At 65.6% G+C, this 55160-nt stretch carries 57 protein-coding genes, 1 tRNA gene and 1 other RNA gene (2 of these 59 cut by a window edge); 35 read left to right on the forward strand and 24 right to left on the reverse strand.

Annotated features, from left to right (window positions below):
* From FHR22_RS05450 to rpiB, 5 genes are all read right to left on the reverse strand, one after another.
* Positions 1–255 carry the 5' portion of a TrmH family RNA methyltransferase gene (locus tag FHR22_RS05450; protein ID WP_166939721.1) on the reverse strand. Its footprint begins 927 nt before the window's first position, so 255 of the gene's 1182 nt are visible here — the first part of the coding sequence; the start codon lies at positions 253–255; the stop codon falls past the left edge of the window.
* Between the two features lie 175 nt (positions 256–430).
* Positions 431–895, reverse strand: coding sequence for a transcriptional regulator NrdR (gene nrdR, locus FHR22_RS05455; RefSeq protein WP_054727640.1), 465 nt, complete (start codon positions 893–895; stop codon positions 431–433).
* A gap of 3 nt (positions 896–898) precedes the next feature.
* A complete protein-coding gene (locus FHR22_RS05460; RefSeq protein ID WP_166939723.1) occupies positions 899–1117 on the reverse strand; it encodes a hypothetical protein in 219 nt (72 codons plus the stop codon).
* Between the two features lie 4 nt (positions 1118–1121).
* Complete coding sequence (gene glyA, locus FHR22_RS05465) at positions 1122–2429, reverse strand: serine hydroxymethyltransferase (RefSeq protein ID WP_166939725.1); 1308 nt, start codon at positions 2427–2429, stop codon at positions 1122–1124.
* Entirely contained in the window at positions 2426–2878 is a 453-nt protein-coding gene (gene rpiB / locus FHR22_RS05470; protein WP_166939727.1) for a ribose 5-phosphate isomerase B, read from the reverse strand. Before rpiB ends, glyA begins: the two co-directional genes overlap by 4 nt.
* A gap of 147 nt (positions 2879–3025) precedes the next feature.
* Here rpiB and FHR22_RS05475 point away from each other — a divergent pair, with 147 nt between their 5' ends.
* Both FHR22_RS05475 and FHR22_RS05480 read left to right on the forward strand, forming a co-directional pair.
* Entirely contained in the window at positions 3026–3220 is a 195-nt protein-coding gene (locus FHR22_RS05475; RefSeq protein ID WP_166939729.1) for a hypothetical protein, read from the forward strand.
* Complete coding sequence (locus FHR22_RS05480) at positions 3217–3918, forward strand: DUF3667 domain-containing protein (RefSeq protein ID WP_166939731.1); 702 nt, start codon at positions 3217–3219, stop codon at positions 3916–3918. Before FHR22_RS05475 ends, FHR22_RS05480 begins: the two co-directional genes overlap by 4 nt.
* A gap of 6 nt (positions 3919–3924) precedes the next feature.
* Here FHR22_RS05480 and FHR22_RS05485 read toward each other — a convergent pair whose 3' ends face one another.
* The gene (locus FHR22_RS05485) at positions 3925–4581 is read right to left on the reverse strand and encodes an alpha/beta hydrolase (protein WP_054588059.1); all 657 of its coding nucleotides are present in this window, start codon (positions 4579–4581) and stop codon (positions 3925–3927) included.
* A gap of 274 nt (positions 4582–4855) precedes the next feature.
* On the opposite strand from FHR22_RS05485, the gene FHR22_RS05490 reads away from it, so the two are divergent.
* From FHR22_RS05490 to FHR22_RS05545, 12 genes are all read left to right on the forward strand, one after another.
* A complete protein-coding gene (locus tag FHR22_RS05490) occupies positions 4856–5959 on the forward strand; it encodes a cysteine desulfurase family protein (RefSeq protein WP_166939733.1) in 1104 nt (367 codons plus the stop codon).
* Positions 5959–6294 carry a 2Fe-2S iron-sulfur cluster-binding protein gene (locus FHR22_RS05495; protein WP_208417495.1) on the forward strand — a complete coding sequence of 112 codons (336 nt, stop codon included), beginning with the start codon at positions 5959–5961 and terminating at the stop codon, positions 6292–6294. Before FHR22_RS05490 ends, FHR22_RS05495 begins: the two co-directional genes overlap by 1 nt.
* Complete coding sequence (gene bla, locus FHR22_RS05500; protein ID WP_166939737.1) at positions 6294–7175, forward strand: class A beta-lactamase; 882 nt, start codon at positions 6294–6296, stop codon at positions 7173–7175. Before FHR22_RS05495 ends, bla begins: the two co-directional genes overlap by 1 nt.
* Positions 7176–7248: 73 nt before the next feature.
* Positions 7249–7346: signal recognition particle sRNA small type (ffs, locus tag FHR22_RS05505), an RNA gene on the forward strand.
* 165 nt (positions 7347–7511) lie between these two features.
* On the forward strand, positions 7512–9278 hold the full coding sequence (locus FHR22_RS05510) for a DNA polymerase III subunit gamma/tau (protein WP_166939739.1): 1767 nt from the start codon (positions 7512–7514) through the stop codon (positions 9276–9278).
* Positions 9275–9610, forward strand: coding sequence for a YbaB/EbfC family nucleoid-associated protein (locus FHR22_RS05515; RefSeq protein WP_166939741.1), 336 nt, complete (start codon positions 9275–9277; stop codon positions 9608–9610). Before FHR22_RS05510 ends, FHR22_RS05515 begins: the two co-directional genes overlap by 4 nt.
* Before the next feature lie 257 nt (positions 9611–9867).
* Positions 9868–12264, forward strand: coding sequence for an endopeptidase La (gene lon / locus FHR22_RS05520; RefSeq protein ID WP_166939743.1), 2397 nt, complete (start codon positions 9868–9870; stop codon positions 12262–12264).
* Positions 12265–12435: 171 nt separating this feature from the next.
* Entirely contained in the window at positions 12436–12708 is a 273-nt protein-coding gene (locus FHR22_RS05525; protein WP_054588053.1) for an HU family DNA-binding protein, read from the forward strand.
* A 161-nt stretch (positions 12709–12869) separates the two neighbouring features.
* A tRNA-Val gene (locus FHR22_RS05530) sits at positions 12870–12944 on the forward strand.
* Between the two features lie 88 nt (positions 12945–13032).
* Positions 13033–13347: a PepSY domain-containing protein gene (locus tag FHR22_RS05535; RefSeq protein WP_166939745.1), complete on the forward strand. Its 315-nt coding sequence runs from the start codon at positions 13033–13035 to the stop codon at positions 13345–13347.
* A gap of 116 nt (positions 13348–13463) precedes the next feature.
* Complete coding sequence (locus tag FHR22_RS05540) at positions 13464–14129, forward strand: response regulator transcription factor (protein ID WP_166939747.1); 666 nt, start codon at positions 13464–13466, stop codon at positions 14127–14129.
* A gap of 124 nt (positions 14130–14253) precedes the next feature.
* A complete protein-coding gene (locus FHR22_RS05545) occupies positions 14254–15558 on the forward strand; it encodes a sensor histidine kinase (RefSeq protein WP_166940793.1) in 1305 nt (434 codons plus the stop codon).
* On the opposite strand, the gene FHR22_RS05550 is transcribed toward FHR22_RS05545, so the two are convergent.
* From FHR22_RS05550 to FHR22_RS05560, 3 genes are all read right to left on the reverse strand, one after another.
* Positions 15539–15874 carry a hypothetical protein gene (locus FHR22_RS05550; protein WP_166939749.1) on the reverse strand — a complete coding sequence of 112 codons (336 nt, stop codon included), beginning with the start codon at positions 15872–15874 and terminating at the stop codon, positions 15539–15541. The genes FHR22_RS05545 and FHR22_RS05550 overlap by 20 nt on opposite strands.
* A 264-nt stretch (positions 15875–16138) precedes the next feature.
* Positions 16139–16831: a glutathione S-transferase N-terminal domain-containing protein gene (locus FHR22_RS05555; RefSeq protein WP_166939751.1), complete on the reverse strand. Its 693-nt coding sequence runs from the start codon at positions 16829–16831 to the stop codon at positions 16139–16141.
* Positions 16828–17115, reverse strand: a complete 288-nt coding sequence (locus FHR22_RS05560) for a chorismate mutase (protein ID WP_166939753.1) — start codon at positions 17113–17115, stop codon at positions 16828–16830. Before FHR22_RS05560 ends, FHR22_RS05555 begins: the two co-directional genes overlap by 4 nt.
* Positions 17116–17219: 104 nt before the next feature.
* On the opposite strand from FHR22_RS05560, the gene FHR22_RS05565 reads away from it, so the two are divergent.
* The 3 genes from FHR22_RS05565 (at position 17220) to FHR22_RS05575 (ending at position 21246) form a co-directional block, all read left to right on the forward strand.
* Positions 17220–18233, forward strand: a complete 1014-nt coding sequence (locus FHR22_RS05565) for a polyprenyl synthetase family protein (RefSeq protein WP_166939755.1) — start codon at positions 17220–17222, stop codon at positions 18231–18233.
* Between the two features lie 189 nt (positions 18234–18422).
* Positions 18423–20900 (forward strand): ATP-dependent helicase HrpB, encoded by a 2478-nt coding sequence (gene hrpB / locus FHR22_RS05570; RefSeq protein ID WP_166939757.1) that lies wholly within the window; start codon positions 18423–18425, stop codon positions 20898–20900.
* A 67-nt stretch (positions 20901–20967) separates the two neighbouring features.
* Positions 20968–21246: an ETC complex I subunit gene (locus FHR22_RS05575; RefSeq protein ID WP_166939759.1), complete on the forward strand. Its 279-nt coding sequence runs from the start codon at positions 20968–20970 to the stop codon at positions 21244–21246.
* Positions 21247–21341: 95 nt separating this feature from the next.
* Here FHR22_RS05575 and FHR22_RS05580 read toward each other — a convergent pair whose 3' ends face one another.
* From FHR22_RS05580 to FHR22_RS05600, 5 genes are all read right to left on the reverse strand, one after another.
* The gene (locus FHR22_RS05580; RefSeq protein WP_166939761.1) at positions 21342–21557 is read right to left on the reverse strand and encodes a DUF4170 domain-containing protein; all 216 of its coding nucleotides are present in this window, start codon (positions 21555–21557) and stop codon (positions 21342–21344) included.
* Positions 21558–21887: 330 nt separating this feature from the next.
* A complete protein-coding gene (locus FHR22_RS05585; RefSeq protein WP_166939763.1) occupies positions 21888–22244 on the reverse strand; it encodes a hypothetical protein in 357 nt (118 codons plus the stop codon).
* Positions 22228–22623, reverse strand: a complete 396-nt coding sequence (locus FHR22_RS05590) for a hypothetical protein (protein ID WP_243853484.1) — start codon at positions 22621–22623, stop codon at positions 22228–22230. The genes FHR22_RS05585 and FHR22_RS05590 overlap by 17 nt, the downstream gene beginning before the upstream one ends.
* Positions 22620–23069, reverse strand: coding sequence for a phage holin family protein (locus FHR22_RS05595; protein WP_166939765.1), 450 nt, complete (start codon positions 23067–23069; stop codon positions 22620–22622). The genes FHR22_RS05590 and FHR22_RS05595 overlap by 4 nt, the downstream gene beginning before the upstream one ends.
* A 6-nt stretch (positions 23070–23075) precedes the next feature.
* Positions 23076–23621 carry a hypothetical protein gene (locus FHR22_RS05600; protein WP_166939767.1) on the reverse strand — a complete coding sequence of 182 codons (546 nt, stop codon included), beginning with the start codon at positions 23619–23621 and terminating at the stop codon, positions 23076–23078.
* A gap of 226 nt (positions 23622–23847) precedes the next feature.
* Here FHR22_RS05600 and eno point away from each other — a divergent pair, with 226 nt between their 5' ends.
* The 8 genes from eno to FHR22_RS05640 all read left to right on the forward strand — a co-directional run bounded on the left by eno (position 23848) and on the right by FHR22_RS05640 (position 30880).
* Entirely contained in the window at positions 23848–25122 is a 1275-nt protein-coding gene (eno, locus tag FHR22_RS05605; RefSeq protein WP_166939769.1) for a phosphopyruvate hydratase, read from the forward strand.
* A gap of 205 nt (positions 25123–25327) precedes the next feature.
* Positions 25328–25525 (forward strand): PH domain-containing protein, encoded by a 198-nt coding sequence (locus tag FHR22_RS05610; protein ID WP_166939771.1) that lies wholly within the window; start codon positions 25328–25330, stop codon positions 25523–25525.
* A gap of 70 nt (positions 25526–25595) precedes the next feature.
* Positions 25596–25922, forward strand: coding sequence for an FtsB family cell division protein (locus FHR22_RS05615; protein WP_166939773.1), 327 nt, complete (start codon positions 25596–25598; stop codon positions 25920–25922).
* A gap of 265 nt (positions 25923–26187) precedes the next feature.
* On the forward strand, positions 26188–27258 hold the full coding sequence (pdhA, locus tag FHR22_RS05620; protein WP_166939775.1) for a pyruvate dehydrogenase (acetyl-transferring) E1 component subunit alpha: 1071 nt from the start codon (positions 26188–26190) through the stop codon (positions 27256–27258).
* Between the two features lies 1 nt (position 27259).
* Entirely contained in the window at positions 27260–28672 is a 1413-nt protein-coding gene (locus FHR22_RS05625; RefSeq protein WP_166939777.1) for a pyruvate dehydrogenase complex E1 component subunit beta, read from the forward strand.
* Positions 28673–28828: 156 nt separating this feature from the next.
* A complete protein-coding gene (locus FHR22_RS05630; RefSeq protein WP_166939779.1) occupies positions 28829–29470 on the forward strand; it encodes a hypothetical protein in 642 nt (213 codons plus the stop codon).
* A gap of 86 nt (positions 29471–29556) precedes the next feature.
* The gene (gene epsC / locus FHR22_RS05635) at positions 29557–30267 is read left to right on the forward strand and encodes a serine O-acetyltransferase EpsC (protein ID WP_166939781.1); all 711 of its coding nucleotides are present in this window, start codon (positions 29557–29559) and stop codon (positions 30265–30267) included.
* A 265-nt stretch (positions 30268–30532) separates the two neighbouring features.
* Positions 30533–30880 carry a DUF2794 domain-containing protein gene (locus FHR22_RS05640; RefSeq protein ID WP_166939783.1) on the forward strand — a complete coding sequence of 116 codons (348 nt, stop codon included), beginning with the start codon at positions 30533–30535 and terminating at the stop codon, positions 30878–30880.
* On the opposite strand, the gene FHR22_RS05645 is transcribed toward FHR22_RS05640, so the two are convergent.
* Together FHR22_RS05645 and FHR22_RS05650 are read right to left on the reverse strand one after the other, a co-directional pair.
* Complete coding sequence (locus tag FHR22_RS05645) at positions 30858–31931, reverse strand: hypothetical protein (protein ID WP_166939785.1); 1074 nt, start codon at positions 31929–31931, stop codon at positions 30858–30860. The two genes, FHR22_RS05640 and FHR22_RS05645, sit on opposite strands and share 23 nt — an antisense overlap.
* A gap of 126 nt (positions 31932–32057) precedes the next feature.
* The gene (locus tag FHR22_RS05650; RefSeq protein WP_166939787.1) at positions 32058–32960 is read right to left on the reverse strand and encodes an SDR family oxidoreductase; all 903 of its coding nucleotides are present in this window, start codon (positions 32958–32960) and stop codon (positions 32058–32060) included.
* A gap of 223 nt (positions 32961–33183) precedes the next feature.
* Between FHR22_RS05650 and FHR22_RS05655 the strand changes: the two genes are divergently transcribed.
* Positions 33184–34551, forward strand: coding sequence for an OprO/OprP family phosphate-selective porin (locus tag FHR22_RS05655; RefSeq protein WP_166939789.1), 1368 nt, complete (start codon positions 33184–33186; stop codon positions 34549–34551).
* Between the two features lie 190 nt (positions 34552–34741).
* On the opposite strand, the gene rsmA is transcribed toward FHR22_RS05655, so the two are convergent.
* The 4 genes from rsmA to FHR22_RS05675 all read right to left on the reverse strand — a co-directional run bounded on the left by rsmA (position 34742) and on the right by FHR22_RS05675 (position 40364).
* Positions 34742–35575 (reverse strand): 16S rRNA (adenine(1518)-N(6)/adenine(1519)-N(6))-dimethyltransferase RsmA, encoded by an 834-nt coding sequence (gene rsmA, locus FHR22_RS05660; RefSeq protein ID WP_341786560.1) that lies wholly within the window; start codon positions 35573–35575, stop codon positions 34742–34744.
* Positions 35572–36591, reverse strand: coding sequence for a 4-hydroxythreonine-4-phosphate dehydrogenase PdxA (gene pdxA / locus FHR22_RS05665; protein WP_166939791.1), 1020 nt, complete (start codon positions 36589–36591; stop codon positions 35572–35574). The genes rsmA and pdxA overlap by 4 nt, the downstream gene beginning before the upstream one ends.
* Entirely contained in the window at positions 36591–37931 is a 1341-nt protein-coding gene (locus tag FHR22_RS05670) for a peptidylprolyl isomerase (RefSeq protein WP_166939793.1), read from the reverse strand. Before FHR22_RS05670 ends, pdxA begins: the two co-directional genes overlap by 1 nt.
* Before the next feature lie 165 nt (positions 37932–38096).
* Entirely contained in the window at positions 38097–40364 is a 2268-nt protein-coding gene (locus tag FHR22_RS05675; RefSeq protein ID WP_166939795.1) for an LPS-assembly protein LptD, read from the reverse strand.
* A gap of 164 nt (positions 40365–40528) precedes the next feature.
* On the opposite strand from FHR22_RS05675, the gene FHR22_RS05680 reads away from it, so the two are divergent.
* The 4 genes from FHR22_RS05680 (at position 40529) to ndk (ending at position 43701) form a co-directional block, all read left to right on the forward strand.
* The gene (locus tag FHR22_RS05680; RefSeq protein WP_166939797.1) at positions 40529–41998 is read left to right on the forward strand and encodes a leucyl aminopeptidase; all 1470 of its coding nucleotides are present in this window, start codon (positions 40529–40531) and stop codon (positions 41996–41998) included.
* A gap of 119 nt (positions 41999–42117) precedes the next feature.
* Positions 42118–42567 carry a DNA polymerase III subunit chi gene (locus FHR22_RS05685; protein WP_166939799.1) on the forward strand — a complete coding sequence of 150 codons (450 nt, stop codon included), beginning with the start codon at positions 42118–42120 and terminating at the stop codon, positions 42565–42567.
* A gap of 91 nt (positions 42568–42658) precedes the next feature.
* The gene (locus FHR22_RS05690; protein ID WP_166939801.1) at positions 42659–43189 is read left to right on the forward strand and encodes a hypothetical protein; all 531 of its coding nucleotides are present in this window, start codon (positions 42659–42661) and stop codon (positions 43187–43189) included.
* An 89-nt stretch (positions 43190–43278) separates the two neighbouring features.
* Positions 43279–43701 (forward strand): nucleoside-diphosphate kinase, encoded by a 423-nt coding sequence (ndk, locus tag FHR22_RS05695; RefSeq protein WP_166939803.1) that lies wholly within the window; start codon positions 43279–43281, stop codon positions 43699–43701.
* A 58-nt stretch (positions 43702–43759) separates the two neighbouring features.
* On the opposite strand, the gene cls is transcribed toward ndk, so the two are convergent.
* From cls to purM, 3 genes are all read right to left on the reverse strand, one after another.
* The gene (cls, locus tag FHR22_RS05700) at positions 43760–45205 is read right to left on the reverse strand and encodes a cardiolipin synthase (protein WP_166939805.1); all 1446 of its coding nucleotides are present in this window, start codon (positions 45203–45205) and stop codon (positions 43760–43762) included.
* A 207-nt stretch (positions 45206–45412) separates the two neighbouring features.
* On the reverse strand, positions 45413–46363 hold the full coding sequence (gene purN / locus FHR22_RS05705) for a phosphoribosylglycinamide formyltransferase (protein WP_166939807.1): 951 nt from the start codon (positions 46361–46363) through the stop codon (positions 45413–45415).
* Positions 46356–47474, reverse strand: coding sequence for a phosphoribosylformylglycinamidine cyclo-ligase (gene purM, locus FHR22_RS05710; RefSeq protein WP_166939809.1), 1119 nt, complete (start codon positions 47472–47474; stop codon positions 46356–46358). The genes purN and purM overlap by 8 nt, the downstream gene beginning before the upstream one ends.
* A 98-nt stretch (positions 47475–47572) precedes the next feature.
* On the opposite strand from purM, the gene FHR22_RS05715 reads away from it, so the two are divergent.
* The 4 genes from FHR22_RS05715 to FHR22_RS05730 are packed head-to-tail and all read left to right on the forward strand — an operon-like array spanning position 47573 to position 53154.
* On the forward strand, positions 47573–48844 hold the full coding sequence (locus tag FHR22_RS05715) for a heavy-metal-associated domain-containing protein (protein WP_166939811.1): 1272 nt from the start codon (positions 47573–47575) through the stop codon (positions 48842–48844).
* Entirely contained in the window at positions 48844–49500 is a 657-nt protein-coding gene (locus FHR22_RS05720) for an HdaA/DnaA family protein (RefSeq protein WP_166939813.1), read from the forward strand. Before FHR22_RS05715 ends, FHR22_RS05720 begins: the two co-directional genes overlap by 1 nt.
* Complete coding sequence (locus FHR22_RS05725) at positions 49491–51659, forward strand: RNA degradosome polyphosphate kinase (RefSeq protein ID WP_166939815.1); 2169 nt, start codon at positions 49491–49493, stop codon at positions 51657–51659. The genes FHR22_RS05720 and FHR22_RS05725 overlap by 10 nt, the downstream gene beginning before the upstream one ends.
* Positions 51649–53154 (forward strand): Ppx/GppA family phosphatase, encoded by a 1506-nt coding sequence (locus FHR22_RS05730; protein ID WP_341786561.1) that lies wholly within the window; start codon positions 51649–51651, stop codon positions 53152–53154. Before FHR22_RS05725 ends, FHR22_RS05730 begins: the two co-directional genes overlap by 11 nt.
* Before the next feature lie 148 nt (positions 53155–53302).
* On the opposite strand, the gene rnd is transcribed toward FHR22_RS05730, so the two are convergent.
* Positions 53303–54502 carry a ribonuclease D gene (gene rnd / locus FHR22_RS05735; protein ID WP_166939817.1) on the reverse strand — a complete coding sequence of 400 codons (1200 nt, stop codon included), beginning with the start codon at positions 54500–54502 and terminating at the stop codon, positions 53303–53305.
* Between the two features lie 260 nt (positions 54503–54762).
* On the opposite strand from rnd, the gene aspS reads away from it, so the two are divergent.
* Positions 54763–55160, forward strand: the beginning of a protein-coding gene (gene aspS, locus FHR22_RS05740) for an aspartate--tRNA ligase (protein ID WP_166939819.1). 1384 nt of this gene lie beyond the right edge of the window; the window shows 398 of its 1782 coding nt (coding positions 1–398); its start codon is at positions 54763–54765; the stop codon falls past the right edge of the window.

The following is a 55160-nucleotide window of genomic DNA, read 5'->3' on the forward strand; positions in this document are numbered from 1 at the left end:
GATCGCAGGCCAATCTTCCCGGATCAATGCTTCCTTCTTGACCCGGGACCAGCCCTTGATTTGCCGTTCGGTTTCCAGTGCTTCAACCCGGGTGGGAAACTCGCTGCTCCACACCAGCTCGACGGGACGCCTCGTCGCCGTATAGCCTGGAATTTCGCCGATCTGATGCTGGCCGACCCGATAGTCCAGTTTATCCGTATGCCCGACGTAATAGCTGCCGTCGCGACAGCGCAGCATGTAGGTCCAGAACGTCATGATGTGTGGGTGCCTGTCACTGATAATGCCGATCAGATCATTCGTTCGTCTTGAGGAGCCATTGAGCTTGTCGAAATGGCGTCTCGAAGGGCTGTGACGTTGCTATCCTTCGAGACGAGGCTTCGACAGGCTCAGCCTCTCCTCAGGACGAACGGTGGTAAAGTCAGAGCATGGCTCAACTCTTCTTCGCCGCTTCGGCGACGCTCGAGGCGAATTCCTCGAAATCCTTTGCTTCGGTGAAGTCGCGATAGACGCTGGCGAAGCGGATATAGGCGACATTGTCGAAGCCTTTCAGTGCTTCCATCACCATCGCGCCGATCTGTGCGGCCTGCACCTCGCTTTCGCCCGATGTTTCGAGCTGGCGCTGGATGCCCGACACGAGGCGCTCGATGCGGGCGCCGTCGATCGGGCGCTTGCGGCACGCGATCTGGACGCTGCGCATCAGTTTTTCGCGATCGAAGGGCTCGCGGCTGCCACCGGCCTTGAGCACCGCGACTTCACGCAGCTGGATACGCTCGAAAGTCGTGAAGCGCGCGCCGCAATCCTCGCACTGGCGGCGGCGGCGAATCGCGGCGCCGTCCTCGGTCGGACGGCTGTCCTTCACCTGGCTGTCTTCATGGCCGCAATAGGGACAGCGCATCGGTCAGCGCTTCACCCGGCTGTAAAGCGCAATGGCGGCGCCGGCGAACAGGCCGACCGGCCAGGTGACGACGGGCAGCACCAGCCCCGCGACCGCACCGATGGCGCCGCCGGTCAGGACGGGGCGCGTCGAGGGATGGTTGATCCCCTGCTTGCCCATCGCCTTGACCTCTTCGATCGTCAGTTCGACCAGCGTCGGTTCTTCGGGGTGCTGGCGCGCCATGGCCCTATCCCTGATAGATGGGGAAGCGTTCGCACAGCGCGCGAACGCGGCCGCGGACATTGGCTTCGACATCGGCATCGCCATGTTCGCCCTTGTCGCGCAGCGCTTCGAGTACGTCGGCGACCATATCGCCGATTTCTTCGAATTCGGCGACCCCGAAGCCGCGGGTCGTGCCGGCGGGCGAACCGACGCGGATGCCGCTGGTCTTGATCGGCGGCAGCGGATCGAAGGGGATGCCGTTCTTGTTGCAGGTGATGGCGCTGCGTTCGAGCGCCTCGTCGGCGTCGCGGCCGGTGACGCCGAGCGGGCGGAGGTCGATGAGCGCGAGATGCGTGTCGGTGCCGCCCGCGACGACGTCGGCGCCACGTGCCTTGAGGCGGCCGGCGAGCGCCTGCGCGTTGGCGACGGTCGCCTTGGCATAATCCTTGAACTCCGGGCGCAACGCTTCACCGAACGCCACGGCTTTCGCGGCGATGACGTGCATCAGCGGGCCGCCCTGCAGGCCCGGGAAGACCGCCGAGTTGATGCGCTTGGCGATCGCTTCGTCATTGGTCAGCACCATGCCGCCGCGCGGGCCGCGCAGCGTCTTGTGCGTCGTCGTGGTGACGACATGCGCATGTTCCATCGGCGAAGGGTGCGCGCCGCCGGCGACGAGGCCCGCGAAATGCGCCATGTCGACCATCAGCAGCGCGCCGACGTCATCGGCGATGGCGCGGAAGCGCGCGAAGTCGAGGATGCGCGGATAGGCCGAGCCGCCCGCGATGATCAGCGCGGGGCGATGTTCCTTCGCCAGGCGCTCGACCTGGTCGAAATCGACGAGATGATCCTCGGGGCGTACGCCATATTGTACCGCGTTGAACCATTTGCCCGACATCGCGGGCGCCGCGCCGTGGGTCAGGTGACCGCCGGCGTCGAGGCTCATGCCCAGGATCGTCGCGCCCGGCTTGGTCAGCGCGAGCATCACCGCGCCGTTCGCCTGCGCGCCCGAATGCGGCTGGACGTTGACATAGCCGCAGTCGAAAAGCTGCTTCGCGCGATCGATCGCCAGCTGTTCGACCTCATCCGACGGGGCGCAGCCCTGATAATAGCGGCGGCCCGGATAGCCTTCGGCATATTTGTTGGTGAAGACGCTGCCCTGCGCTTCGAGCACCGCCTTCGAGACGATGTTTTCGCTCGCGATCAGTTCGATCTGATACTGCTCGCGCTCCATCTCATGCTTCATCGCTGCGGCGACCGCAGGATCGACCGTATCGACGCCATCGGTGAAATAGCCAGCCGATTTGATGGGCTTGGCGAGCGTATCTGTGGTCATCGGCTGGTCTCCAGTAGCGGCGGATTGGAAAGCTTGTCGACGCGGCGCGCGTGGCGATCGCCGGCGAATTCGGTGGTGAGGAAGGCGTCGAGGCAGGCCTTTGCCATGTCGATGCCGGTCAGGCGCGCGCCCATCGCGATGACGTTCGCGTCATTATGCTCGCGCGACAGCTTCGCCGACAGCGGTTCGGACACCAGCGCGCAGCGCGCGGCGGGATTGCGGTTGACCGAGATCGAGATGCCGATGCCCGAACCGCAGAGCGCGACGCCGCGGTCCGCGCGGCCGTCGGCGATCGCCTCGCCGAGCTTGTAGCCATAATCCGGATAATCGACGCTTTCGGGGCCGTTGGTGCCGAGGTCTTCGACCTCATGCCCCTGTTCGCGGAGCCAGTCGGCGAGCAGGGCTTTGAGTTCCCAGGCGGCGTGGTCAGAGGCTATGGCAAGGCGCATCGGCGCGGCTCCTGCAAATCGTTAGGGAATCGATGAGGGCGCTTTAGGCGAAGCGTCGCGCCTTGGCCATAAGCGGCGACGCCTTTTTGACTGTATTTTGTCACAAAGCCGGTTTGACCGTCCCGGGGCGCTCGCATAGACGGGGGCATGGGCGATCTTCTGCTTTCCATCGTGATGCTGACCGGGCTGGCACTGCTCGGCGGTGCGGTAATGGTGTTCCGGCACGGCGACCGGCGCCGCGCGCTGCTGATGGTCATCGCGGCGCTCGTCATGTTCGCCAATGTGGCGATCTGGGTGATCCCGGTGAAGGACGCGCCCGCCACGGCCAAAGGGGCCGAATGACCGCCGACTGCGCGCACCGGCTTTCCGGGCGCTTCTGTCCCGATTGCGGAAAGGATCTGCAGCCGCAGCCGATCGACCGCCGCGCGGTGCTCGGCGAACTTGCCGAAAACTGGTGGGAAAAGGGCGTGCTGCACACGCTGGTCGGCCTGTTCCGCCGGCCGGGAGTGCTGATCCGCCGCTATATCGAGGAAGACCGCGACCTGCTGGTCAAGCCGGTGCCCTATATCGCGGTGATCCTGGCGCTTAACTATGCGGTGCGGGCGCGCGTCCGTCCCGCAAGCGACACGACCGACCTGTCGCTGATCGAGATGATGCGCAACGAGCCGGTCGCGTTGCCGCTGATCGCGGCGCTGATCTCGGCACTCGTGCTGCATTTCGTCTTTTATCGCGGGTCGCCGGCGGGGCTGTTCGGAACGATGGTCATGCGGCTGTACGTGCTGGCGCAGGCAACGCTGCTCGTTCTCGGCGCCGATTTGCTCATGGAACTGGCGACGAGCGAGCGCGGGCTGGGGCGCAACCTGACGCGGCTCGCCTTCGGCCTTGGCTTCACCATGTTCGCGGTGCGGCAATATTATGCCGGTGAAGGGCGCGGCGGGTGGATTCGCGCGGTCGCCGCGGCGATTTGCGGCGAACTCGCGCTGATCCTGCTCGTCTATATGCCCGCGGCGATGATCGAGCAGGCGAGCCTGCTCGATTAGATGCCGTCAGCGGATCGGCGAATCGGGGGCGAGCCGCATATCCAGATAGTTATCGAGCGACTTCATCAACTGGTCGAGCTCATGCTCGAAGAAGTGATTGGCGCGCGGGATCTCGTCGTGATGGATCGTGATGCCCTTTTGGGTGCGCAGCTTGTCGACCAGCTTCTGCACCGCGCCCGGCGGGACGATTTCGTCCTGGCCGCCCGCGACGATGATGCCCGACGAAGGGCAGGGGGCGAGAAAGCTGAAGTCGTACATGTTCGCCGGCGGCGCGACCGACAGGAAACCGCGGATTTCGGGGCGGCGCATCAGAAGCTGCATGCCGATCCACGCACCGAAGCTGAAGCCCGCGATCCAGGTCGTCTGCGCCTCGGGATGGATCGACTGGACCCAGTCGAGCGCCGATGCGGCATCGCTCAGCTCGCCAATGCCGTTGTCGAACGTACCCTGGCTGCGGCCGACGCCGCGGAAGTTGAAGCGCAGAACCGCAAAACCGCGCGCGACGAAGCTTTTGTACATCGCCTGCGTGATGCGGTCGTTCATCGTGCCGCCGCCCTGCGGATGCGGGTGCAGGATCAGCGCGACGGGCGCGCGCGGACGCGGCGGGGGCGAGAAACGGCCTTCGATGCGGCCCTCGGGGCCGGGGAAAATAACGTCGGGCATGCGCGCACCTTTATGTTTCTGAGGCTTGCCAGTGATTCGCCGAGGGGCGGGGTGGCGGAGCGAGAATGGCGCCTATATAGAAAAAAGGTCGCAACTTGCAACTTTTGCGAATTGTTCGCAATAAGGGCTTTGCTGCCTTGCATTTCCGTCACCCCGGACTTGATCCGGGGTCCCGCTCAGCAACGCCGGAAAGCGGGACGCCGGATCAAGTCCGGGGCGACGATGATGGTGAGCGTGGCTCGACATATGACATATTAGAGGGCAGACGCAGCGCATGATCTACCTCGACTATCAGGCCACGACGCCGCTCGCTCCCGAAGCGCGTGAGGCGATGCTGCGCTGGCTGGAAGGGGCGGGCGCCGGCGAATTTGGGGGCGACGGCTATGCCAATCCGGCAAGCACCCACAAGGCCGGGCGCGCCGCCGCGGCGGCGGTCGAGGTCGCGCGCGACCAGGTTGCGGTGCTGCTGCCGAAAGGCGGGCGGGTCTTCTTTACCTCGGGCGCGACCGAGGCGCTCAATTGGGCGCTGCTGCGCGGCGCACAGGCCAAGCCGGGCGGGGTCGCGGGGCTGAGCATCGAACATGCCGCGTCGCTGCAATGCCTCGAGGCGCTCGACGCGGTGATCCTGCCGGTCGACGGCGATGGGCTGGCGCTGCCGCCCGCCGACGCGCTGATCCCCGAAAACGGCATTGTCGCGGCGATGCTGGTGAATAACGAGGTCGGGACGATCCAGCCCGTCGCCGATTTCGCCGCCGCGGCGCATGCGAAGAACAGCCTGCTGCTCTGCGACGCGGTGCAGGGTTATGGCCGCGTCGCCATTCCCGAAGGCGCCGACCTGATCGCCATTTCAGCCCACAAGATCCACGGACCCAAGGGCATCGGCGCGCTGTGGGTGAAGGATGGCGTCGACCTGCCGCCGCTGATGCTCGGCGGGGCGCAGGAACAGGGGATGCGCTCGGGCACCGTCTCGCCGGCACTATGCGCGGGTTTCGGCGCCGCAGCGGCGCTCGCGGCGGAGCGCTTCGACGCCGACGCAGCGCATGCCGAGCGGCTCTGGTCGCTCGCGCTGGAGATGCTGCCCGAATGGACGGTGAATGGCGACGCGAACCGCCGCTACCACGGCAACCTCAATGTCCGGCGCGCGGGCGTCAACGGCCTGCGCCTGATGTCCGATGCCCGTAATGTCGCCTTTTCGCTCGGCAGCGCCTGCGGCAGCGGGTCGGGCAAGGTCAGCCATGTGCTGCGCGCGATGGGCGTCAGCGAAGCCGACGCGCGCGCCTCGATCCGCCTCGGCTGGGGGCGCTATACCAGCGAACAGCAATTGCGCGACGGGCTGGCCGCGATCAAGGATGCGGCGCGGCTGCAGGGGGTGAATTGATGCGCGTCACCTTTGTCCACGCCGACGGCAAGGGGCGCACCGAGGCCGATGCCCATGCGGGCGACGTCCTGCTCGACGTCGCGCAGGCGCATATGATGCCGCTCGAGGGGACGTGCGAAGGCCAGATGGCGTGCTCGACGTGCCACGTCATCGTCGCCAAGGAGGATTTCGACCGGCTGCCCGAAGCCAGCGAAATGGAGGAAGACATGCTCGACCTTGCCGCCGGGGTGCGCCGCACGAGCCGGCTGTCGTGCCAGATCGTGCTGACCGACGATCTCAACGGGCTCACCGTGCATATCCCCGCCGAAAGCCGCAACATGCAGGGGCCGCGCTGATGCGGATCCTGCTCGCCGGTCTCCTGCTTACGACCTCCGCTTGCGCGAGCGTACCGACGGAAACGATCGGCGATTCGGTGATCCAGGCGAAGGCGCTGAGCGATCTTGAAAAACGCAGCGGCGGCCGGCTCGGCATCGCGGTGGTCGATGCGCGCGGCAAGCTGGTGATGGCCGATCGCGGGCATGAACGCTTCGCCATGTGTTCGACCTTCAAGCTGCTGCTGGCGGGACAGATGTTCGAGCGCGCGGCGAAAGGGAGCTCGCTGGGAACGCGGCTGGCCTTCACGCGCGCCGACCTGATTTCCTATTCGCCCGGCACCGAAAAACTGATCGGACCGGACGGGAAGGGCGAACAGCGGCTGGAGCTTGCGGCGCGCGATGCCGTGGTGCTCAGCGACAACACGGCGGCGAACCTGATCCTGAAGCAGGCCGGCGGTCCGGCCGCCTTCACCGCTGCGCTGCGGCGCGCGGGCGATAAGGTGACGCGGCTCGACCGGATCGAGCCCGAACTCAACGAAAACGCGCTGGGCGACGAACGCGATACGACGAGCCCGATCGCGATGGCGACGAGCGCCGCATCCTACGTCTTCGGCAACCGGCTGCGCCCCGCTTATCGGGAGCAACTGCGCGGTTGGATGATCGAAAGCCGGACCGGCCTCAACCGCATCCGTGCGGGTTTGCCGCAAGGCTGGATGGCGGGCGACAAGACGGGGACATGCGGAAACGCCTATAACGACGTGGCCTTTGCCGAGGCGCCGGATGGCCGCAAATATGTGATCGCGGTCTACCTTGACCGGCCCACGGTCGCCGGGGATGCCGCGAATGCCGTGATCGCGGAGGCCACAAGATTGACGGTAGAGACGATCGAAATCCCCGAATGATGATCTTTCGCAGACGCGAACCGGCGTCTTGCAGGCGCGCCTTGCATTTCGGCGCCGTCCCCGCCATATGCGTCGCGGAAGTCGGGCGGACGTGGTCTTCGCCAACCCGGTCAGGTCCGGAAGGAAGCAGCCGCAACGAATTCGCCGCGGGTCGTTCCGGCTTCCACCCTCATCACATCGGCGGTTAAATCCATCGTCACCCCGGACTTGATCCGGGGTCCCGCTAAACGACGTCGAAAAGCGGGACCCCGGATCAAGTCCGGGGTGACGGGGTGTTGGATTACATCGCCGCTATTCTCCTTCGACAACCGCGTGCACGCCCCCTAAGACAGGCGCATGGACGATTCCGCCGACGATGAACTCCCGATGCTGGGAATGGACCTGCCCGAAACGACGCCGCAGCCGTCGGCGGGCCCGTACCGCGTGCTGGCCCGCAAATATCGCCCGCAAACCTTTGCCGAGCTGATCGGACAGGATGCGATGGTCCGCACGCTGGGCAACGCGATCGCGCGCGACCGGCTGGCGCACGCGTTCCTGATGACCGGGGTGCGCGGGGTCGGCAAGACGTCGACCGCGCGCCTGATCGCGAAAGCGCTCAATTGCATCGGTCCCGACGGGCAGGGCGGGCCGACGATCGATCCGTGCGGCGTGTGCGAACCGTGCCGCGCGATCACCGAGGGCCGCCATATCGACGTCATCGAAATGGACGCCGCGTCGAACACCGGCGTCGACGATGTGCGCGAGATTATCGAGGCGGTACGCTATGCCGCGGTGTCGGCGCGCTACAAGATCTACATCATCGACGAAGTGCACATGTTGTCGCGTAACGCCTTCAACGCGCTGCTGAAAACACTCGAAGAACCGCCCCCGCACGTCAAATTCCTGTTCGCGACGACCGAGGTCAACAAGGTGCCGGTGACGGTGCTGTCGCGCTGCCAGCGCTTCGACCTGCGCCGCATCACCCCCGACATGCTGTTCGCGCATTTCAGCGCGATCCTGCAGAAGGAAGGCGTCGAGGCCGAGGCGCCGGCGATCTGGCTGATCGCGGGCGCCGCCGAAGGGTCGGTGCGCGACGGATTGTCGATCCTCGACCAGGCCATTGCACATGCCGACCTTGATGGCGGCGGCAAGATCAGCGCCGACCAGGTGCGCGCGATGCTGGGCCTCTCGGACCGGTCGTCGATCGCGCAGCTGATGGCGACGATATTGGATGGCGACGCGGGCGCCGCGATCGATCTGGCGCGCGCGCAATATGCGCTGGGGATCGAACCCGTGGCGATGGTGCGCGGGCTGATGGACCTGACGCATGCCGTAACGCTCGCCAAGGTTTCGCGCCATGACGATCCGGCGCTGGCCGAGGTCGACCGCGAACGCATCGGCGACTGGGTACAAAAGCTGGGTTTTGCGCCATTGAACCGGCTGTGGCAGCTGCTCCTCAAGGGGCATGACGAGGTGCTGCGCGCGAACAATCCGCTCGAACATCTCGAAATGCTGCTGCTGCGCGTGATCTATGCGGCGTCGCTGCCCGACCCCGGCGAGCTTGCGAAGCGGCTCGAAGCGGGGGGCGTGCCGACGATGCCGTTGGCGGCGCCGGTTCCGCCATCCGGGCAGGACGCGCCGGCCGCGGTGGCCGCGCCAGCCGCTGAACCCGCGGCAAATCCCGCGCCGCCGCCTTCGGCAAGTGCGGAGTCACCCGTCGCGGCAAGTCCCGGGTCGCGGGCCTCGGCACTGACCGTCGCGCAAATTCATCAGCTTCTGGAAAGTACCGGAAATCATCGGCTTGCGGTGCAAGTTTACGATTATATGCGAATCATCGAGCTGGAGCCGGGGAGCATCGTCTTTGCCGCCGTTCCGGCGCTCGATGCATCGTTTTCGCGCGAGCTTGGCGAGGCGTTGCTCGCGCAGACGGGAAGCCGCTGGCAGGTGCGTGCGGGCGAAGATGGGGGCGCGGCGCGTCCGAGCCTCGGCGAAATCCGCGCCGCGCGGATCGCCGACAATGGCGAGCGTATCCGCGAACTGCCGGTCGTCAAGGCCGTTTTGGCGGCTTTTCCCGACGCAAAGCTTGTCGAAGACGACGACAATCGCCATAGGTCCAACCCATGAAATCGATCGAAGACATGATGAAGGCGGCGCAGGAAGCCGCCGCCACCGTTCAGGCCCAGATGCAGGAGGCGCAGGCGAAACTCGACTCGGTCGAGGTCGAAGGCGTCTCGGGCGGCGGACTGGTGCGGATTCGCGCGAGCGCCAAGGGCCGGATCAAGGCGATCAGCATCGACGACAGCCTGATCGTGCCTGCCGACAAGCAGATGCTCGAGGATCTCCTTGCCGCCGCATTCAACGATGCGCGCGAAAAGGCCGACCAGGTGAGCAACGAGGAAATGGGCAAGATGACGAGCGGCCTGCCGCTGCCGCCCGGGTTCAAGCTGCCGTTTTGACATAATGTTCCTCCCTGTGCCGCAGGCATGGGAGAGGGGGACCGCTCGCGAAGCGAGTGGTGGAGGGGCCGGACGGGAGCGCCAAAGCCCCTCCGTCAGCGCTTCGCGCTGCCACCTCCCCATGCCTGCGGCACAGGGAGGATCGATTACCCATTCACCGCAGCGACATTGAATGCGCGGGAAATTACGCCATATTAGCGAAGAACACCCTATAAAAGGGCGGGGCTGCCGAAGTCGGCGCCCGCCCAGGAGCCGTAATGACGCAATCTTTTCCCCTTCTTCCGCTGCGCGACATCGTCGTTTTCCCGCACATGATCGTGCCGCTGTTCGTCGGCCGCGACCGCTCGGTCGCGGCGCTCGAAACCGCGATGGAAAGCGACAAGGAAATCTTCCTCGTCGCCCAGCTCGATCCGGGCGAGGACGACCCGCAGCGTGACGACCTCTACGATGTCGGCGTCATCGCCACCGTACTCCAGCTGCTCAAGCTTCCCGACGGCACCGTGCGCGTGCTGGTCGAAGGCAAGGAGCGCGCCAGGCTGCTTGCCCTGACGACCGAAGAGAAAACCGTGATGGCGAGCGTGAAGCCGGTTGCCGATACCGTCGACGACAGCGTCGACACCGCGGCGCTGATGCGCTCGGTCGTCGACCAGTTCGAAAATTACGCCAAGCTCAACAAGAAGATGCCCGCCGAAACCGCGGTGCAGCTGTCGCAGATCGAGGAGGCATCGCGCCTCGCCGATTCGGTTGCGGGCAATCTCAACATCAAGGTATCCGACAAGCAGGCTTTGCTCGTCGAGGATGCGCCGTCGAAGCGGCTCGAAATGGTCTTCGCCTTCATGGAGGGCGAACTGGGCGTGCTGCAGGTCGAAAAGAAAATCCGCGGCCGCGTGAAGCGCCAGATGGAGAAGAGCCAGCGCGAATATTATCTCAACGAACAGTTGAAGGCTATCCAGCGCGAACTCGGCAACGACAATGGCGAAGGCGGCGACGACCTGGCCGAGCTCCAGCTCAAGATCGACAGCCTCAAAATGTCGAAGGAAGCCAAGGCCAAGGCGCAGGCCGAAATGAAAAAGCTACGCGCGATGGCGCCGATGTCGGCAGAGGCGACGGTCGTCCGCAACTATCTCGACACGCTGATCGGCCTGCCGTGGGGCAAGAAGTCGAAGCTGAAGAAGGACATCGCCAAGGCGCAGGAGGTCCTCGATGACGATCATTATGCGCTGGAGAAGGTCAAGGACCGGATCGTCGAATATCTGGCGGTGCAGGCGCGCACCAACAAGCTGAAGGGGCCGATCCTCTGCCTCGTCGGCCCGCCGGGCGTCGGCAAGACCAGCCTCGGCAAGTCCATCGCAAAGGCCACGGGCCGGGAATTCATCCGCCAGTCACTCGGCGGCGTGCGCGACGAGGCCGAAATCCGCGGCCACCGCCGCACCTACATCGGCTCGCTGCCGGGCAAGATCGTGACGAACCTCAAAAAGGCCGGCACGATGAACCCGCTGTTCCTGCTCGACGAGATCGACAAGCTGGGCCAGGATTTCCGGGGAGATCCGGCGTCGGCGTTGCTCGAAGTGCTCGACCCCGAACAGAATGGCAAGTTCCAGGACCATTATCTGGAGGTCGACGTCGACCTCAGCGACATCATGTTCGTCACCACCGCCAACTCGCTCAATCTGCCGCAGGCGCTGCTCGACCGCATGGAGATCATCCGCCTCGAAGGCTATACCGAGGACGAGAAGGTCGAGATCGCTAAGCTGCACCTGATCGCGAAGCAGGTCGAGGCGCATGGGCTGAAGGCCGGCGAATTCGAGCTGACCGACGAGGGCCTGCGCGACCTGATCCGTTATTACACGCGCGAAGCGGGCGTTCGCACGCTCGAACGCGAGATTGCGCGGCTGGCGCGCAAGGCGCTGCGCCGGATTCTCGAAGGCAAGGCGACGAGCGTCACGGTCACGCCGGACAACCTCTCCGAATTTGCGGGCGTGCGCAAATTTCGCCACGGCATGGGCGATCTGGAGGACCAGATCGGCGCGGTCACCGGGCTCGCGTGGACCGAGGTCGGCGGCGAATTGCTGACGATCGAGGCGGTCACCGCGTCGGGCAAGGGCCAGGTCCGCACCACCGGCAAGCTCGGCGAGGTAATGACCGAGTCGGTGCAGGCGGCCCTGTCGTTCGTAAAGGCGCGCGCGCCCTCCTATGGTATCAAGCCGAGCCTGTTTGCGCGCAAGGACATCCATATCCACCTGCCCGAAGGCGCGGTGCCGAAGGACGGCCCGTCGGCCGGCGTCGGCATGGTCACCGCGATGATTTCGACGCTGACCGGCATCGCGGTCCGCCGCGACGTTGCGATGACCGGCGAAGTCACGCTGCGCGGGCGTGTGCTGGCGATCGGCGGGCTCAAGGAAAAGCTGCTCGCGGCTCTTCGCGGCGGGATCAAGACGGTGCTGATCCCCGAGGAGAATGAAAAGGATCTGGTCGAGATTCCGGCGAATATTACCAATGGACTCAAGATCATCCCGGTCAGTCACGTCGACCAGGTATTGGCCGAGGCGCTGGTGTCGCCGATCGTGCCGATCGAATGGACCGAGGCCGACGAACTCGCCGCTTCGCCTCCGATTGCGCCGGGTGCGGACCCCGAAACGGCGATTCGGCACTAGCCGGATCGCCGCCGGTCTCAACTGGGGGGTCTTTTCGTCGCAAAAACGTCATTTTGGGGCGTTTTGCGTCCCTTTTTGCTTTGACAAGGCAGGGCGAAACAGCGTTAGTGGCGCGCCATGGCTTCGGGCCATGAATCATTCAACCAACCATATTGCAGGGGTTCCTTAGGCATGAACAAACAAGACCTGATCGCCACCGTCGCGGACTCGAGCGGCCTGACCAAAGGCGACGCGAGCAAGGCGGTTGAAGCCGTATTCGACGCGGTCACCGCGGCGCTGAAGAAGGGCGGCGAAGTCCGTCTGGTCGGTTTCGGGACGTTCTCGGTCAGCAAGCGCAAGGCGTCGACCGGTCGTAACCCGCGCACCGGCGAAACGATGACCATCGCGGCATCGAACCAGCCGAAGTTCAAGGCCGGCAAGGCCCTCAAGGACGCCTGCAACTGATTGCTGGCGCCTTCTGGTGAAAAACATCTCGGGCCGTGGCGCAAGCTGCGGCCCGATTTGCGTTGCGGGCGAAATTTCAGGCAAATCGACGTTGCATTCACCGCGCCAGCGGCTATGGACGACCGGCTTTCGGAGGCGGGACCTGGGTTCCGCAACCGGACGGGCGCGTAGCTCAGCGGTAGAGCACACCCTTCACACGGGTGGGGTCACAGGTTCAATCCCTGTCGCGCCCACCATGGCCCTTACGGCCATGTCTGGAACCGAAACCGGGGCTGACCCGGTCATTCATCGCCTATTCAATGCCTTCGCATTAAAGACATGGCCATGATCCGCACTCTGACCTTTTCACTCGTCTCCGGGCTGCTGCTGTCCGCCGCTACGCCCGCGCTCGCGCGCGGTGATCGCGACCGCGACCAGGATAATATGCGCGACGCCGCGGCGCAGGGGCAGGTGATCCCGCTGGGCAAACTGATCGCCGAAGTCCGTTCGCGCCCGCCCTATAACGACATGACCTATCTTGGCGGGCCGCAGTTCGATTCCGGCCGCATGATCTATGCCTTGAAATTCATGGACGGCAGCCAGGTGGTGGTCGTCTATGTCGATGCCCGTTCCGGCCGGATCGTCGGACGCAAACCCTGACATTCCTCCTTGCCGGACAATCGTTGCAACGAGATTTTGCGATGATCGTCCGGACTTGATACACAGTCGAAACAAGGCGGCCGGCCCGTGCCGGCCCGCACACGAAAGGCGCCTGAATGCGGATTTTGATTGTCGAAGACGAACCCACGCTGGGTCCGCAGCTCAAGGCAACGCTCGAAGGCGCGGGGTATGCCGTCGACCTTGCGACCGATGGCGAGGATGGCCACTTCCTCGGCTCGACCGAAAATTACGACGCCGCGATCCTCGATCTCGGCCTGCCCGAGATCGACGGGCTGACCGTGCTCGACCGCTGGCGCCGCGAGAAGCGCAATTTCCCGGTGCTTGTGCTGACTGCGCGCGACAGCTGGTCGGACAAGGTCGCCGGGCTCGATGCCGGCGCCGACGACTATCTCGCCAAGCCGTTCCAGACCGAAGAGCTGATCGCGCGGCTGCGCGCGCTGATCCGCCGTGCGGCGGGCAATGCGTCGAGCGAGCTGATCGCGGGCGACGTCCGCCTCGACACGCGCTCGGGCCGCGTCACGCTGGCCGGCGAGCCGGTGAAGCTGACCGCGCAGGAATATAAGCTGCTGTCGTACCTGCTCCACCACAAGGGCAAGGTCGTGTCGCGCACCGAGCTGATCGAACATATTTACGATCAGGATTTCGATCGCGATTCGAACACGATCGAGGTGTTCGTGACGCGGATCCGTAAAAAATTGGGCGCCGACATCATCACGACGATCCGCGGCCTGGGCTACCAGCTCGACGACCCGCAGGGCTGACCCGATCGGCATGGCCGAAGCGGCAGCCGAAGACGACGCCGTCGCGGCGATCCCGGCGGACCCGGACAGCGCGGCGAAACAGGCCGCGCTGACCAGCCGCATCACCGGCTCGCTCGCGCGGCGCATGATCGCGATTGCGGCGCTGTGGATTTCGGTGCTGCTGATCGGCGGCGGCTTCGCGCTCGACCGGGTGCTGACCGGGGCGATCACCCGCAATTTCGATTCCAGCCTCGAATATGTGCTGATCGCGATGATCCGTTCGTCCGAAATCGGTCCCGACGGCGAGGTGCGGCTGATCGAGCCGCTCGGCGACCAGCGCTTTCTTGAGCCCTATAGCGGCCTTTACTGGCAGATCAGCGGCGGCAGCCAGGAGCCCTATCGCTCGCGTTCCTTGTGGGAGCGTTCGCTGAAGGCGCCGACGCCGCATATCGACGACGAAATCCACACCTATGACAGCACGCAATTCCCCGACGAGGAATTGCGTGTGCTCGAACGCAATGTCCTGCTGCCCGGCAGCAAGGTGAGCTGGCGGTACCAGATCGCCCAGTCGCGCGAGGCGCTGGACCTTCAGGTCGGCGCGGTGCGCGCGACCCTGATCCCCAGCCTGGCCTTGCTCGGCATCGGCCTGATCATCCTTGCGGCGCTCCAGACCTTCTATGGCCTGTGGCCGCTGCGCCATATCCGCCGCGCGATCGCGGCGATGCGCGGCGGGCACCACCGGCGCGTCATCGCGCCGCTGCCGCTCGAGGTCCAGCCGATGGTCGAAGAATTGAACGCGTTGCTCGCGCATAATGAAAAACAGGCCGAAGAGGCGCGGCTGCACGCCGGCAATCTGGCGCATGCGCTGAAGACGCCGCTCACCGTGCTCGTCAACAGCGCAACCAGTTCGAACTCGGAACTGGCCGAAACGGTGCGCCGCGAGGCCGCGACGATGCAGCGGCAGGTCGACCATCATCTGGCCCGCGCGCGCGCGGTCGGTCGGCGCGGTGCGGCGCAGGCGCGCGCGGTCGTCTGGGACAGCGCGAACAGCGTCGCGCGCGCGGTCGCGGCGCTCTACCCCGACGCGCGGCTCGATGCGTCGGGCGACAAGAGCCTGATCGCGCGGGTCGAACGGCAGGATCTGGACGAGCTGATCGGCAATCTGCTGGAAAATGCCGCCAAATATGGCGGCGGCAGCGTTTTCGTCACGATCCAGCGCGACGGCGACATGGCGGAGATATTGGTCGAAGACGATGGTACCGGCATCTCGCCCGCCGACCGCGACCGCGTCATCGATCGCGGCGTGCGGCTCGACAGCGGCAAGCCCGGTACCGGCCTCGGCCTCGCGATCGTTCGCGACGTCGCCGAAATCTATGGTGGCAGTATCGCGCTCGAAGAGAGCGAGGATCTGGGCGGGCTGCTCGTGCGGCTCAGGCTGCCGGCGGGCTAGGCGCATCGGGGTGGGCACGGCGCCAACGCAGCCCGATCATCAGGATGAACGGCCAGAATATCGTGTTGAGCGCGTCGAAGGCGCTGTCCGGCATCCGCCATGCGCCGTGCGCGATGCGGTCGGCGACCTCCTTTGCGATCGCCGCCGCGAGGACGAACAGGAACGGCGTCCAGGTCGCCAGCGAGCGCCGCGTCACGATGCGTGCCAGGAACAGGACGACCATGCCGCCGTGGACATGCAGCAGGCTGTCCGAGGCGCCGGTGCTCGTGCTGAGATTTCCGCTCAGCGGGCGATAGAATTCGATCAGGCTTTCCATAGGTGTCCGCTAGTGCATCGGGCGAATGAACCTGTCGTTACCGGGCGATGATGTTTGCGACGGGGAGAAGGGGTATTGGCGGCGGGTGGAGGGTGGAGGGTGGAGGGTGGAGGGTGGAGGGTGGAGAAGATCTTGCGTCGCCCCCGCGAAGGCGGGGGCCGCTGGCAGCCTTACGCTACACCGACTACGGCCCCCGCCTTCGCGGGGGCGACGGCTTTTAGATCACGTCCGCAACCTGGCGAAAGCCGACGCGCCCCAACGCGTTCAGGCCGCCGTCACTTCCAGCCCGCGCTGCACCGCCGGCCGCGCAAGGCCGGTGTCGAGCCAGCGCTGGACGTTCGCAAAGCGATCGAAGCCGACGATCTCGCGCGCTTCGTAAAAGCCGATGAGGTTGCGGACCCAGCCGAGCAGCGAAATGTCGGCGATGCTATAGTCGCCGCCCATCACCCATTCGCGTTCGGCCAGCCGCGCGTCGAGCACGCCCAGCAGGCGCGCCGATTCGGCCGCGTAACGATCGCGCGGGCGCTTGTCCTCATAATCCTTGCCGGCGAATTTGTTGAAGAAGCCGAGCTGGCCGAACATCGGCCCGACGCCGCCCATCTGCCACATCAGCCACTGGATCGTCTCGTAACGCGTGTTGGGATCGGCGGACAGAAACTGCCCGCTCTTGTCGGCGAGATAGATCAGGATCACCCCCGATTCGAACAGCGCCAGCGGCTTGCCGCTCGGTCCGTCGGGGTCGTAGATCGCGGGGATCTTGCCATTGGGGTTGAGCGCGAGGAAGGCCGGGTCGTGGCTTTCGTTCGCCATGATGTCGATGCGGTGCGCTTCGTAGGGAAGGCCGGTTTCTTCGAGCATGATGCCCGCCTTCACGCCGTTGGGCGTCGGCGCCGAAAAAAGCTGGAGCCGATCAGGGTAGCTGGCCGGCCAGCGGCTGAAAATCGGATGTTCGCTCATGCGCCATTCTCCCGTTTGGCCTGCTCGTGATGCCGGATCACCTCGTCGATGATGAAGCGCAGGAATTTCTCGCTGAATTCGGGGTCGAAATCGGCGTCGCGCGCCAGGGTCCGCAGCCGTTCGATCTGCCGCTCCTCGCGCGCCGGGTCGGCGGGAGGCAGGCCGCCCTTGGCCTTCAGTTCGCCGACGGCCTTGGTCACCTTGAAGCGTTCGGCGAGCATATAGACGAGCGCCGCGTCGATATTGTCGATGCTCTGGCGGTAACGGCTTAGCTGATCGTCCATGCACGGCTCCTCTTATGCCCGGCACGCTTGGCACCGGGCGGGGGCGTCATGCAAGCCGAAAGTCGTTGCAAAATGATGGCCCCCCGGCCAATGCGGCGCTTGTCATGACTGCCGAAATTCATCAGCTCCACGGCCAAAAGCCGCCCTCGCTCGACCCGATGATGGCGCTTGTCGCCGCCGATATGAACGAGGTGAATGCGGTCATTCTCGACCGGATGCAGTCCGAAGTGCCGCTGATCCCCGAATTGGCCGGCCATCTGATCGCCGGCGGCGGCAAGCGGATGCGGCCGATGCTGACGCTCGCGTGCGGCAAGCTGCTCGACTATCCCGGCCGGCGCCACTGCAAGCTCGCCGCGGCGGTCGAGTTCATCCATACCGCGACCCTGCTTCACGACGATGTCGTCGACAAATCGGACCTGCGCCGCGGCCGCAAGACAGCGAACCTGATCTGGGGCAACAGCGCGCCGGTGCTCGTCGGCGACTTCCTGTTCAGCCGCGCTTTCGAGGTGATGGTCGAGGACGGCTCGCTGAAGGTGCTCAAGATCCTGTCGCGCGCCTCGGCGGTGATCGCGGAGGGCGAGGTCAACCAGCTTTCGGCGCAGCGGCGGATCGAAACGAGCGAGGACCAGTATCTGGCGATCATCAACGCCAAGACCGCCGAACTGTTCGCGGCGGCGTGCAAGATCGCCGCGGTGGTCGCCGAGCGCGACGATGCGGCAGAGGCCGCGCTCGACGCCTATGGCCGCAATCTCGGCATCGCGTTCCAGCTCGTCGACGATGCGATCGACTATGTTTCCGATGAGGCGACGATGGGGAAGGGGGTCGGCGACGATTTTCGCGACGGCAAGGTCACGCTTCCCGTCATCCTCGCCTATGCGCGCGGCACCGCCGAGGAACGCGAGTTCTGGAAACAGGCGATCGTCGGCCACAAGACGTCGGACGAAGATCTGGCCTATGCGACCGGCCTGCTGCGCAAGCATGACACGATCAACGACACGCTCGCCCGTGCGCGCCATTATGGCCAGCGCGCGGTCGACGCGATCGGCGGCTTCCGCGCCAGCCAGGCGAAATCGGCGCTGACCGAGGCGGTCGCCTTCGCGGTCGCGCGCGCTTATTGAGGTTGGCATCTGCCGTCCAGAGCATGTGCCCCTGCGCAGGCAGGGGCCCATCTCCGGTCGTAGCGGTTTGCGATACGCGGATGGAAAAGGCGAGGGCGGGAGATGGGCCCCTGCCTGCGCAGGGGCACGGAGTTTCATGACGCTGATGTACCTCGCCAGTCTTGCGGTGCTCCCTATATGGGTGCGGCAATGAACTCTCACGGAATCGCGGCGCTCCCGATCGACATCGTCCTGCCCGACATCATGGCGGCGCTGGTGCTGAAGCCCAACGCCGTCGTCGTCGCGCCGCCGGGCGCGGGCAAGACGACGCGGGTCGCCCCCGCGCTGCTGGGCCAGCCATGGTGCAAGGGGCAGGTATGGCTGCTGTCGCCGCGGCGGCTCGCGGCGCGCGCGGCGGCTGAGCGCATCGCCGAGGAGATGGGCGTCGCGATCGGCGGCGCGGTCGGTTATGCGACGCGCCTCGACAGCAAGCAGTCGGCGTCGACGCGGCTGCTGGTGATGACACCGGGCCTGTTCCGCAACCGCATCCTCGCCGACCCGGAGCTTCTCGGCGTATCGGCGGTGCTGTTCGACGAAGTGCACGAACGCAGCCTCGATGGCGATTTCGCGCTCGCGCTCGCGATCGATGCGCAGCAGGGATTGCGTGACGATCTGCGCCTCGTCGCGATGTCGGCGACGCTCGACGGGGCGCGTTTCGGCGCGCTGCTCGGCGATGCGCCGGTGGTGCGGAGCGAGGGCAAGATCTGGCCGCTTGACCTGCGCCATATCGGCCGCCGCGCCGAGGACCGGCTCGAGGCGAGCGTCGTCGCGGCGGTGCGGCAGGCGCTGGTCGACGAGGCGGACGGCGATATGCTCGCCTTCCTGCCCGGCGCCGCCGATATCGAGCGTGCGGCGACGGCGGTGGAGGATGCGCGGCTGCCGCTTGTCGTCCACCGCTTGCATGGCCAGATCGACCCGGCAGTGCAGCGCAAGGCGCTCGTCCGCGATCCCGGCGGCGGGCGCAAGCTGATCCTTGCGACGAGCATCGCCGAAACCAGCCTGACGATCGAAGGCGTGCGCATCGTGATCGATGCCGGCCTGTCGCGGCGTCCGCGTTTCGACAAGGCAGCGGGCATCGCGCGCCTCGTCACCGAACGCGCCAGCCAGGCGTCGGCGACGCAGCGCGCCGGGCGTGCGGCGCGACAGGGGCCCGGCGTCGCCTATCGCTTGTGGGAAGCGGCGGCGACTGCGGGCATGCCGCCGTTCGACCCGCCCGAAATCCACGAAAACGACCTGATGCCCGTCGTGCTCGACTGCGCAAGCTGGGGCATCGTCGATCCGCGCCAGCTTGGCTGGCTCGATCCGCCGTCGCCCGCCGCGATCAGCGAGGCGAAATCGCGGCTGCAGGCGATCGGCGCGCTGACCGTCGACGGGCGCATCACCGCGCATGGCAAGGCACTCGCCGCCATCCCGTTGCCGGTGCCGCTCGCGCATATGTTGCTCGACGCGGCGCGCGCAAACGAGGCAGAGCTTGCCGCGCGGCTGGCGGTGCTGCTCACCGAGCCGGGGCTCGGCGGGCGCGGGGTCGATGTCGAGGCGCGGCTGGCGCGCTGGAAGGGGGCGAAGGGCGACCGTGCCGAGGGCGCATGGCGTCTGGCGCGGCGGCTCGCCGGGATTGGCGAGAAGCTTGCCACGGGCTCGGGATCGATCGGCGGGCGCTCGGTCGGCGGCTGGATCGCCACCGCCTGGCCCGACCGGGTTGCTCGCCAGCGCGCCGGACAGCGCGGCGACTATCTGAGCGTCGGCGGGCGCGCCTATCGCATCGACCCGCTCGATCCGCTCGCGGGCAGCGAATGGCTCGCGATTGCCGATGCGCAGGGTCACGCCGCCGGGGTGCGCATCCTCGCCGCCGCCGCGATCGACCGCGCCGAGGTCGAGGCGATTTACGCCGATCAGATCGTCGCGCATCAGGCAAGCAGCTATGACGCCGCGAGCGACCGCGTCGACCATCGCCGCGAACGCCGCCTTGGCGCGATCGCGCTGGCAAGCGGGCAGGCGGGCCGCGGCGAAGGCGCCGAGGAGGATGTCGCGGTGCGGCTGGCCGCGGTCCGCGACAAGGGGCTGGGATTGATCGGCTGGGGACCGGTGTCGCACGCGCTGCGCCAGCGCGCGTCCTTCGCGGCGCTTGATACGCTGTCGGCGCCGGCGCTCGCCGACAGCCTTGACATCTGGCTGGCGCCGCTGCTCGAAAAATCGCGCGGGCTGCGCGATATCGGTGACCAGCGGCTCGCCGATGCGCTGACCGGGCTGCTCGACTGGCCGGCGCGGCAGTTGCTCGAAAAACGCGCGCCCGCGGACTATGCCACCCCGGCGGGCAGCCGCCACGCGATCGATTATGGCGCCGACGGTGGGCCGACGGTGGCGGTGCGGGCGCAGGAGATGTTCGGGCTGGCGCGCCACCCGTTGATCGGCGAGCCGCCGGTGCCGCTGATCCTCGCGCTGACCTCGCCCGCGCATCGCCCGATCCAGACGACGCGCGACATCGGAAGCTTCTGGAGCGGAAGCTGGGCGGAGGTCGCGAAAGAGATGCGCGGGCGCTATCCCAAGCATAGCTGGCCCGACGATCCCGCAAACGCGCGCCCGACGTTGATGACCAAAGCGGCACAGGCACGGCGCGACGCGCAATAGACCTCTTTTCGCGGCGCGCCCTTGGCGCTAAGGCGGCGATACAGGCCCCAGTTACAGGACGACCCCGATGAAAGCGCGTATTTTCCAGAAGCCCAAGAATGCCATGCAGTCGGGGCGCGCCGGGACGCAGCGCTGGATGCTGGAATTCGCCCCCGCCGAAGCGCGCAAGGCCGACCCGCTGATGGGCTGGGCGGGCAGCGGCGATACGCGGCGCCAGTTGCGGCTGGGCTTTGCGAGCCGCGAGGAAGCGATTGCTTATGCGGAGAAGAACGGGATCGAGGTCGAAGTGACCGCGACCCCGGTGCGGACGCTGAAGATCCAAGCCTATGCGGATAATTTCCGCTAAATATCCAGCAGTCCGTCATTGCGAGCGTAGCGAAGCAATCCAGAGCGGTTCAGGCCTGCTCGGGATTGCTTCGCTACGCTTGCAATAACGAAATATTATCCCGCGTCCGGCTGCAGCAGCTTGTGCAGGTGGACGACGACATATTTCATTTCGGCATCGTCGACGGTGCGCTGCGCGGCGGCGCGCCAGGCCTTTTCAGCGGACTTATAATCGGGGAATAGCCCGACGACGTCGAGATTGGTCAGATCGACGAAATCGAGCGTCTGCGGATCGCTGACGCGGCCGCCGAAAACCAGGTGCAATTTGCTCATCGTTGCTTTCCTTGCCGGTAAGCGCTGTGGTGGGGAGGAGGCGCGCCCCTACCAGCGCCGCGCCTTTCCGGCAAGTCCGCCCTAGGCAGCGTGGACGAATTCGGATGTCCGTTATTGGTCGGAAGCTGCCGTCCCGTCCATCGTCACCCCGGACTTGATCCGGGGTCCCGCTTGACCTCGAAAACCGTCGGCGCCCTCAAAAAAGCGGGATCCCGGGTCAAGGCGGAAGAGCCACGGGTCTCCTCCGCGGATGACGAAGCTGTAGAAAGCGATGCCCGCTCCCCACCCCAAAGCCGCCGTTTCGCCAAGTCACAAATGTGACCACGCGACCTAGTCTTCGTCCTTGCGCCCCTTGGGGATCAGCGAGCCGAGCAGCGCGCCGACCGCGACCGCACCGGCGAGCAACGCCAGCGGCTGTTCCTCGGCGACGGTCTTGAGCTTGCTGCCCGCGCGCTTGGCCTGCACCTTGCCCTTTGCGAGCGCCTGACCGGCGGCTTCGCGGGCGACTTCGGCCTGTTCGCCGGCGCGTGCGGCCAGATCGCCGGTCGCGGCGCGGGCGCGGCCGTAGCCATCCTGAATGCGCGCCTTCGCCGCCTCGGCGGTCGCGCGCGCATTTTCGGCGGTTTTCTCGGCAAGTTCATTCGCTTTTGCGCGCGTATCGCGGGCGGTTTCACTGAACGGCTTCATCATCTTCCTCCAGATATCCGATATCATCGTCGTCGGCCGGTTCGGCTTCGCCGGGGCGCAGCCGCTCGGCAACCGATGCGGCCAGTTCCTGAATCTTGCGCCCGACCTTCGGCACATGTTCCTTGATCGGTTCGCGGAACAGCCACGCGACGCCGGCGGCCGCGGCGAGCGCGATCGGCAGCCGGTTGCTGCGGAATTGTTCGCGGACCGCATGCGCCGCATCGTCGACCTTTTCGTCGACGCGATATTTGCCGCGGCTGAGCAGGGCGCCGGGCTTGAACGCATCGCGCGCGGCGCCCAGCTTGCGCTGCAATTCGGCGCGCTGGATCATCGAGCGGCGCGCGGCGTTGATCAGACGGGTGCGCGACGGGCGCATCATTCGTCTCCCTTGGCGAGCAGGTCGTCGCGGAAGGCCGCTTTGACGTCGCCATAGCTCAGCCGCGCGCGCCAGCCGGCGAAGGCGGCAAGCGCGAGCAAGGTCGCAAAGACGATCAGCGTCGCGAGCAAGGGTCCGAGATGCTGCGCGAGCACGAGGATCGCGCCGAACGCCAGCGCCAGCATCGCGACGAGCAGCGCGCAGGCGGCAACGAACCCCCAGGCCGAGGTCCAGCCGACGCCATGATAGGCGAGCGCACCGCGTGCCTTGAGCAGCGTCAGTTCGGCTTCGGCCGTCGCCTGCAGATTGTCGACGACGTCGCCGACGATCTTTTCAAGCGGCACCGGCGGCGGTGTCACCGGGCGGCCGCCCGGCGCATAGCCATGGCTTACGCCGTCGAAGCTGCGCTGCTCAGGGGCGGGCGGGGTATCGGTTTCGGGAGACGACAACTCGGATCAACCGTTGTTCGAGCCCTTCAGCATCCGGGCGAGGACAAAGCCGATCACTGCCGCGGCGCCCGCGGCGACCGCCGGGTTCTTCTTCACCATGTCCTTGGTCGATTTGGCGAGTTCGTCGAGGTCCTTCTTGTCGAGCGTCGTCGCGAGCCCGGCAACGGTCGACGCGGCCGAACGTGCATAATCGCCATATTGCTTGCCGAACTTCGTGTCGACGGTGCCGGCGCTGTCCTCGAGCAGCTTGGCGAGGCTGCCGACGGCTTCGGCCGCCTTGTCCTTGCCCTTGGTCGCGGCATCGCGGGCTTTCGCCGATGCCTGGTTGGCGAGCGTCGTCGCATCGGTCTTCAGCGAAGCGGCCTTTTTCGACGCTTCCGACTTGATGGTGTCGCGCGTCGCGGCGATCTGGTCGCGGATCGGGTGATCCTTCGCGCTTTTCACCGCCACCGGCTTGCGCGCGGGCGCAGCCTTGGTCGCACCGGCCTTGGCGGGCGCTTTGGGGCGGGGGGCGGCAACCTTCTTTGTCGCGGGAGTAGCAGCTTTGGCCATCGGCGTTGTCCTCTTCTTTATCAGAACCGGGCGCCGGCGGTCGATGCCGGTCGCGCAAGTCCCTCTGGGTCCTGCCTTAATATAGCAAGACACGCCCAATGGTTCCATAGCCACGCAAAATTCCTGTGCCGCATGCTTGACGGTTGCACTAGCGGCAAGCCGCCGATAACAGGCGGGCGCTTATTCAACCGGCCATCTGCTGGCCTTGCGCAACAGGACCCGACCCATGACCGCCATCATCGACATCCACGGCCGCGAAATCCTCGACAGCCGCGGCAATCCCACCGTCGAAGTCGATGTTCTGCTCGAAGACGGCAGCTTCGGCCGCGCCGCGGTGCCTTCGGGCGCGTCGACCGGTGCGCATGAAGCGGTCGAACTGCGCGATGGCGACAAGGCGCGCTATCTGGGCAAGGGCGTGACGAAGGCCGTCGCCGCGGTCAACGGCGATATCGCCGAAGCGCTGATCGGCCTCGATGCGGAAGACCAGCGCGAACTCGACCAGGCGATGATCGACCTCGACGGCACCGCGAACAAGAGCCGTCTCGGCGCCAATGCGATCCTCGGCGTCAGCCTCGCCGCTGCCAAGGCTGCGGCCGACGCGCGCGGCCTGCCGCTCTACCGCTATGTCGGCGGCGTCTCGGCGCGTACCTTGCCGGTGCCGATGATGAACATCATCAACGGCGGCGAGCATGCCGACAATCCGATCGACGTCCAGGAATTCATGATCATGCCCGTCGGCGCCGGCAGCATCGCCGAGGCGGTGCGCTGGGGCAGCGAGATTTTTCACACGCTGAAGAAGGGCTTGTCGGCGAAGGGCCTTGCCACCGCGGTCGGCGACGAAGGCGGCTTCGCGCCGAACCTCGCCTCGACGCGCGCTGCGCTCGACTTCATCGCCGCGTCGGTTGACCAGGCGGGCTTCAAGCTCGGCACCGACGTCGTGCTCGCGCTCGATTGCGCCGCGACCGAATTCTTCAAGAACGGCAAGTATGAGATCAGCGGCGAGGGGCTTTCGCTCAGCCCCGAGCAGATGGCCGAATATCTCGCCGCGCTGGTGAACGACTATCCGATCAAGTCGATCGAGGACGGGATGAGCGAAGATGATTTCACCGGCTGGAAAGCGCTGACCGACCTCGTTGGCGACAAGTGCCAGCTTGTCGGCGACGATCTGTTCGTCACCAACCCGCTGCGGCTGGAACAGGGGATCAAGGACGGCCTCGCCAACTCGCTGCTCGTCAAGGTCAACCAGATCGGCACCTTGTCGGAAACGCTCGACGCCGTCGATATGGCGCATCGCGCGCGTTACACCGCCGTCATGTCGCACCGGTCGGGCGAGACCGAGGATTCGACGATCGCCGACCTCGCGGTCGCGACCAACTGCGGCCAGATCAAGACCGGCAGCCTCGCGCGTTCGGACCGGCTCGCGAAATACAACCAGCTTATCCGCATCGAGGAAGAACTGGGCGACATGGCGCGCTTCCCGGGGATGGCGATTTTCGGCTAAGCCTCTCTTCGGGGGCGAAACTATAAATTAGGCCCGATGGTGGAAGACTGCTATACTGTCACGCGACGGTTGCGGTTTTCCCACTAGATCGGCTTTTCGTGGTCCCGGCTTCAATGCCCGCAGTCCCTCCGTTTCATATGGTCAGCCGATCGAAACTTGTCGAAAGCCGAGTCCGCACCAGCTTCCGTCATGCAAGGTATTTGACATGCGGTCTTTTTATCTGTTGCTCAAGGATGATTCCTCGGGCGAGCCGAAGCGCATCGATTTCGAGGCGGAAAGCCCCGATTTCGCGTTGCAGATCGCACAGGGACAAGCGTCCGGACGCGATATGGAGTTGTGGGAAGGCGCGATGCGGCTCGGTACGCTCAGCAAGGCGGCACCGCAGCTTTGGCGGCTTTCCTGATCGGATGAGTTGTTGAAAAGCGGCATCTGACGCCTTGACGCCACGAATCAACTCTGATTCAAGGGCCGGAATGACGCAGCGCCACAAATTCCGCAAATCGATGAACCGGGCAGTCGGTCCCGCGATCGCGGTAATCGCGGTGCTGGCGATGATCGGCTATATCATCTTCGGGCCGACCGGCCTCTATGCGTGGGGCGATTATGGCCAGTCGGTCGAGAAGAAGCGCGTCGTGCTGACCGAGCTCACCAAGAAGCAGAACGAACTGCAGAATCGCGTCAACCTGCTCGACCGGCGGCGTGTCGATCCCGACCTGGCCGAGGAATATGTCCGCGAAAAGCTGGGCGCCTATCACCCTGATGAGGTGATCATTCCGATGGAACCCGGCGCGAAGCCGTAAGCGAGTTTAGCCCCTCTCCTTCAGGGGAGGGGCAGCGAGACTTGTCAGCTTGCTGGCTTAGTCGCAGCGGGGTGGGGGCTATCGGCCTTACGCCACCCAGGCAGCCCCCACCCCAACCCCTCCCCTGAAGGGGAGGGGCTTAATATCGCGCCATTGCTGGATACGTAAATCGCTCGCGCGCTCCTCCATGGTGGGCGTTGCCAAGCACGACATGGCGGTCCTATAGGGGGCCTTGCCGTAACGGCTAAATCAAAGGAAACCTCCCTTGGCCAAAGCACCCGCGCGCCAGACTGCCGCGCCAAAAAAAGTCGCTTCCACCCCAGCTCCCGCGACCAATCGCGAATCCCCGCGCGATCCCGCACCCTATGACGCCACGCCCGAAGAACTCGAGAAGTTCTACCGCGAGATGCTGCTCATCCGCCGCTTCGAAGAGAAGGCGGGCCAGCTTTACGGGCTCGGCCTGATCGGCGGTTTCTGTCACCTCTACATCGGCCAGGAAGCCGTTGCGGTCGGCCTGCAATCGGCGCTCGACGGCGACAAGGACAGCGTGATCACCGGCTACCGCGACCATGGGCACATGCTCGCTTACGGCATCGACCCCAAGGTCATCATGGCCGAACTGACGGGACGCCAGGCCGGCATCTCGAAGGGCAAGGGCGGCTCGATGCACATGTTCAGCGTCGAGCATAAATTCTATGGCGGCCACGGCATCGTCGGCGCGCAGGTATCGCTCGGCACCGGGCTGGCCTTTGCGCACAAATATCGCGGCGACGGCGGTGTCGCCATGGCCTATTTCGGCGACGGCGCGTCGAACCAGGGCCAGGTATACGAAAGCTTCAACATGGCCGAGCTGTGGAAGCTGCCGATCATCTTCGTGATCGAGAATAATCAATATGCGATGGGCACGTCGGTCAATCGCTCGTCGGCCGAGGATCAGCTCTACCGCCGCGGCGAAAGCTTCCGCATCCCCGGCATGCAGGTCGACGGCATGGACGTGCTCGAAGTGCGCGGCGCCGCCGAGGCAGCGCTCGAATGGGTGCGCGCGGGCAAGGGGCCGGTGCTGATGGAACTCAAGACCTATCGCTATCGCGGCCATTCGATGTCCGATCCCGCCAAATATCGCAGCCGCGAGGAAGTGCAGGCGGTGCGCGACAAATCTGACGCGATCGAACATCTAAAAAAGCTGATGCTCGACGCCGGCATTCCCGAGGAAAAGTTCAAGGATATCGACAAGGAAATCCGTGCAATCGTCGCGGAATCGGCCGACTTTGCCGAAAGCGCGCCCGAACCCGAACCTTCCGAACTTTATACCGACGTGCTGGTGGAGCAATATTGAGATGGCCATCGAATTGAAGATGCCGGCGCTGTCGCCGACGATGGAAGAAGGCACGCTCGCCAAGTGGCTCGTCAAGGAAGGCGACGCGGTGAAGTCGGGCGACATCCTTGCCGAGATCGAAACCGACAAGGCGACGATGGAATTTGAAGCGATCGACGAAGGCACGATCGGCCAGATCCTGGTCGCCGAGGGCACCGACAATGTGAAGGTCGGCACCGTGATCGCGACGATTACGGGCGAGGGAGAAGAGACGGCAGCGCCGGCGCCTGCCGCCGCCGCACCGGATCCCGCCCCCGCTCAGGCTGAGCCCGTCGAGGCGCCCGCGGCGGAGGATGCCCCCGCGACAAGCGCAGGGCAAACGGCAGAAAAGGCAGAAAAACCCGCCGCGACCGAACGCGCATCGGATCCCGCGATCCCCGAAGGGACTGCGATGGTCAAGCTGACCGTCCGCGAGGCGCTGCGCGATGCGATGGCCGAGGAAATGCGCGCCGACGACCGCATCTTCGTGATGGGCGAGGAAGTCGCCGAATATCAGGGCGCGTACAAGGTGACGCAGGGTCTGCTCGACGAATTCGGGTCGAAGCGCGTCGTCGATACCCCGATCACCGAATACGGCTTCGCGGGGCTTGGCACCGGCGCGGCGATGGGCGGGCTGCGGCCGATCATCGAGTTCATGACGTTCAACTTCGCGATGCAGGCGATCGACCACATCATCAACTCGGCGGCGAAGACCAACTATATGTCGGGCGGCCAGATGCGCTGTCCGATCGTGTTCCGCGGCCCGAACGGCGCCGCGGCGCGCGTCGGCGCGCAGCACAGCCAGAATTACGCGCCCTGGTACGCCAGCGTTCCCGGCCTGATCGTGATCGCGCCCTATGACGCCGCCGATGCCAAGGGGCTGCTGAAAGCGGCGATCCGCACCGAAGACCCGGTCGTCTTCCTCGAAAACGAACTGCTCTACGGCCGCAGCTTCGAGGTGCCCGAGGTCGATGATTTCGTCCTGCCGATCGGCAAGGCGCGGATCATGCGCAAGGGCAGCGACGTCACCATCGTCAGCTATTCGATCGGCGTCGGGCTTGCGCTCGAAGCCGCCGACACGCTCGCTGGCGAGGGGATCGACGCCGAGGTCATCGACCTGCGCACGCTGCGTCCGCTCGACACCGCGACCGTGCTCGCCAGCCTCAAGAAGACGAACCGGCTGGTCGTCGTCGAGGAAGGCTGGCCGACCTGTTCGATCGCCAGCGAAATCGCGATGGTCGCGATGGAACATGGCTTCGACGATCTCGACGCACCCGTGATGCGCGTGTGCAACGAGGACGTGCCGCTGCCTTATGCGCATAATCTCGAAAAGGCGGCGCTCGTCGACACGCCGCGGGTGATCGCGGCGGTGAAGGCGATCTGCAATCGCGCGTAAATCAGCTCGTCATTGCGAGCCCTTCGACTGCCTTGCAGGCGCTCAGGATAAACTCGCGCCTTGCGCGAGCGAAGCAATCCAGGGACGGCGTAAACCGCCCTGGATTGCTTCGCTGCGCTCGCAATGACGGCGATGTGGTGATAGCGCCGCTGGCGCATGGACTCTGAAACCGTTTCCGAGGCGGACACCTACCCCGACATCCGCGATCCGCGCGTGATGGTCGCGGTGCCGCACGCCCGGCGCCCGGCGATCGCGGCGCTGTGGGCGCTGGCCGAGCGGCTGACCAGGCTGCTCCGCGAAGCGCGCGAGCCGCTGATCGGGCAGATCAAGCTCGCCTGGTGGCGCGACATGATGGCGATGCTCGCGAGCGATCCTGCGGCGCTGCCGAAAGGCGAGCCGCTGCTCGCCGAATTGCAGGCAAGCTGGGGCGGCGAGGGTGGTCTCGATGCGCTCGTCGACGCGGCAGAGGCCATGCTGCTCGCCGAGGACGACGCGGCACGGCACGCAGCCGCTGCCGCCTTTGGCGAGGCGCTGTTTACGCTGTCGGGCGGGCCCGGCAGCGGCGGGCGACGCTGGGGGCTGCTCTGGGGCGCCGGGTTGCAGGAAGGCGCGCAGGAAGGGCGCGACCTGTTCGCCGCGGCCCGCGATACGGCGCCGCCGCCGCGCCGTTTGTTCAAGCGGCATCGCGGCTTGCTGATCCTCGATCGTTGGGCTGCTGCCATCGCGAAACGGGGCGGCGAACGGCATTGGCGCAGCGAGGGATTGCTGCTGTTTCGCGTCGGCCTTCTCGGACGCTAACGATTAATTGCCGCCTCGGGGGTAGAAATGCCGCGGGCGAACATCTATCTTGCCCGGTACAAAATAGGGTCGCAGGGGACACACGGATGTTCAACGGGCTGATCGCCTATCTCGATTCGATCAAGGCGCGCGATCCCGCGCCGCGGTCGCGCTGGGAAATCCTTCTTTATCCGGGCCTGCTCGCGGTGGGCATGCATCGCGTCGCGCACTGGCTGTTCGAGGCGGAGCTGTTCTTCCTCGCGCGCTTCGTCAACCATTTCTCGCGCTGGCTGACCGCGATCGATATCCATCCGGGCGCCAAGATCGGTCGCCACCTGTTCATCGACCATGGTTTTACCGTGATCGGCGAGACTGCGGAAATCGGCGACAATGTCACCATCTATCAATGCGTGACGCTGGGCGGCACCGATCCAGCCAACGGCATCGCGGGCAAGCGCCACCCGACCCTGGCCAATGACGTCATCGTCGGATCGGGCGCGCAGATATTGGGCCCGGTGATCGTCAACCCGCGCGCGCGCGTCGGCGCCAATGCCGTGGTGACCAAGGACGTGCCCGAAGGCGCGGTGATGGTCGGCATTCCGGCGCGCTCGACCTTGCTCGACGCCACCGAATATGCGCGCGAGTTCGTCCCCTATGGCACCCCGTGCAGCGAGACCTTCGACCCCGCGACGCAGAAGGTCGAATTGCTGCAATGCCAGCTCGACCAGATGCAGAAACAGCTCGCGGCATTGCTCGCCGAACGCGAGCTTGCCGAAGAGGAAGCGCCGCGGCGCAAGGGGAGCCGGAATAGCGTCTAGGGATCAGAACCCGCCCATTGCGCGTTCGAGGTTTGAAGCGATTTTGTTCAGGGCGAGGAAGCAAGGCGCAGGCATATGTCGATATTCCAAGACTTGCTGACGCGGCCATGGACAAAATCGGTCAAATCCCGAAGGGACGCAGAAATGGCTTCGATCTCGGGCGCGCGCGCCCTTGCGAATGGAACCACCATCCGCGGCGGCCGCCCGCACCCGATATCTTCGCCATTTCTGCGCCTCGAACGCGTAATGGGCGGGTTCTGATCCCATGGGGACGGTGACGCCTCTGCCGTTCGCGAATAGAACGGTGCCGCAGCAGACCGGTTTCGAGCGCCCCGAATTGATGCGCATCCTCGACCTATATGGCCGGATGGTCGCCGCCGGACATTGGCGCGACTATGCGATGGATTTCCACCGCGATGCCGCCATTTTCTCCGCCTTTCGCCGTGCCGCCGAGCGTCCCGAGTATCGGATAGAAAAACGCCCCGCCTTGCGGAGCCGGCAGGGCATGTGGGCCCTTGTCTCCGAAGCCGGGGCGATCTTGAAACGCGGGGACGAGCTGTCGAATGTGCTCGCCCCCGTCGAACGCAAGCTTATGAAGCTGGTAGGGGACTGACCGCCCGCACCGTCGCCGGCAACTGGTTGGCGAGGTTTTCGGGCAGCAGGCCGACCACGACCGCGCGGGCATTCTGCCAGAAGGCCGAGAGCAGCAGCAGCGCCGATCCGATCACGAACGCCGTCAGCGCGACGTTGAGCTCGACCGCGCCGAAGCTGTTGAACAGCTGCGTCATCGCGAACAGCACATAAGCGAGCGCCGAGACGAGCAAGGCGCGGCGGTCGATCGCCAGCGCGATCAGCCCGAACGCGATGTAGATGCCGACGACGAGGATCGCGGCGCCGCTGCCGATATCGTCGCCGCGCGTCACGCCGAGCAGGTGAAAGATCGGGTGCACGATCATCGGCGCGGCGAGCAGGTGGAGCCAGAAGGCGACGTCGCTGCGCCGCGTCTGGCGCACGCGGTCGCTGCGGTCCCACCACATCGCGAGCGTGAAGACGCCGAGACCGGCGATCAGGACGAGGATCATCGGCAGGGTGCCGTCGGGGCTGGGGAGGCCGGTGACCGCAAGCACCAGCGCCACCGCGGTCGCGGCGAGCGCGGCGGTCCCGGCGGCGACGGTGATCGGCACCATGAACCGCTTCCAGTGCAGCCAGGTCGCCGCGGCAGTTACCAGCGCGATGCCGCCGATGACCAATGCGCCGACGCTATTGCCCGGATCATTGCCGAAAATCGCCTCACCATGTTTGACGAGGAAGCCGACCATTGTCCCGAACACCCCGCCCGAAAAGGCAAGCACGAGGACAATGCTGGGCAAGGCCATGCGGCGCTGACGGGTGAAATATTCGGCGAGGAACCACGCCGACGCGGCGACGAACGCACCGCCGAGCGCGGGATGGATCGAGGCGCCGATCCAGCCGACCGCGACGAGCAGGATGACTGCTGCAATGCTGACGAAAATATCGTTGAAACCGGTGATGAGGCGGAATGATTCCTCGTCCGCTCCGGGAGCGGCGCGGACCGATGCGATATGTGACCGGAATGCCGCGGCGGCCTCCGGCGTCAGAACATGCGCATCGACCGCGGTTTGCAGGTCGCTTTCACTATACATCGGGGTCGTCCTTCTGTCCGATCCCCTTGTCCCGCAGGCGTTATGCCATCAGCGTATTGGTGTGTCAATACAGTCATGCACCACATCCTCCCCATCGCTCCGCGACGGGGAGGGCCAACCAAAGCTTCAGCCCAGCGCCTGTAACGCCTTCATGACCGCCATCGATTGCTCGCTGCCCGACTGGGGGACCGTTTCGCCATTGCGGTCGATGATCTTCTCCCACGCCGCGGCGACGCCCTCGGGGGTGCGCTCGCCTTCGGGAAGGGCAACGCCGGGAGTCATCGTGACGTAGGCGGCGTGGAACGCGCCGGCGCCGGCGCCGACGATCATGTTGGTCGGCGCATCTTCACTGACGAGGTACAGCGCGGCGGGGACGACATTTTCAGGCGTGAATTTCTCGAACAGCTCGGCGGGGAAAATGTCCTCGGTCATGCGCGTGCCGGCGACCGGGGCGATCGTGTTGCAGCGGATATTATATTTCGCGCCTTCGAGGTGGAGCGTCTTGGTCAGCCCGGCAAGGCCGAGCTTCGCGGCGCCGTAATTGGCCTGGCCGAAATTGCCGTACAGGCCGGTCGACGATGCGGTCATCAGAATGCGGCCATAGGCCTGTTCGCGCATCAGGTCCCAGCACGCCTTGGTGACGTTGGCGCTGCCGCTGACATGCACCTTCAGCACCAGGTCGAAATCGGCGGGCTCCATTTTGGCAAAGCTTTTGTCGCGCAGGATGCCGGCGTTGTTGATCAGGACATGCACACCGCCCCATTCTTCTTTCGCCTTGGCGACCATTTCGACCATCTGGTCATATTCGGTGACGCTGCCGCCGTTCGACATCGCGGTGCCGCCGGCGGCACGGATTTCCTCGACCACGGCCAGCGCGGCGTCCGAATGGCCGGTGCCGTCGCGCGATCCGCCGAGGTCGTTGACGACCACCTTGGCGCCGCGGCGCGCGAGTTCAAGCGCATAGGCGCGGCCAAGTCCGCCGCCGGCGCCGGTGACAATAGCAACGCGCCCGTCAAATTTGATCGTCATGATGATCTCCCGGAAGAGGCCGCCCGGTAAAAGGTTGCCGGAAAAAACTGGCCTTGAAAGCTTGGACGTCCTTAGCCGTTCGCTTGCCTCAGACAAGGGCTGAATGAAATTCTATGCTGAAACAAAAATGTCATTCAATTGACGTGCAACTGTCACTTATCGGTCATAACAGCGCCGCGGGGCCAAAGCCCAAGATTGTCACCTTACGCAACGGAGCAACATCATGCGCCCTGTCCTGACCGCCGCCCTGTTGGGCACTTCGATGCTTGGCCTGCCGACGGTGGCCCACGCCCAGGCGATGAGCGCCGACGAAGCCGCGACGCTCCGCGCCGAACTGGCGGCACTGAAGTCGCAGGTGCAGACGCTCGAGGCGCGGCTCGATGCCGCGACGGGCGAAACCGCAACCGCAACCGCGCCGGCGCCGACGCCGACGCCGACGCCGACAGTCACAGCAAAGCCCGCGACCGACATCAGCTGGAAGGGCGCCCCGGAGATCAAGACCGCCGATGGCTGGAGCTTCAAGCCGCGCGGGCGCGCCCAGTTCGATGTTGCCGGCATCGATGCGCCCGCGGGCGTCCTGGGAACCCATGGCGGTATGGCAACGGAAATCCGCCGCGTCTTCCTAGGCGTCGACGGCAAGATCCCGGGCGGCTTTTCCTACCGCGTCGAAGCCGATTTCGCCAATAGCGCGGTCGAGTTGACCGATATCTATTTCACCTATGGCCCCGGGCCTCTGTCGGTCACGGTGGGGCACATCAGACCCTTCACGTCGCTCGACGATATGACGAGCGATTTGTTCACCAGCTTTACCGAGCGCGCCGCTTTTGTGCAGGCGTTCGGCTTCGAACGCCGCGTCGGCCTGTCCACGCAATATAAGGGCGAGGGGTTCTTGGTGCAGGCGGGCGTGTTCGGTGACAATGCCAACGACCTTCTGAACGATGCGAACAACAGCATTAGCGGGGATGTGCGCGCGGTGTGGACGCCCAAGCTGGGCAAAACACAGCTTCATCTGGGTGGATCGGCCCATATTCGCGATTTCAATGACCAGTCGCCCAATGCACGCTATCGGGCGCGGCCGTTCGTCCACACGACCGACACGCGCCTGATCGATACCGGCAATATCGGCGCCACGGGCGAGCGCGGTTATGGGCTGGAAGCGGCGATGAACAGCGGGCCGTTCCACGCCGCGGCGGAGGGTTACTGGCAGACCGCCAAGCGCCCTGGCTTCGCCGATCCGACCTTCTTCGGCGGCTATGCCGAAGTCGGCATGGTGCTGACCAGCGGCGATAGCCGCAGTTATAAGGATGGCGCGTTCGACCGGTTGAAACCGTCGAAATCGATCACCGACGGCGGGATCGGCGCGATCGAGATCAACGCGCGTTACGATTATCTCGACCTGAACGACAACGGGATCGTCGGCGGCCGCCAGCGCACCGCGCTGATCGGGGTCGTGTGGGCGCCGATCGACTATATCCGCGTCATCGCCAACTATGGCCGGGTGAAGATCAACGACGCGGTCGTCGCGACCGCGACGGGCGACCGCGACTATTCGGCCGACGTTTTCGGGCTGCGCACGCAGATCGATTTCTGACGGTCGTTATCGGCTGATTGCTGCCGTTCCATCATCGTCACCCTCGAACGAGACACGTGGCTCGTTCGACTTGATCCGGGGTCTGCCTTCTTGAAGGGACAGGCGGATCCCGGGTCAAGCCCGGGATGACGAAGGTGGATGAAGCTACGGCAGCTCCCCACCCCAAATCCGCGCTGCGCCGCGAAACCGCTCAGCTCAGCACCCGCGCCAGCGCCACCCATTCGCCGACGCTGACCGTTTCGGCGCGCCGGGTCGGGTCGATGCCCAGCGTATCGAGCGCCTCGACTGCGCCCGCCATGCCCTTCAGGCTCTGGCGCAGCATCTTGCGACGCTGGCCGAAGCCTTTTTCGGTCAGTTTCGACAGGATTTTCGGGTCGACGCCCGCGGGCTGGCCGGCCGGGACGACATGGACGATCGCCGACATCACCTTGGGCGGCGGCGTGAAGGCCGACCGGTGTACCTTCATCGCGATTTTCGCGGACGATCGCCACTGGGCGAGGACGCTGAGGCGGCCATAGGCATTGGTCCCGACGGACGCGACGATGCGTTCGGCGACCTCGAGCTGGAACATCAGGGTCAGCGACAGCCATTGCGGCGGCCAGTTCGCGGGCTCGAGCCAGCGGGTGAAGAGCGCGGTGCCGACATTATAGGGCAGGTTGGCGACGATATGATAGGGTCCGCCCGCGAGCGCGTTGGCATCGATCGCCATCGCATCGTCGGCGACGACCTGTAACTGGCCGGGAAACGCCGCGCCCAGTTCTTCGAGCAAAGGCAGGCAGCGATCGTCGCGTTCGACCGCGATCACGCGTGCCCCGGCGCGCAGCAGCGCGCGCGTCAGTCCGCCCGGTCCCGGGCCTACTTCGAACACCGTGGCGTCCTCAAGATCGCCCGGCAGCGCCGCGACGCGATCGAGCAATTGTTCGTCGAACAGGAAATTCTGCCCCAGCGCCTTGCTCGCCGACAGGCCGTGCGCGCGCACCGTTTCGCGCAGCGGCGGCAGGATGTGCGTCGGCTGGCGCGTCACTTCGCGGGGGCGCTGCTGCGCTCGCGTGCCGCCGCCATCCGCGCCGCCATCGCGATCGCGGCGATCGTCGGCCCCGGATCGGCCTTGCCCTGTCCGGCGATGTTGAAGGCGGTGCCATGGTCGGGCGAGGTGCGGATGATCGGCAATCCCAGTGTCAGGTTGACCCCGTCGTGGAAATGCAGCGCCTTGAACGGCGCGAGCGCCTGGTCATGATAGCAGCAGAGCAGCGCATCATATTGGTCGCGGATGCCGGGCGCGAACAGCGCATCGGCGGCGAGCGGGCCGTCGATGACGATCCCGTCGGCGGCAAGCTGTTCGACCGCAGGCGCGATGATCCGGATTTCCTCGTCGCCGAGCTGGCCGCTTTCGCCGGCATGGGGGTTGAGCCCCGCGACGCCGAGGCGCGGCTGCGCGATGCCGAAATCGCGCTGCAGCCCGCGCGCGACCATGCGCGCCTTGGCGACGATGAGCTCGCTGGTCAGCCGGTCGGGGACTTCGGACAACGGGATATGGACGGTCAGCGGGACGACGCGCAGGCTGGGGCCCGCCAGCATCATCACCGCATTGGTCGCGGTCACGCCGCAGCGTTCGGCGATGAACTCGGTCTGGCCGGGGTGCGTATAGCCGATGCCGTGCAGTGCATGTTTCGACACCGGACCGGTGACGAGCGCGGCGCTCGCCTGGTTGCGCGTCAGCCCGATCCCGGTTTCGAGCGCGTGGAGCGCGCAGGTCGCACCGGCCGGCGTCGGGCTGCCGGGGCTCAGCGGCCCGCTGTCTTCGAGGTGCCAGACGGGCAGCCCGTTATCGAACGCCTTGACCGCCTCGTCCATGTCACTGATGCGCGCGACGGGGCCGTCCCACACCGCCTCGATCGCGGCGATATCGCCGATCGCGACGAAGGCGGGCAAATCATGCTCGCGGCGCGCCGCCCAGGCGCGCGCCGCGACTTCGGGGCCCACGCCCGCCGGGTCACCCATGGTGACCGCGATCGGGCGCGGGTTGGATCGGTCAGACATCAGCTATATTCGATCACGGCGTCCCGGCGCAGATCGCGAAGATAGCGCTGCGCCCGCTTGTTGACCTTTTCCTCCAGCAGCCGGTTTTCGATCTGCTGGACGTCGGGCGCGGTCGCGGTGTTCGGCACGTCGCGGCCGCACAGGACGAGGACGCTGATCCCTTCGTTCGCGGCGCCGAAGGGCTGTGTCGTCTGCCCGATCTGCAAGGTTGCGAGCGTCTGTTGCAACGGTCCGGGCAGCGAACGCATTTCGATATTGTCGCGCGAGACCACGGTGGCGCCCAGCTGCCGCGCGACATCGTCGGCGGCGCCGCAGCCCGCGATCGTCCGCGTCGTTTCGGCAAACTGGCCGGCCAGCTCGGTGGCGCGCGCCTGCGACGTGCCGGCAGGGAATTCCAGCGACAGCTGCTTCAGGCTGAGCACCGCATCGCGCGGATCGGCGGTCAGCACCTGGCGCCGGTCGATCATCAGCATGATCGACACGCCGCCCGGCACCTCGATCGGGCCGACGAGCTGGCCGGGCTGCATCTGCGTCGCCGCTTCGGACATCGATGCCGGCAGCTGGCCGGCCTTCACCCAGCCAAGGTCGCCGCCGACGACCGCGGTCGACGCTTCGGAAAACTGGCGGGCATAAGCCGCGAAGCTGCCGCCGGCCTGAAGCGCCTGAATGATCTTCTGTGCGTTTTCGGCGACCGCCGCCGCATTTTCGGGGGTCGCCGAAAGATAGATTTCACCGAGGTGGAACTCGTCCTGCCCCTTGGCCTCGTTCATCCGCTTGACGACCGATTCCACTTCCTCGGTCGACACATTGGTCGTCGATTGGATGTTGCGCGACAGCAGGCGATCCCATGCGAATTCGCCGCGAATCTGTTGCTTCACTGCGGCCGAAGACGATCCCTTCGACGTCAGATAGGTCGCAAACTGATCGGGCGTCTGCTTGAAACGCGTCGCGAGCCGCGCGAATTGTTCGTTCACCAGATTCTCGTCGATCGAGATGTCGGCGGCCCGGGCTTCCTGGATCTGCAGCTTTTCATCGATCAGATTGCTGAAAACCTGCTGGCGCAGCCGCTGCACTTCCTCGGGCGGCAATTCCAGATTGTTGTTCGCGATCCGGATCAGCGCCATGCGCTGCTCGATATCGGTCGATGTGATGATCTCGCCGTTCACCGTCGCCGACGGGCGATAGACGTTGGGCTTTGCATCGCCGAAAATCTGGACGTTGCCCGGAATGTTGAGGCTGGTCGTCGGGACTTCTTCGTCGGCGACGGTTTGCGCCAGCACCGGCGCCGCACCCACGGACGCTACGGCGATCAGTCCGATCATGGTCGAAAATCTGGTCATTGCTACCCTATTCGAGAAATGAGGCATGCTCCGTATCAGCGGACACGCCCGATGGTCCAGCGCAATCCGCCTTCGGGGCCATTTGATGGTCGCGGATACCCCGCCGACGCTGAACCTAGGCTGAGCGAACGGGGGCACCGGCTTCCTCCCGCCGCTCTCCGGCCGTCAGAACCCCAGGTTGCGGAAGGCGATGCGGAACGAGAAGCTGTTGCCGCGCTTCGCATCGCCGGTATCGATATAGTCGCGGCGCCAGGTCAACGCGATCGACAGGCAATCATCGTCATAAGCGACGCCCAGCCGGTGACGAATCGGGTCGAAACCGTCGGCGATGCCCAGGGGATCGTCGACCTTCCGCGTCAGGTCGACGATCGCCGAGCCAAAGACCGACCAGTGGTTGGCCACCGCGACGCGCCCGCCGACGCGCGCTTCCTCGCGATCCTGCAAATCCTCGCCGAGCAGCAGGATATCGCGATTGAGCCGCGAATAGCCGAGCACGGCATAGGTCGACTGGCTGCCGATCGTCGCATCGATCTCGTTGCGGCGGACCGCCAGATTATCCTTGTCGAGGCGATAGCGGTGGGTGAGGCGCAGGAAATCCTTATACGCGATCGTCGTGCGCCCGACGATGTCCGACGTGCGGTCGGTCAGCCCGGTGCCGTCGGGAAACAGGCTCGGCTTGTCGGACAGGCGATAGCTTTGTCCGACGATGCTGTTGATGTTGAAGCCGGGGCGGCTGAAATTCCATTCGACGCCGTAAGTGATGCGCGCGCCATCCTCGAACCGGTCGTGGCCGTTGAAACGGTTGATCGCGAAGAGGTTGCTGTCCTCCAGGTCGAAGGCGCGCGAATCCTCGTTCGGAATGTCGAGATTCTTGATCGGCGGCGTCGCGACGACCTGGATGCGCGGGGTCAGCGTCTGCGTGCCACCCATGAATTCGCCGACGAACGGCCAGCGTACGTCGGCAGCAACCGCCGCGATCCCGCGCGCCTGCCACCCCGACTTGCCGCGATAGCCGGGGATGCCGGTCAGCAGATTCTCGTCGCTGTGATACACGTCGCCGCGGACGAGTGCGGTCAGGGTGATTTCCTGCCCCATCGTCGTCAGCCGCCTGAGGTCCCAGCGGACGCCGGCAAAGGCGCGCTGCGTATCCTGTCCGGCGGTGCGCGCGATCGCCAGCGTGTTGAGCTGCACCTCGAACTGGCCGCCGAACAGCGGGTCAGCAAGCCGCTGGCGATAGTCGATGATCGGCAGCGCGATCGGCTGCTGGCCTTGCGCGTCGTTGCGGCGCAGCGTCTGCGTCGCCCAGCCGGCGATCGACAAATAGCTGTTGCCGCCGATCCGCTCGATCTCGAACATCGAACGCAGCCGGTCGTCGCGGCTGATGTCGTAACGCCGCATGAAGGTACGGTCGGTCGCGATGCGGCCCGAATAGGTCAGGCTCCAGCGCGGATCGAACTGGAATTTGCCCGCGCTCTCCAGATAGCCGCGGAAGCGCTTGCGGCTGTTCGGATCCTCGCCGGTCAGCGGGACGAGCGAGCCATAGGTCGCATAGCCGTTGATCCGGAACGATCCGATGTCGGTCAGCGCGCGCGCTTCACCCTCGATCATCGGCGCCGCGCCGGTGTAGATATGCGGCGTGATCGTCACGTCGCGGTCGGGCGCGATGCGCAGATAATAGGGGACCGCGATCTCGAACCCGTTCGACCGGTCGAGGCGGATTTCGGGAACGAGCAGCCCGCTGCTCGGTTCGTTGTTGAGCGGGTGGCTCAAACCCGGCAGCGGGATCAGCGGCAGGCCGAAAATCTCGATCCGCGCGCCCTTGTACCGGACCTTGTTCTTCGCCTTGTCGTACAGCACCTTGACGGCGCGGACCTGCCAGCTCGGATTTTTGGGACAGCCTTCGTTATCTTCGACCGGGCAGGGGGTATAGGCGGCGTTTTCCAGCTCGATATTGCCGTTGTCGAAGCGCGTGCCGCGGATCGCCGCGAGGCGCGATCCATTGTCGAGCACGACGAGCAGGTCTTCGACAACCCCGTCGCGCAGCGTGTCGGTCAGCTCGATCTTGTCGCCATAGGCAACATCGCCCTCGGGATTCTTGATCGCGACATTGCCCTCGGCAAAAACCTGGCCGGTCTTGCGGTTCCACGTCACCTTGTCGGCGCGCATCGAAATCGTGTCGCGGTTCATCGCGACATTGCCCTCGGCGACGACGATATCGGTGTCGCTGTCGTAATTCAGATTGTCGGCGGCGAAGCCGATCTGGTCCTCGGCCTTGGAATCGGGCGCATCGGTGACGAGCGGCGCGACATCGGGGGTTTGCAGGTCGGGGGTGCCGGGCGCTGCGGGGGGCGGCGATTCGCCGCCATCCTGCGCCGAAGCCGGCGCCGCGAGCAAGGCGCATGCGCTGGCCGTGGCGAGCCAGAACGGCCGCATCGGCGCTTTTCCGTGGAACAAAGCCAAGGTCATTTAGTCACTTTGTCCCATACCCTTTGAAAGTCCACCCGGACCGGACCGGCTGCTTTGTTTTTGCAACTCGCAAGCGAAACCCCTATCGGTCCGCCACGTTGCAATCAATCTTCACATAAGAAAGTCATCGCATGGACATTCAGTTTGTCGCGCAAATCGATGCGTCTGCCGACGTCGTCGCTTTCCCGGTCCGCAAGGGCGGTCTCGCCGCGCTGGTCCAGGCGCTCGGCGATCCGCACGGCGCGTTGCTCGGCGGCGCCGCGGCACAGGCGCGGTTCGAGGGCGCGGCGGGCTCGGTGGCCGAAACCGCCGCGGTCGACGGCAGCCGCGTGCTGCGCCTCCTGCTCGTCGGCATCGGGGAGGGCGATGTCCACGATCTCGAACGCGGCGGCGCGGCGCTTGTCGCGCGGCTTCAGACGAGCGGCGCCGCCGCGGTCCATGTCGATTTCGCCAGCGCGGGCGCCAGCGATGCCGACGATGTGCTGGCCTTCGCGATGGGCGCGCGGCTGCGCAACTGGCGCCTCGACACCTATCGCACCCGCCTCGCCGACAAGGCGAAACCCAGCCTTAAATCGGTGACCATCGCCTCGGCGCACGGCGACCTCGCGGACCGCTGGGCCGAAAATGAAGCGATTGCCGACGGCGTCGCGCTGACCCAGACGCTGGTCGCCGAGCCGCCGAACATCCTCTATCCCGAAAGCTTCGTCGAACGCTGCCGGCATCTCGCCGACCTTGGCGTCGAACTCGAAATCCTCGACGAACAGCAGATGAAGGCGCTCGGCATGGGGGCGCTGCTCGGCGTTGCGCAGGGCTCGACCCGCCCGCCGCGGCTGCTTGCGATGCGCTGGAATGGCGGTAAGGCGGGCGAGGCACCGGTCGTGTTCATCGGCAAGGGCGTCACCTTCGACACCGGCGGCATCAGCCTGAAGCCCGGGGCGGGCATGGACATGATGAAGTGGGACATGGGCGGCGCGGGCGCCGTCGCGGGCGCGATCAAGGCGATCGCGGGGCGCAAGGCAAAGGCGAATGTTGTCGGCATCGTCGGCCTCGTCGAAAATATGCCCGACGGCAATGCGATGCGCCCCGGCGACATCGTTACCACCATGTCGGGGCAGACGGTCGAGGTGCTCAACACCGACGCCGAGGGCCGTCTCGTGCTGTGCGACGCGATCAGCTGGGCGCAGAAATCCTATGATCCCAAGGTGATCGTCGATCTCGCGACGCTGACCGGGGCGATGGTGATTTCGCTCGGTCACGAATTTGCCGGCATGTTCGCCAACGAAGACGGCCTCGCTGCCGACCTGCTCGCGGCGGGCGAGACGTCGAACAACAAATTGTGGCGCTTCCCGTTGTCGCCCGCCTACGACAAGCTGATCGACAGCCCGATCGCCGACATGAAGAATATCGGCCCGCGCGAAGCCGGTTCGATCACCGCGGCGCAGTTTCTGAAGCGCTTCGTCAATGACGGCGTCGCCTGGGCGCATCTCGACATCGCGGGCATGGCGTGGGCGGACAAGGACGGTCCGGTCTATGCCAAGGGCGCGACGGGCTATGGCGTGCGCCTGCTCGACCGCTTCATCGCCGAGAATTTCGAGGGGTAGGTTGAATTTCATGGTCGTCATTGCGAGCGGAGCGAAGCAATCCAGGGCGGTCTTGCGCTGCTCTGGATTGCCGCGTCGCCTTCGGCTCATCGCAATGACGGTCATTGGATAGGGATCAGATGCCCCGCGTCGACTTTTACCGGCTGACCCGCGACCCCGTCGAGCGGGTGCTCCCCGCGATCGCGGCGCGCATATTGGCGGCGGGCGACCGTCTGCTGGTTGTGGCGGCCTCGGCGCTCCAGCGGCAGGCGATCGACGAGGCGCTGTGGACCGTGCAGCCCGCCAGTTTCCTGCCGCACGGCGCCGCGGGGTCGCCCGACGAGGAAATCGAACCGATCCTGCTCTCGGGAACGCTGGACCCCGCGCCCGCCAACCGCGCGCGTCTCGTCGCGCTCGCCGACGGCGAATGGCGCGACGAGGCGCTGCGCTTCGAGCGCACCTTCCTGCTCTTCGACAACAGCCGCATCGACGACGCGCGCGCGACATGGCGCAAGCTCAGCGCCGCCGAGGACACCGAAATCCATTTCTGGAAACAGGATGATCGCGGCCGCTGGGCCGAGGGGCCGTAGCGGCGGCAAGAAGCTGTGACAGCCGTCACCGACGGGCGGGCGGTGATCGCGCAAGGGGGGCGGACTTTACGTCGCAACAGGAGCTTCCCAGATGACCATCCGCAACCGATCCACCCTCTGCTCCGCGCTCGCCGCCGCGACCCTGCTGCTCGCCGGCTGCGGTTCCAAATCGGACAGCGAAGTCGCGAGCGGCACCTACATCGACCCCGAAACGGGCAAGTCCGCCGACTATAGCGTGCGCAGCGGCAAGGACGGCGAAAACGACCAGGTGACGATCAAGACCGACGACGGCGAAGTCCGCTTCGGCGGCGAGGCCAAGCTGCCCGCGGGGCTTACCCCCTTTCCGGGATCGAAGATGACCGGCGGGTTCGCGGGCGCGTCGGAAGGCAAGCAGGGCGGAATGGCGAGCTTCGAAGTCAAAGGAAAGGCGGCCGATGTCGTCGCCCATTACCGGCGCCAGATCGAGGCAGCGGGGCTGAAGGTGAAATCGGAGATGACGGCCGAGGACACGATCATCATCAGCGCCGAAAAACCGGAAGATACAAAGACCTCGATCCAGGTCACCGCGACGCAGACCGGCGATATGGTCGAGGGCGTGGTAACCTATGGCTCGGGCGGCTGAGCGGGGCGTACGCGCTCTGTCCTTGCGATGCGGCAAAAGCGCGGCTAGAGGCGCGCGCATCGCAAATCATAACAACCAGGAGCTTTCCCATGGCGGTCACCCGCACCTTTTCGATCATCAAGCCCGACGCGACGCGCCGCAACCTGACCGGCGCCGTCACCAAGATGCTCGAAGACGCCGGCCTGCGCGTCGTCGCATCGAAGCGCATCCACATGAGCCGCGAACAGGCCGAAGGCTTTTACGCGGTCCACAAGGAACGCCCCTTCTTCGGTGAACTCGTCGATTTCATGATCAGCGGCCCCGTCGTCGTCCAGGTTCTGGAAGGCGAAAACGCCATGCAGGCGAACCGCGACATCATGGGCGCGACCAACCCCAAGGACGCGGCGCCCGGCACGATCCGCAAGGAACTCGCCGAAAGCATCGAGGCGAACAGCGTTCACGGCAGCGACAGCGACGAAAATGCGGCGATCGAAATCGCCTATTTCTTCAAGCCCGAAGAAATCGTCGGCTAAACGATATCGGCCGCAAGGCAGGACAAGGCCGCCGGAGCGATCCGGCGGCCTTTTCCGTTCACAACAGCGGGCTCAAGGTCGCGAGCAGGTTCTGCCACAGGCGGCGCAGCACGCCGTCGCGGGCGACATCCTCGGCGGCGACCCGATCCGATACCGCGAGATACTCATCCTGCCGGGCGCGGATTTCGCCGACGAACCCGTCGTCGGCGAACAGGATATTATTCTCGAAATTCAGCTCGAAGCTCCGCCGGTCGAGATTGGCCGACCCGATCAGCGCCGCCGCGCCGTCGACGACCATCGTCTTGGCGTGGAGCAGCCCGGGGCGATATTCGAACAATCGTATCCCGGCGGCGAGCATATCGTCATAATAGCTGCGGCTGGTGCCCGCGACGATGCGGCTGTCGTTGCGCTGCGGCAGGATCATCGTCACCGCCACCCCGCGCCGCGCGGCGTCGAGCAGCGCGCAGATCAGCTGCTCGTCGGGAACGAAATAGGGCGTCGTCACCACCAGTTCGCGCCGCGCCGAATGGATGAGCGAGGTGAAGCAGGCGGTCATCGCGGGGTAGGGCAGGTTCGGGCCGGTGCCGATGACCTGCGCGATGATCCCCGGGTCGGCGACCGGCGGCTGCTCGGCATCGTCGCCCAAAAGGCCGCTGATATCGTCGCCATGTTCCGATTCCCAATCGGCGGCGAAGATGAACTGGCAATCCTGGACGACCGGCCCCTCCCAGCGCGTCATGATGTCAACCCACGGCGCATAGCGCGATTTGACGCGAAATTCGGGGTCGGCGAGATTCTGGCTGCCGCACCAGGCGATGCGATTGTCGACGATCAGCTGTTTCCGGTGGTTGCGCAGGTCGAAACGGCCGCGGATCAGTGTCCAGATCAGCCCGCCGATCGGCAGCGCGATGCGCGCGTCGACCCCGGCATTTTCCAGCTCGATCCAGTAAGCCGACCGGATGAAACCGCGCGAGCCGAGCGCGTCGGCGAGCACGCGCACCCTGACTCCGCGCCGCGCTGCGCGGATCAGCGCGTCCTTGATACGAAACCCGTTGTTATCGGCCAACCAGATATAGAAGCAGAGGTGGACGGTCGTCTGTGCAGCGTCGATATCCTCCACCATCTCGCGGATAGCGCTGTTGCTGTCGGCCGACAGCCGCGCCCGGTTGCCGCGCGTCGGGGGCAGGGCATTTGCGGTCTCGGCGAGCGCAAAGGGCGCTGCATAGGGCGTCCCGGCGAGCGTCTGCCGCACCGCCTCATTCTGCGCCGGATGCGGCAAATGCGCCTCGATCGCGCGATATCGTGCGCGGCGCTTCGAACTGATCCGCGCTTCGCCGAGCAAAAGATAGGCGACCACGCCAACGACCGGCACCATGATCGTCGCAATCAGCCACGCGATGCGCGACGCCGGCTCGCGCTGCGGCCGCAGGATGATCCGCCCGATCACCACGATATGAACCGCAAGGAAGGATAGCGAGAGGGCGAAGGTGGCGTCGAACTTCATCGCCGCAGTTCAACCGGCTTTCACGAAAAAGGCCAGCGCCAATTCATTGCTGTGCCCCTGCGAAGGCAGGGGCCCATCTCCTATGGCATGAATATCAGCGCCCACTGCTGGAGGACGGAACGGCACGAGATGGGTCCCTGCCTTCGCAGGGGCACCGGCCCGTCTGAAATATGGGGTGAAAGCGAGTCACATCAAACGCATGTGGCTCTAGAATTCGTCCGCGACGCCCATCAGCCCGGCGAGCTTTTTCGGCGCGATCGCCAGCCAGCTCTTGCGCAGCCATTCGCCGATCGCATCCCAGTCGGTGTCGCCCAGGTCGAGGCGGATGCCGACCCAGCCGTCACCGAAATAGGCGGGACGGTAATATCGGTCCTCGTCGAGCTCGATCAGCATCGCCTGCTCCTCGGCGCCGCTGATCTTGACCAGCAGCGCGGTTTTGCCGTCTCCGTGGTGATCCTGCGTGAAATAGGCGAATTTCTTGCCCTTAACGATGCCGAAGCAGGGCATGCCGTGCGAGCTGACCTCGTCGGCCTCGGGCAGCGCCATCGCGAGCGCGCGCACGCGGTCGAGCAGCCAGGCGGGATCGCGTTCGCGCGTCACGAAGGCGGCGAGCGTTTTGGGGTAAAGCTGATGCTCGGCGAACTGGACCCGGCGCGCGAGGCTTTCGACCGTATCGCCGGGGACGATCGCGACCCGGGTTTGTGCGAGCACCGGGCCGTCGTCGAGCGTCGGCGTCACGACATGAATGCTGCACCCGCCATGGCCGTCGCGCGCGTCGATCGCCTGCTGGTGCGTGTTCAGTCCCTTGTATTTCGGTAGCAGGCTGGGATGGATGTTGAGCATCCGGCCTTCCCAGCGGGCTACGAATTCGTCGCTGAGAATACGCATATAGCCCGCGAGCGCGACATATTCGGCGCTCACCTCGCGAAGCCGTTCATCGATCAGCGCATCGAAGGCGTCGCGGTTCAGGCCCTTGTGCGACAGGCCCCATGTCGCGATTCCCTCGGCCTCGGCGATCGCAAGGCCCGGTGCGTCGGAATTGTTGCTGGCGACGAGCACCAGCTCATAAGGGCAATCGGCCGCCTTCGCGGCATAGAGCAGCGCCGCCATATTGGTTCCGGCGCCCGAGATAAGGACGGCGACACGCGCCTTAGCCATTATGCGTTGCCGACCACGCGCTCATCGCGCTCCATGTTTCCGAACCACCCGTCACGGTGCAGCCCTTTTCGCCCTCGGCGATATGTCCGATGCGATGCACCGTTTCGCCAGCGGCTTCGAGCGCGGCGGTCACCTCGGCGACGTCGGCTTCGGCAACGACGACCGCCATGCCGATCCCGCAGTTGAAGGTGCGCGCCATTTCCTCGGGCTCGATATTGCCCTGCGCCTGCAGATACGCCATCAACCGCGGCTGCGCCCACGCATCCGCGTCGACATGGGCATGGAGAGTTTTCGGCAGGATGCGCGGGATATTTTCGAGCAGCCCGCCGCCGGTGATATGCGCCAGCGCGTGGATCTTTCCGGTCTTCACCAGCGGCAACAGGCTCTTCACATAGATGCGCGTCGGCGCCATCAGCGCGTCGATCAGCAGGATATTCTGGTCGAACAGGGCAGGGCGGTCGAGTTTCCAGCCCTTGTCGGCGGCGAGCCGGCGGACGAGCGAAAAGCCGTTCGAATGCACCCCCGACGAGGCGAGGCCCAGGATGACGTCGCCCGCCGCGACCTTGTCGGCGGTCAGCACCTGGTCGCGCTCGACCGCGCCGACGCAGAATCCGGCCAAATCATAATCGCCTTCGCTGTACATGCCCGGCATTTCGGCGGTTTCGCCGCCGATCAGCGCGCAGCCGGCCTGTTTGCAGCCCTCGGCAATGCTCGCGACGACCTCGGTCGCCACATCGTTGTCGAGTTTGCCCGTCGCATAATAATCGAGAAAAAACAGCGGCTCGGCACCCTGCACGATCAGGTCGTTCGCGCACATCGCGACCAGGTCGATGCCGACCCCGTCATGCTTGCCCGATTCGATCGCGAGTTTCAGCTTGGTGCCGACGCCATCGTTCGCGGCGACGAGCAGCGGATCGCTGAAGCCCGCGGCCCGAAGATCGAAAAAGCCGCCGAAGCCGCCCAGGTCGGCGTCGGCGCCGGGACGGCGCGTCGCACGGGCGAGCGGAGCGATGGCACGGACCAGCGCGTTGCCGGTCTCGATCGATACGCCGGCCTCGGCATAAGTGTAGGAGGCGGGTTGCCCGTCTCGTTTGTTCTGCTTGGAATCCATGGCCAGCGCGACTAACGAGTTCAGCCGAGAAATGCCATGATTTCCTTGTCCGGTACCTTGCGTTTCGCCTAGGTTCGGGGGCAGAGCATAGAGAAGATATGATTTCGGTCGCTTTCCCCCGCTTCGCACCCCGTTTTTCGTTCGACGCCGTGCGCCCGCGCGATTGGCGCTGGGCCGCGCTTTTCGGCCTTCTGCTGGCGATTCTGGTCGTCGGCGTGGTCGAGGGGCAGATCAGCCGCGGCGATCGCGGGATCACTCCGATCAACAGCAGCGGCGATTTCCTCGCGAGCGGTATCCTCGTCGACGTCATCGGCGACAATGCCGAGGATGCGCGGGAAAAGGGCTGGCGCGAAGCGCAGCGCCTGGGCTGGACCCAGCTCTATCGCAAGCTGAACGGCAGCGATGGCCCGAAACTCGGCGATTCGGTGCTCGACGGCATCGTCACCGCGATCGTCGTCGAGGACGAACAGATCGGCCCGCGCCGCTATGTCGCACGCCTCGGCGTCCAGTTCGACCGCGTCCGGGCGGGGCAGATTTTGGGCGTCAGCGGCCGCACATTGCGCTCGCCGCCCTTGCTCGTCATCCCCGTCTATTCGGTCGACGGCATCCCGCAGGTGTTCGAACAACGGAGTGCGTGGCAGCGCGCCTGGGCTGAATATAACACCGGGCAGAGCGCGATCGACTATGTCCGCACCGCGGGCACCGGCGCCGACACGCTGCTGATCAACGCCGGCCAGACCGGCCGCCGCGGCCGCGTCTGGTGGCGCGTCATCCTCGACCAATATGGCGCCGCCGACGTGCTCGTGCCGATCGCGCGGGTCGAATATTCCTATCCCGGCGGGCCGATCAAAGGCTATTTTACGGCGCGTTTCGGCCCCGATAACAAGCTGATCTCCAGTTTCACCATGACCGGTCCCAATCCCACCGCCTTGCCCGACATGATGGAAAAGGCGGTCGCGCGGATGGACCGCATCTATATCGACGCGCTTGCCGCTGGCGTGCTCAAGACCGATACCTATCTCGTCCTCGAAAAGCCGGTCGAAAAGAAGGACCTGCCCGAAGAGGTGGCGACCGACGACGATGTGCTGCCCAGCGAGACCGACGCCAGCGTTCCCGCCGCTCCGGCGGTCGGCATGTCGACCTTCACCGTCCAGTACAGCTCGCCCGACGTCGAATCGGTTTCGGCGACCGAACGGGCGATCGCGGGCATCGCGGGCGTCCAGTCGGCCTCGACGACCAGCCTCGCGCTGGGCGGCACGTCGGTGATGCGCGTCGCCTTCCGCGGCGACATCGCCGCGCTCAAGGCGGCGCTCGCCGCGCGCGGCTACAAGGTGCAGGAAGGCGGCAGCACGCTCAGGATCAGTCGCTGATGGCGCGCGCATCGGGACAGATCGCGCTCCCGCTCGACTGGAGCGCCGGGGGCAGTAACGACGGCCCGCTGATCGTCGGCACCAGCAACGCCGATGCGGTGCGCTACCTCCGCCATGTGTCGACCTGGCCCGTGCGGACGGCGGTGCTGGTGGGGCCGCGCGGATCGGGCCGCAGCCTGATCGGCCGGCTCTTTGCACGCGACACCGGCGGCCGCGTCATCGACGGTCATGACAGCGTGTCCGAAGAAGACCTTTTCCACGCATGGAACGCGGCGCAGGCTTCGGGCAAGCCGCTGCTGATCATCGCCGATGCGCCGCCGGCGACGTGGGATATCGCGCTGCCCGACCTCGCGTCTCGGCTCGCCGCGGTGCCGGTGCTGGCGATCGGCGAGCCCGACGACTGTCTGGCGCGCGACCTGATCGAGGCGCTGTTCGCGCAGCGCGGCATCGCGATCGCGCCCGAGGCCGCGTCGTATATCGTGCCGCGCATGGAGCGCAGCTATGCGATGATCCATCGCATCGTCGCGGCGCTCGATGCAGCATCGCTCGAACAGGGGCGCCGGGTCGGTATTCGTCTTATTCGTGAAACATTACTGTCACAGGGGCTGATCGATCCCGATCTCCTCGAAAGGCAGGATAGCGATATATGTCGATAGCCAATGGACCTCTTCGCGCCGATAATGACGCCGTCACGGCGCCGCCGTCCTTCGGTCCCGAACGCTTCTTCAATCGCGAACTGAGCTGGCTGGCGTTCAACCGCCGGGTGATGGAGGAGGCGCGCAACCCCGCGCATCCCTTGCTCGAACGGCTGCGCTTCCTGTCGATTTCGGGCAGCAACCTCGACGAATTCTTCATGGTCCGCGTCGCGGGGCTGAAGGGGCAGCAGTTGCAGGGGATCGACGATCCCTCGGCTGACGGTCGCTCGCCGGGACAGCAGCTGGCCGAAATCGAGGCCGAGGTGAACCGGCTGGTCGACGAACAGCAGAGCGAATGGCAACTGCTCCACCGGCTGCTCGCCGAACAGGGCATCGTCGTCCACGGCACCGGATCGGACGGTGCGGCGTTGCGCGCCGGCCTGCGCCAATATTTCCTCGACCAGATATTCCCGATCCTGACGCCGCAGGTTCTCGACCCGGCGCATCCCTTTCCCTTCATTCCCAATCGCGGCCTCGGCATCATCTTCGACCTGCAGCGCAAGGCGAATGGCGACACCGTGCGCGAACTGGTGATGATCCCGGCGGCACTGCCGCGTTTCGTGCCGGTGCCGGGGCAGGGAAGCGCGTTCGTGCCGATCGAATATCTGATCGAGATTTTCGGCGACCTGCTGTTCCCCGGCTTCACGATCCGCTCGCTCGGCGTCTTCCGCATCATTCGCGACAGCGATATCGAACTGGAGGAAGAGGCCGAGGATCTCGTCCGCCTGTTCCGCACCGCGATCCGCCGCCGCCGCCGCGGCCGCGTCATCCTGCTCGAACTCGAGGCCGACATGCCGGGCGAAATCGCCGCGGTGCTCAATGCCGATATTCAGGGGCATGAGGCGATCGTCGCCAAGATCGGCGGCTTCATCGGGCTCGCGGCGCTGTCGGCGCTGGTCGATGTCGATCGCCCCGACCTGAAATTCCCCGCTTATTCGGCGCGCTTTCCCGAACGCATCCGCGAACATGGCGGCGATTGCTTCGCGGCGATCCGCAGCAAGGATATCCTGGTCCATCATCCGTATGAAAGCTTCGATGTCGTCCTCGCCTTCCTGCGGCAGGCGGCGGCCGATCCCGATGTCGTCGCGATCAAGCAGACGCTCTACCGCGCCGGCGACCAGTCGCCGGTCATCCGCGCGCTGATCGAGGCGGCCGAGGCGGGCAAGTCGGTGACCGCGGTCGTCGAACTCAAGGCGCGCTTCGACGAGGAACAGAATCTCCTCTGGGCGAACCAGCTCGAACGCGCCGGGGTGCAGGTCGTCTATGGCTTCATCGAGTGGAAGACCCACGCCAAGATTTCGATGGTCGTGCGCCGCGAAGGGCAGGGGTATCGCACCTATTGCCACTTCGGCACCGGCAATTATCACCCGGTGACCGCGCGCATCTATACCGATCTCAGCTTCTTCACCGCCGACCCGCGTGCCGGCCGCGACGCGGCGCAGCTGTTCAACTATATCACCGGCTATGTCGAACCCGAACGGCTGGACCTGATCACCATGTCGCCGCTCAATATGCGCGCGCATCTGTGCGACCTGATCGATGCCGAAATCGCCGCGGCAGAGGCGGGGCGGCCGTCGGGCGTCTGGGCCAAGATGAACAGCCTCGTCGATCCCGACATCATCGATCGCCTCTATGCCGCGAGTGCGGCGGGTGTGCCGATCGAACTGATCGTGCGCGGCATCTGCTGCCTTCGTCCCGGGGTGCCGGGCCTTTCCGAAACGATCCGCGTCAAATCGGTCGTCGGCCGCTTCCTTGAACACAGCCGTGTCTGGGCCTTTGCCAACGGCGCCGCGCTGCCGCACCAGCGCGCCAAGCTCTATATCTCCAGCGCCGACTGGATGCCGCGCAACTTCGACCGCCGTGTCGAATATATGATCCCGATCGAAAATCCGACCGTGCATGACCAGATATTGGACCAGGTCCTCGTCGCGAACCTGATCGACAATGAACAAAGCTGGATATTGCAGCCCGACGGGACCTATGTCCGCGTAAGTCCGGGCGACAAACCTTTTAACTTGCATCATTATTTCATGACCAACCCGTCGCTCTCGGGCCGTGGCACCGCGCTCCACAAACGCCAGGACGTCCCGACGCTCGCCTTCGATACGCGTGAAGATTGAGACGATCGGCTTGGGTCTGCTGCGCTCCTCGAAACAGGCGGTCCATCGTTCGGCCGTCATCGACATCGGTTCGAACTCGGTCCGTCTCGTCGTCTATGAAGGTCCGCATCGCGCGCCCGCGGTGATCTTCAACGAAAAGGTCGCCGCCGGGCTCGGCCGCGGCCTGTCGATCGACGGCCGTATCGCCGAGCAGGATGCGATACGCGGCCTGACCGCGCTCCGCCGCTACGCGCTGCTCGCGCGGCATATGGAGGTCAAGGACCTGCAATGCGTCGCGACCGCGGCGGTGCGCGACGCCGCCAACGGCCCCGAATTCATCGCCAGCGCGGCCGAGGCGGGGCTGCGGATACGCCTGCTGTCGGGCGAGGAAGAGGCGGAGGCGGCGGGATATGGCGTCATCGCGGCGATTCCCGACGCGCATGGGATTGCGGTCGACCTGGGCGGCGGCAGCCTCGAACTCGCCGAGGTCGCGGGGGGCCGGGTCGGGCGCTGCGCGTCCTTCCCGCTCGGCGTGCTGCGCTTGCCCGCGCTGCGCAAGGACGGCGTGCAGGCATTTGAACGCGCGGTGCGCCGGATGCTGAAGGCGGCCGATTGGCCCGGAAAATTGAGCGGCCTCCCGCTCTATCTCGTCGGGGGATCATGGCGCGCGCTGGCGCGCCTCGACCTGGAACTGACGCGCGATCCGCTCGCGGTGCTCGACCAGCACACGCTGCCGCGCATGGCGCTGCGCCGGCTGGTGCGCGCGACCCGGCGGCTGACGTTCGAAGAGATTCGTGCGATTCCCGGCATGGCATCGACCCGTGCTTCGTCGCTACCCGACGCGGCGGCGCTGCTCGCCGCGCTCGCGAACATCATCGATGTGCCCGAAATGACGGTATCGTCGTCGGGGCTGCGCGAAGGTCTGCTCTACCAGACGCTTGACGCCGCGACGCAGGCGCAGGATCCGCTGATCGTCGCCGCCGAATTCGAAGGCCGGCGCCTCGCGCGCTTCGCGCCGCACGGGCCCGCGATCGCCGACTGGATCGCGCCGCTGTTCGCCAGCGAAGCCTTCGCCGACAGCCGCATCCGGCTCGCTGCCAGCCTGCTCAGCGACGTCGCCTGGTCGGCGAATCCTGATTTCCGCGCTGAACGCGGGACCGAAATCGGCCTGCATGGCAATTGGCGCGGCATCGACATCCCCGGACGCATCCTGCTCGCGCGCGCGCTGCACGCCGGTTTCGGCGGCGCCGACGGCGACTTTCCCGCGATGGGCACGCTGGTCGAGTCCGAACGCCTCGCCCGCGCGCGCCAGTGGGGCCTCGCGATCCGCCTCGCGCAGCGGCTTACCGGCGGGGTCGAGGCGCCGCTCAAGGCGAGCGCGATCGCGCATGTCGATGGCAAGCTGCGGCTCAGCCTCGATCCGGGCTGGCACAACCTCGCCGGCGAATCGGTCGAGCGGCGGCTGCGCTCGCTCGCGCAGGCGCTCGACGCCAAGCCTGAGCTGGTGCTGCGTTGAGACTGGTTGTTTTGGAATAGGCAGGCCAATCTACCCTTTTCGTCATCCCGGACTTGATCCGGGATCCACCGCGGCGCTGAAGTCGTGGATCCCGGATCAAGTCCGGGATGACGATTCAAAAATTGCGGCGAGTTGAACGCGCACCGCCTCAGCCCGCTTCGTCGACCGGAACGGCAGCCTCGGCGTCGATCTCGCTCATCACCAGCTTGCCGTTCTTGACTGCAAAGCCCATCCGCCCTTCGACCAGGTCGAGCGCGGCGTGACCGAAGACGTCGTAGCGCCAGCCTTGCATCATCGGGATATCGTCGCGCCGCCCCGCGGCCAGCGCTTCGAGGTCGTCGCTGCGCGCGATCAGGCGCGATGCGACATTCAGCTCGCGCGCGCGGATTTTCAGCAGCAGCTTGAGCAGGTCGGCGACGAGCACGCCTTCCTTGCCGAGCCCCGGGCCGCGCGGCGCGCGGTCGGGCATATCGTCCTTCGGCAGCGGCTGCGCATTGCTCAGCGCGTCCATCAGCCGCGCGCCGATGTCGTTCGACCGCCACGTCGCCGACAGCCCGCGCACGCGGCCGAGTCCCTCCTGATCCTTCGGCGGATGCGCGGCGAGGTCGCCCAGCGTTTCATCCTTGACGATGCGTCCGCGCGGCAAATTCTTGTTCCGCGCCTCGCGCTCGCGCCACGCGGCGAGCGCCTGCAACCGGCCGAGCACGTCGGGCTTGCGCGTCGGTATCTTGATCCGCTGCCACGCCTTTTCGGGATCGACGCTGTAATTGGCCGGATCGGCGAGCTTTTCCATTTCCTCGTCCAGCCAGTGGCCGCGCCCGGTCTTGACGAGCTTTTTCAGCATCATCGGGAAAATCTTCGCGAGGTGCGTCACGTCGCCGATCGCATAGTCGATCTGGCGCTTGTCGAGCGGCCGGCGGCTCCAGTCGGTGAAGCGCGCGCCCTTGTCGAGCAGGATGCCGAGCCACGCTTCGACAAGGTTCGAATAGCCGACCTGTTCGGCCTGGCCGAGCGCCATCTGGCCGATCTGGGTGTCAAATATCGGGTGCGGCGTCTTGCCGGTCAGGTTGAAGATGATTTCGACGTCCTGCCCGCCGGCGTGAAAGACCTTCAGCACCTCCTCATTGTCGACCATCAGGTCGAGCAGGGGTTTGAGGTCGATCCCGTTCGCCATCGGATCGATCGCGGCCGCATGCTCGCTGTTCGCGACCTGGATCAGGCAGAGTTCGGGCCAGAATGTATTCTCGCGCATGAATTCGGTGTCGACCGCGATGAAATCGCTGTCTTGGATAAGGCCGACAAATTCGGCGAGCGCGGCGCTGGTTTCGATGAGCGGATGGACTTGCATGATGGGCCTATACAGCGAGTTGACGGGGACGGGCAGGAAAAATTGTGTGCATTCTTCGGGCCGCGGCGCCTCCATCGCGGGCGGTGGAAATCGCGAAGGGGATTTGGCCGCCCATGCGCCGCTCTCGATTGCTTCGTTTCGCTCGCAATGACGCGGGGGTTTGGCCGTCCGCCCTTGACAAATGGCGCGCCGACCTGCCTTAGGCGCGACCATAAACATCAACTTTTTGTTGATTTCCCCGGTCATCGAAAGACGAGAAAATGCACGCCTATCGCACCCACAACTGCGGCCAGCTCCGCGCCGAACAGGTCGGGCAGACCGTCCGCGTCTCCGGCTGGGTGCACCGCAAACGCGACCATGGCGGATTGCTCTTCGTCGACCTGCGCGATCATTATGGCCTGACCCAGATCGTCGCCGACAGCAGCGACATGGCGTTCGCGATCCTCGACGGCCTGCGCGCCGAAAGCGTCGTGACGATCACCGGCGATGTCGTCGCCCGCTCGGCCGAAACGGTCAACGCCAACCTGCCGACCGGCGCGATCGAAGTCCGCGCGCGCGACGTCTCGGTCCAGTCGGCGGCGATCGAGCTGCCGATGCCGGTCGCGGGCGAACAGGAATATCCCGAGGATATCCGCCTGAAATACCGCTTCCTCGACCT

Origin of the sequence: Sphingopyxis panaciterrae (genome assembly GCF_011762125.1) — a bacterium.
Lineage (GTDB): Bacteria > Pseudomonadota > Alphaproteobacteria > Sphingomonadales > Sphingomonadaceae > Sphingopyxis > Sphingopyxis panaciterrae.

What these genes read in the sequence shown, in the direction of transcription:
- nrdR (WP_054727640.1), bottom strand. Translation starts at nt 895, where the DNA reads ATGCGCTGTCCCTATTGCGGCCATGAAGACAGCCAGGTGAAGGACAGC.
- FHR22_RS05460 (WP_166939723.1), bottom strand. Translation starts at nt 1,117, where the DNA reads ATGGCGCGCCAGCACCCCGAAGAACCGACGCTGGTCGAACTGACGATC.
- glyA (WP_166939725.1), bottom strand. Translation starts at nt 2,429, where the DNA reads ATGACCACAGATACGCTCGCCAAGCCCATCAAATCGGCTGGCTATTTC.
- rpiB (WP_166939727.1), bottom strand. Translation starts at nt 2,878, where the DNA reads ATGCGCCTTGCCATAGCCTCTGACCACGCCGCCTGGGAACTCAAAGCC.
- FHR22_RS05475 (WP_166939729.1), top strand. Translation starts at nt 3,026, where the DNA reads ATGGGCGATCTTCTGCTTTCCATCGTGATGCTGACCGGGCTGGCACTG.
- FHR22_RS05480 (WP_166939731.1), top strand. Translation starts at nt 3,217, where the DNA reads ATGACCGCCGACTGCGCGCACCGGCTTTCCGGGCGCTTCTGTCCCGAT.
- FHR22_RS05485 (WP_054588059.1), bottom strand. Translation starts at nt 4,581, where the DNA reads ATGCCCGACGTTATTTTCCCCGGCCCCGAGGGCCGCATCGAAGGCCGT.
- FHR22_RS05490 (WP_166939733.1), top strand. Translation starts at nt 4,856, where the DNA reads ATGATCTACCTCGACTATCAGGCCACGACGCCGCTCGCTCCCGAAGCG.
- FHR22_RS05495 (WP_208417495.1), top strand. Translation starts at nt 5,959, where the DNA reads ATGCGCGTCACCTTTGTCCACGCCGACGGCAAGGGGCGCACCGAGGCC.
- bla (WP_166939737.1), top strand. Translation starts at nt 6,294, where the DNA reads ATGCGGATCCTGCTCGCCGGTCTCCTGCTTACGACCTCCGCTTGCGCG.
- FHR22_RS05510 (WP_166939739.1), top strand. Translation starts at nt 7,512, where the DNA reads ATGGACGATTCCGCCGACGATGAACTCCCGATGCTGGGAATGGACCTG.
- FHR22_RS05515 (WP_166939741.1), top strand. Translation starts at nt 9,275, where the DNA reads ATGAAATCGATCGAAGACATGATGAAGGCGGCGCAGGAAGCCGCCGCC.
- lon (WP_166939743.1), top strand. Translation starts at nt 9,868, where the DNA reads ATGACGCAATCTTTTCCCCTTCTTCCGCTGCGCGACATCGTCGTTTTC.
- FHR22_RS05525 (WP_054588053.1), top strand. Translation starts at nt 12,436, where the DNA reads ATGAACAAACAAGACCTGATCGCCACCGTCGCGGACTCGAGCGGCCTG.
- FHR22_RS05535 (WP_166939745.1), top strand. Translation starts at nt 13,033, where the DNA reads ATGATCCGCACTCTGACCTTTTCACTCGTCTCCGGGCTGCTGCTGTCC.
- FHR22_RS05540 (WP_166939747.1), top strand. Translation starts at nt 13,464, where the DNA reads ATGCGGATTTTGATTGTCGAAGACGAACCCACGCTGGGTCCGCAGCTC.
- FHR22_RS05545 (WP_166940793.1), top strand. Translation starts at nt 14,254, where the DNA reads ATGATCGCGATTGCGGCGCTGTGGATTTCGGTGCTGCTGATCGGCGGC.
- FHR22_RS05550 (WP_166939749.1), bottom strand. Translation starts at nt 15,874, where the DNA reads ATGGAAAGCCTGATCGAATTCTATCGCCCGCTGAGCGGAAATCTCAGC.
- FHR22_RS05555 (WP_166939751.1), bottom strand. Translation starts at nt 16,831, where the DNA reads ATGAGCGAACATCCGATTTTCAGCCGCTGGCCGGCCAGCTACCCTGAT.
- FHR22_RS05560 (WP_166939753.1), bottom strand. Translation starts at nt 17,115, where the DNA reads ATGGACGATCAGCTAAGCCGTTACCGCCAGAGCATCGACAATATCGAC.
- FHR22_RS05565 (WP_166939755.1), top strand. Translation starts at nt 17,220, where the DNA reads ATGACTGCCGAAATTCATCAGCTCCACGGCCAAAAGCCGCCCTCGCTC.
- hrpB (WP_166939757.1), top strand. Translation starts at nt 18,423, where the DNA reads ATGAACTCTCACGGAATCGCGGCGCTCCCGATCGACATCGTCCTGCCC.
- FHR22_RS05575 (WP_166939759.1), top strand. Translation starts at nt 20,968, where the DNA reads ATGAAAGCGCGTATTTTCCAGAAGCCCAAGAATGCCATGCAGTCGGGG.
- FHR22_RS05580 (WP_166939761.1), bottom strand. Translation starts at nt 21,557, where the DNA reads ATGAGCAAATTGCACCTGGTTTTCGGCGGCCGCGTCAGCGATCCGCAG.
- FHR22_RS05585 (WP_166939763.1), bottom strand. Translation starts at nt 22,244, where the DNA reads ATGAAGCCGTTCAGTGAAACCGCCCGCGATACGCGCGCAAAAGCGAAT.
- FHR22_RS05590 (WP_243853484.1), bottom strand. Translation starts at nt 22,623, where the DNA reads ATGATGCGCCCGTCGCGCACCCGTCTGATCAACGCCGCGCGCCGCTCG.
- FHR22_RS05600 (WP_166939767.1), bottom strand. Translation starts at nt 23,621, where the DNA reads ATGGCCAAAGCTGCTACTCCCGCGACAAAGAAGGTTGCCGCCCCCCGC.
- eno (WP_166939769.1), top strand. Translation starts at nt 23,848, where the DNA reads ATGACCGCCATCATCGACATCCACGGCCGCGAAATCCTCGACAGCCGC.
- FHR22_RS05610 (WP_166939771.1), top strand. Translation starts at nt 25,328, where the DNA reads ATGCGGTCTTTTTATCTGTTGCTCAAGGATGATTCCTCGGGCGAGCCG.
- FHR22_RS05615 (WP_166939773.1), top strand. Translation starts at nt 25,596, where the DNA reads ATGACGCAGCGCCACAAATTCCGCAAATCGATGAACCGGGCAGTCGGT.
- FHR22_RS05625 (WP_166939777.1), top strand. Translation starts at nt 27,260, where the DNA reads ATGGCCATCGAATTGAAGATGCCGGCGCTGTCGCCGACGATGGAAGAA.
- FHR22_RS05630 (WP_166939779.1), top strand. Translation starts at nt 28,829, where the DNA reads ATGGACTCTGAAACCGTTTCCGAGGCGGACACCTACCCCGACATCCGC.
- epsC (WP_166939781.1), top strand. Translation starts at nt 29,557, where the DNA reads ATGTTCAACGGGCTGATCGCCTATCTCGATTCGATCAAGGCGCGCGAT.
- FHR22_RS05640 (WP_166939783.1), top strand. Translation starts at nt 30,533, where the DNA reads ATGGGGACGGTGACGCCTCTGCCGTTCGCGAATAGAACGGTGCCGCAG.
- FHR22_RS05645 (WP_166939785.1), bottom strand. Translation starts at nt 31,931, where the DNA reads ATGTATAGTGAAAGCGACCTGCAAACCGCGGTCGATGCGCATGTTCTG.
- FHR22_RS05650 (WP_166939787.1), bottom strand. Translation starts at nt 32,960, where the DNA reads ATGACGATCAAATTTGACGGGCGCGTTGCTATTGTCACCGGCGCCGGC.
- FHR22_RS05655 (WP_166939789.1), top strand. Translation starts at nt 33,184, where the DNA reads ATGCGCCCTGTCCTGACCGCCGCCCTGTTGGGCACTTCGATGCTTGGC.
- pdxA (WP_166939791.1), bottom strand. Translation starts at nt 36,591, where the DNA reads ATGTCTGACCGATCCAACCCGCGCCCGATCGCGGTCACCATGGGTGAC.
- FHR22_RS05670 (WP_166939793.1), bottom strand. Translation starts at nt 37,931, where the DNA reads ATGACCAGATTTTCGACCATGATCGGACTGATCGCCGTAGCGTCCGTG.
- FHR22_RS05675 (WP_166939795.1), bottom strand. Translation starts at nt 40,364, where the DNA reads ATGCGGCCGTTCTGGCTCGCCACGGCCAGCGCATGCGCCTTGCTCGCG.
- FHR22_RS05680 (WP_166939797.1), top strand. Translation starts at nt 40,529, where the DNA reads ATGGACATTCAGTTTGTCGCGCAAATCGATGCGTCTGCCGACGTCGTC.
- FHR22_RS05685 (WP_166939799.1), top strand. Translation starts at nt 42,118, where the DNA reads ATGCCCCGCGTCGACTTTTACCGGCTGACCCGCGACCCCGTCGAGCGG.
- FHR22_RS05690 (WP_166939801.1), top strand. Translation starts at nt 42,659, where the DNA reads ATGACCATCCGCAACCGATCCACCCTCTGCTCCGCGCTCGCCGCCGCG.
- ndk (WP_166939803.1), top strand. Translation starts at nt 43,279, where the DNA reads ATGGCGGTCACCCGCACCTTTTCGATCATCAAGCCCGACGCGACGCGC.
- cls (WP_166939805.1), bottom strand. Translation starts at nt 45,205, where the DNA reads ATGAAGTTCGACGCCACCTTCGCCCTCTCGCTATCCTTCCTTGCGGTT.
- purN (WP_166939807.1), bottom strand. Translation starts at nt 46,363, where the DNA reads ATGGCTAAGGCGCGTGTCGCCGTCCTTATCTCGGGCGCCGGAACCAAT.
- purM (WP_166939809.1), bottom strand. Translation starts at nt 47,474, where the DNA reads ATGGATTCCAAGCAGAACAAACGAGACGGGCAACCCGCCTCCTACACT.
- FHR22_RS05715 (WP_166939811.1), top strand. Translation starts at nt 47,573, where the DNA reads ATGATTTCGGTCGCTTTCCCCCGCTTCGCACCCCGTTTTTCGTTCGAC.
- FHR22_RS05720 (WP_166939813.1), top strand. Translation starts at nt 48,844, where the DNA reads ATGGCGCGCGCATCGGGACAGATCGCGCTCCCGCTCGACTGGAGCGCC.
- FHR22_RS05725 (WP_166939815.1), top strand. Translation starts at nt 49,491, where the DNA reads ATGTCGATAGCCAATGGACCTCTTCGCGCCGATAATGACGCCGTCACG.
- rnd (WP_166939817.1), bottom strand. Translation starts at nt 54,502, where the DNA reads ATGCAAGTCCATCCGCTCATCGAAACCAGCGCCGCGCTCGCCGAATTT.